Origin of the sequence: Pseudoalteromonas sp. 1_2015MBL_MicDiv (assembly GCF_002407505.1) — a bacterium.
GTDB lineage: Bacteria > Pseudomonadota > Gammaproteobacteria > Enterobacterales > Alteromonadaceae > Pseudoalteromonas > Pseudoalteromonas fuliginea.
The window spans coordinates 922,747-980,417 of the sequence record NZ_CP012737.1; the positions used below are offsets into that span (position 1 = coordinate 922,747).

At 38.6% G+C, this 57,671-nt stretch carries 56 protein-coding genes, 1 tRNA gene and 2 pseudogenes (2 of these 59 only partly in view); 40 read left to right on the forward strand and 19 right to left on the reverse strand.

The features are described 5' to 3' along the window. On the reverse strand, nucleotides 1–2,541 hold the 5' portion of the coding sequence (gene putA, locus AOR04_RS04055; RefSeq protein ID WP_033028985.1) for a bifunctional proline dehydrogenase/L-glutamate gamma-semialdehyde dehydrogenase PutA. It extends 1,263 nt beyond the left edge of the window; only the first 2,541 of its 3,804 coding nucleotides appear in the window; it begins with the start codon at nucleotides 2,539–2,541; its stop codon lies off the left edge, out of view. A gap of 170 nt (nucleotides 2,542–2,711) precedes the next feature. Between putA and AOR04_RS04060 the strand changes: the two genes are divergently transcribed. Next, on the forward strand, nucleotides 2,712–3,194 hold the full coding sequence (locus AOR04_RS04060; protein WP_033015324.1) for a winged helix-turn-helix transcriptional regulator: 483 nt from the start codon (nucleotides 2,712–2,714) through the stop codon (nucleotides 3,192–3,194). A 54-nt stretch (nucleotides 3,195–3,248) separates the two neighbouring features. Here the strand turns inward: AOR04_RS04060 and AOR04_RS04065 are convergent, their stop codons facing one another. From AOR04_RS04065 to AOR04_RS04080, 4 genes are all read right to left on the reverse strand, one after another. Continuing rightward, nucleotides 3,249–4,085, reverse strand: a complete 837-nt coding sequence (locus AOR04_RS04065; RefSeq protein WP_007377545.1) for a mechanosensitive ion channel family protein — start codon at nucleotides 4,083–4,085, stop codon at nucleotides 3,249–3,251. A 38-nt stretch (nucleotides 4,086–4,123) separates the two neighbouring features. Further along, nucleotides 4,124–4,867: an LrgB family protein gene (locus AOR04_RS04070; RefSeq protein WP_096792615.1), complete on the reverse strand. Its 744-nt coding sequence runs from the start codon at nucleotides 4,865–4,867 to the stop codon at nucleotides 4,124–4,126. Beyond that, a complete protein-coding gene (locus AOR04_RS04075) occupies nucleotides 4,860–5,213 on the reverse strand; it encodes a CidA/LrgA family protein (protein WP_076923569.1) in 354 nt (117 codons plus the stop codon). Before AOR04_RS04075 ends, AOR04_RS04070 begins: the two co-directional genes overlap by 8 nt. A 63-nt stretch (nucleotides 5,214–5,276) precedes the next feature. Next, entirely contained in the window at nucleotides 5,277–6,068 is a 792-nt protein-coding gene (locus AOR04_RS04080) for a crotonase/enoyl-CoA hydratase family protein (RefSeq protein WP_096792616.1), read from the reverse strand. Nucleotides 6,069–6,322: 254 nt separating this feature from the next. Here AOR04_RS04080 and AOR04_RS04085 point away from each other — a divergent pair, with 254 nt between their 5' ends. Genes AOR04_RS04085 through AOR04_RS04095 form a run of 3 tightly spaced genes read left to right on the forward strand, consistent with a single transcriptional unit; the run spans nucleotide 6,323 to nucleotide 8,018 of the window. After that, nucleotides 6,323–6,643 (forward strand): HI1450 family dsDNA-mimic protein, encoded by a 321-nt coding sequence (locus AOR04_RS04085; protein ID WP_007377541.1) that lies wholly within the window; start codon nucleotides 6,323–6,325, stop codon nucleotides 6,641–6,643. A gap of 47 nt (nucleotides 6,644–6,690) precedes the next feature. Then, the gene (locus tag AOR04_RS04090; RefSeq protein ID WP_007377540.1) at nucleotides 6,691–7,503 is read left to right on the forward strand and encodes a DUF481 domain-containing protein; all 813 of its coding nucleotides are present in this window, start codon (nucleotides 6,691–6,693) and stop codon (nucleotides 7,501–7,503) included. A gap of 26 nt (nucleotides 7,504–7,529) precedes the next feature. Then, on the forward strand, nucleotides 7,530–8,018 hold the full coding sequence (locus AOR04_RS04095; protein WP_007377539.1) for a hypothetical protein: 489 nt from the start codon (nucleotides 7,530–7,532) through the stop codon (nucleotides 8,016–8,018). A gap of 41 nt (nucleotides 8,019–8,059) precedes the next feature. Here the strand turns inward: AOR04_RS04095 and AOR04_RS04100 are convergent, their stop codons facing one another. Beyond that, nucleotides 8,060–8,545, reverse strand: a complete 486-nt coding sequence (locus AOR04_RS04100) for an FKBP-type peptidyl-prolyl cis-trans isomerase (RefSeq protein ID WP_096792617.1) — start codon at nucleotides 8,543–8,545, stop codon at nucleotides 8,060–8,062. A gap of 12 nt (nucleotides 8,546–8,557) precedes the next feature. Further along, entirely contained in the window at nucleotides 8,558–9,469 is a 912-nt protein-coding gene (gene ygfZ / locus AOR04_RS04105) for a tRNA-modifying protein YgfZ (protein ID WP_096792618.1), read from the reverse strand. Nucleotides 9,470–9,633: 164 nt separating this feature from the next. Here ygfZ and AOR04_RS04110 point away from each other — a divergent pair, with 164 nt between their 5' ends. Next, a complete protein-coding gene (locus tag AOR04_RS04110) occupies nucleotides 9,634–9,885 on the forward strand; it encodes an FAD assembly factor SdhE (RefSeq protein ID WP_008134821.1) in 252 nt (83 codons plus the stop codon). Between the two features lie 55 nt (nucleotides 9,886–9,940). Next, complete coding sequence (locus AOR04_RS04115; RefSeq protein WP_007377535.1) at nucleotides 9,941–10,297, forward strand: hypothetical protein; 357 nt, start codon at nucleotides 9,941–9,943, stop codon at nucleotides 10,295–10,297. Here AOR04_RS04115 and nadB read toward each other — a convergent pair. Continuing rightward, nucleotides 10,272–11,882, reverse strand: coding sequence for an L-aspartate oxidase (gene nadB, locus AOR04_RS04120; RefSeq protein ID WP_008134820.1), 1,611 nt, complete (start codon nucleotides 11,880–11,882; stop codon nucleotides 10,272–10,274). The genes AOR04_RS04115 and nadB overlap by 26 nt on opposite strands. Before the next feature lie 246 nt (nucleotides 11,883–12,128). Between nadB and rpoE the strand changes: the two genes are divergently transcribed. The 10 genes from rpoE (at nucleotide 12,129) to pdxJ (ending at nucleotide 20,835) form a co-directional block, all read left to right on the forward strand. Continuing rightward, nucleotides 12,129–12,710: an RNA polymerase sigma factor RpoE gene (rpoE, locus tag AOR04_RS04125; RefSeq protein ID WP_007377533.1), complete on the forward strand. Its 582-nt coding sequence runs from the start codon at nucleotides 12,129–12,131 to the stop codon at nucleotides 12,708–12,710. 1 nt (nucleotide 12,711) lies between these two features. Beyond that, nucleotides 12,712–13,326 carry a sigma-E factor negative regulatory protein gene (locus tag AOR04_RS04130; protein WP_033028990.1) on the forward strand — a complete coding sequence of 205 codons (615 nt, stop codon included), beginning with the start codon at nucleotides 12,712–12,714 and terminating at the stop codon, nucleotides 13,324–13,326. A gap of 4 nt (nucleotides 13,327–13,330) precedes the next feature. Beyond that, on the forward strand, nucleotides 13,331–14,281 hold the full coding sequence (locus AOR04_RS04135) for a MucB/RseB C-terminal domain-containing protein (protein ID WP_033040040.1): 951 nt from the start codon (nucleotides 13,331–13,333) through the stop codon (nucleotides 14,279–14,281). A gap of 20 nt (nucleotides 14,282–14,301) precedes the next feature. Continuing rightward, nucleotides 14,302–14,751, forward strand: a complete 450-nt coding sequence (locus AOR04_RS04140; protein WP_096792619.1) for a SoxR reducing system RseC family protein — start codon at nucleotides 14,302–14,304, stop codon at nucleotides 14,749–14,751. 275 nt (nucleotides 14,752–15,026) lie between these two features. After that, nucleotides 15,027–16,814: a translation elongation factor 4 gene (gene lepA, locus AOR04_RS04145; RefSeq protein ID WP_007377529.1), complete on the forward strand. Its 1,788-nt coding sequence runs from the start codon at nucleotides 15,027–15,029 to the stop codon at nucleotides 16,812–16,814. A gap of 16 nt (nucleotides 16,815–16,830) precedes the next feature. Further along, nucleotides 16,831–17,766: a signal peptidase I gene (gene lepB, locus AOR04_RS04150; protein ID WP_096792620.1), complete on the forward strand. Its 936-nt coding sequence runs from the start codon at nucleotides 16,831–16,833 to the stop codon at nucleotides 17,764–17,766. Between the two features lie 2 nt (nucleotides 17,767–17,768). After that, a complete protein-coding gene (gene rnc / locus AOR04_RS04155) occupies nucleotides 17,769–18,446 on the forward strand; it encodes a ribonuclease III (protein WP_007377527.1) in 678 nt (225 codons plus the stop codon). After that, nucleotides 18,436–19,368, forward strand: coding sequence for a GTPase Era (gene era / locus AOR04_RS04160; protein WP_007377526.1), 933 nt, complete (start codon nucleotides 18,436–18,438; stop codon nucleotides 19,366–19,368). Before rnc ends, era begins: the two co-directional genes overlap by 11 nt. A gap of 20 nt (nucleotides 19,369–19,388) precedes the next feature. After that, the gene (recO, locus tag AOR04_RS04165) at nucleotides 19,389–20,081 is read left to right on the forward strand and encodes a DNA repair protein RecO (protein WP_007377525.1); all 693 of its coding nucleotides are present in this window, start codon (nucleotides 19,389–19,391) and stop codon (nucleotides 20,079–20,081) included. A 22-nt stretch (nucleotides 20,082–20,103) separates the two neighbouring features. Then, nucleotides 20,104–20,835, forward strand: coding sequence for a pyridoxine 5'-phosphate synthase (gene pdxJ, locus AOR04_RS04170; protein WP_096792621.1), 732 nt, complete (start codon nucleotides 20,104–20,106; stop codon nucleotides 20,833–20,835). Nucleotides 20,836–20,862: 27 nt separating this feature from the next. Here the strand turns inward: pdxJ and barA are convergent, their stop codons facing one another. Further along, complete coding sequence (gene barA, locus AOR04_RS04175) at nucleotides 20,863–23,649, reverse strand: two-component sensor histidine kinase BarA (protein ID WP_033040035.1); 2,787 nt, start codon at nucleotides 23,647–23,649, stop codon at nucleotides 20,863–20,865. 124 nt (nucleotides 23,650–23,773) lie between these two features. Here barA and rlmD point away from each other — a divergent pair, with 124 nt between their 5' ends. The 5 genes from rlmD to eno all read left to right on the forward strand — a co-directional run bounded on the left by rlmD (nucleotide 23,774) and on the right by eno (nucleotide 31,436). Then, a complete protein-coding gene (gene rlmD / locus AOR04_RS04180; protein ID WP_096792622.1) occupies nucleotides 23,774–25,099 on the forward strand; it encodes a 23S rRNA (uracil(1939)-C(5))-methyltransferase RlmD in 1,326 nt (441 codons plus the stop codon). A gap of 8 nt (nucleotides 25,100–25,107) precedes the next feature. Then, nucleotides 25,108–27,264 (forward strand): GTP diphosphokinase, encoded by a 2,157-nt coding sequence (gene relA / locus AOR04_RS04185; protein ID WP_096792623.1) that lies wholly within the window; start codon nucleotides 25,108–25,110, stop codon nucleotides 27,262–27,264. 2 nt (nucleotides 27,265–27,266) lie between these two features. Beyond that, on the forward strand, nucleotides 27,267–28,064 hold the full coding sequence (gene mazG, locus AOR04_RS04190; protein WP_096792624.1) for a nucleoside triphosphate pyrophosphohydrolase: 798 nt from the start codon (nucleotides 27,267–27,269) through the stop codon (nucleotides 28,062–28,064). A gap of 162 nt (nucleotides 28,065–28,226) precedes the next feature. Then, nucleotides 28,227–29,861 carry a CTP synthase gene (locus AOR04_RS04195; protein WP_033015319.1) on the forward strand — a complete coding sequence of 545 codons (1,635 nt, stop codon included), beginning with the start codon at nucleotides 28,227–28,229 and terminating at the stop codon, nucleotides 29,859–29,861. 276 nt (nucleotides 29,862–30,137) lie between these two features. Further along, nucleotides 30,138–31,436, forward strand: coding sequence for a phosphopyruvate hydratase (gene eno / locus AOR04_RS04200; RefSeq protein WP_096792625.1), 1,299 nt, complete (start codon nucleotides 30,138–30,140; stop codon nucleotides 31,434–31,436). A 363-nt stretch (nucleotides 31,437–31,799) separates the two neighbouring features. On the opposite strand, the gene mutH is transcribed toward eno, so the two are convergent. Next, a complete protein-coding gene (mutH, locus tag AOR04_RS04205) occupies nucleotides 31,800–32,471 on the reverse strand; it encodes a DNA mismatch repair endonuclease MutH (RefSeq protein ID WP_096792626.1) in 672 nt (223 codons plus the stop codon). A gap of 426 nt (nucleotides 32,472–32,897) precedes the next feature. On the opposite strand from mutH, the gene rppH reads away from it, so the two are divergent. From rppH to AOR04_RS04260, 11 genes are all read left to right on the forward strand, one after another. Further along, nucleotides 32,898–33,416: an RNA pyrophosphohydrolase gene (rppH, locus tag AOR04_RS04210; RefSeq protein ID WP_002958704.1), complete on the forward strand. Its 519-nt coding sequence runs from the start codon at nucleotides 32,898–32,900 to the stop codon at nucleotides 33,414–33,416. A gap of 229 nt (nucleotides 33,417–33,645) precedes the next feature. Further along, nucleotides 33,646–35,910, forward strand: coding sequence for a phosphoenolpyruvate--protein phosphotransferase (ptsP, locus tag AOR04_RS04215; protein WP_096792627.1), 2,265 nt, complete (start codon nucleotides 33,646–33,648; stop codon nucleotides 35,908–35,910). 90 nt (nucleotides 35,911–36,000) lie between these two features. Beyond that, on the forward strand, nucleotides 36,001–36,810 hold the full coding sequence (locus AOR04_RS04220) for a sulfite exporter TauE/SafE family protein (RefSeq protein WP_096792628.1): 810 nt from the start codon (nucleotides 36,001–36,003) through the stop codon (nucleotides 36,808–36,810). 12 nt (nucleotides 36,811–36,822) lie between these two features. Continuing rightward, on the forward strand, nucleotides 36,823–37,626 hold the full coding sequence (gene lgt, locus AOR04_RS04225) for a prolipoprotein diacylglyceryl transferase (RefSeq protein ID WP_096792629.1): 804 nt from the start codon (nucleotides 36,823–36,825) through the stop codon (nucleotides 37,624–37,626). A 10-nt stretch (nucleotides 37,627–37,636) separates the two neighbouring features. Beyond that, nucleotides 37,637–38,488, forward strand: coding sequence for a thymidylate synthase (locus tag AOR04_RS04230; RefSeq protein WP_007377511.1), 852 nt, complete (start codon nucleotides 37,637–37,639; stop codon nucleotides 38,486–38,488). 21 nt (nucleotides 38,489–38,509) lie between these two features. Beyond that, nucleotides 38,510–39,388, forward strand: a complete 879-nt coding sequence (gene galU / locus AOR04_RS04235; protein ID WP_007377510.1) for a UTP--glucose-1-phosphate uridylyltransferase GalU — start codon at nucleotides 38,510–38,512, stop codon at nucleotides 39,386–39,388. 551 nt (nucleotides 39,389–39,939) lie between these two features. Next, complete coding sequence (locus AOR04_RS04240) at nucleotides 39,940–40,617, forward strand: SPOR domain-containing protein (RefSeq protein WP_096792630.1); 678 nt, start codon at nucleotides 39,940–39,942, stop codon at nucleotides 40,615–40,617. A gap of 139 nt (nucleotides 40,618–40,756) precedes the next feature. Then, the gene (locus AOR04_RS04245) at nucleotides 40,757–41,350 is read left to right on the forward strand and encodes a FlgO family outer membrane protein (RefSeq protein ID WP_096792631.1); all 594 of its coding nucleotides are present in this window, start codon (nucleotides 40,757–40,759) and stop codon (nucleotides 41,348–41,350) included. Between the two features lie 13 nt (nucleotides 41,351–41,363). Beyond that, the gene (locus tag AOR04_RS04250) at nucleotides 41,364–42,059 is read left to right on the forward strand and encodes a FlgO family outer membrane protein (protein WP_007377506.1); all 696 of its coding nucleotides are present in this window, start codon (nucleotides 41,364–41,366) and stop codon (nucleotides 42,057–42,059) included. A gap of 7 nt (nucleotides 42,060–42,066) precedes the next feature. Then, nucleotides 42,067–42,738 carry a FlgO family outer membrane protein gene (locus AOR04_RS04255; protein WP_096794081.1) on the forward strand — a complete coding sequence of 224 codons (672 nt, stop codon included), beginning with the start codon at nucleotides 42,067–42,069 and terminating at the stop codon, nucleotides 42,736–42,738. Between the two features lie 71 nt (nucleotides 42,739–42,809). Then, nucleotides 42,810–42,884 (forward strand) — tRNA-Arg (locus AOR04_RS04260). 94 nt (nucleotides 42,885–42,978) lie between these two features. On the opposite strand, the gene AOR04_RS04265 is transcribed toward AOR04_RS04260, so the two are convergent. Further along, nucleotides 42,979–44,358, reverse strand: coding sequence for a hypothetical protein (locus AOR04_RS04265; protein WP_096792632.1), 1,380 nt, complete (start codon nucleotides 44,356–44,358; stop codon nucleotides 42,979–42,981). Beyond that, entirely contained in the window at nucleotides 44,345–45,433 is a 1,089-nt protein-coding gene (locus AOR04_RS04270) for a nucleoid-associated protein (protein WP_096792633.1), read from the reverse strand. Before AOR04_RS04270 ends, AOR04_RS04265 begins: the two co-directional genes overlap by 14 nt. Before the next feature lie 323 nt (nucleotides 45,434–45,756). Here AOR04_RS04270 and AOR04_RS04275 point away from each other — a divergent pair. The 3 genes and pseudogenes from AOR04_RS04275 to AOR04_RS04285 all read left to right on the forward strand — a co-directional run. Continuing rightward, nucleotides 45,757–45,891: pseudogene (locus AOR04_RS04275) on the forward strand (Mobile element protein); the annotation flags it as partial. Between the two features lie 91 nt (nucleotides 45,892–45,982). Next, a pseudogene (locus AOR04_RS04280) lies at nucleotides 45,983–46,117 on the forward strand (Mobile element protein); the annotation flags it as partial. A 160-nt stretch (nucleotides 46,118–46,277) separates the two neighbouring features. Further along, the gene (locus AOR04_RS04285; protein WP_007377502.1) at nucleotides 46,278–47,252 is read left to right on the forward strand and encodes a transposase; all 975 of its coding nucleotides are present in this window, start codon (nucleotides 46,278–46,280) and stop codon (nucleotides 47,250–47,252) included. A gap of 351 nt (nucleotides 47,253–47,603) precedes the next feature. Here AOR04_RS04285 and AOR04_RS04290 read toward each other — a convergent pair whose 3' ends face one another. The 3 genes from AOR04_RS04290 to AOR04_RS04300 all read right to left on the reverse strand — a co-directional run bounded on the left by AOR04_RS04290 (nucleotide 47,604) and on the right by AOR04_RS04300 (nucleotide 50,915). Next, entirely contained in the window at nucleotides 47,604–48,536 is a 933-nt protein-coding gene (locus AOR04_RS04290) for an exopolyphosphatase (protein ID WP_096792634.1), read from the reverse strand. A gap of 147 nt (nucleotides 48,537–48,683) precedes the next feature. Then, nucleotides 48,684–50,132 carry a dihydrolipoyl dehydrogenase gene (locus tag AOR04_RS04295; protein ID WP_096792635.1) on the reverse strand — a complete coding sequence of 483 codons (1,449 nt, stop codon included), beginning with the start codon at nucleotides 50,130–50,132 and terminating at the stop codon, nucleotides 48,684–48,686. 54 nt (nucleotides 50,133–50,186) lie between these two features. Further along, nucleotides 50,187–50,915, reverse strand: coding sequence for a glutathione peroxidase (locus AOR04_RS04300; protein WP_096792636.1), 729 nt, complete (start codon nucleotides 50,913–50,915; stop codon nucleotides 50,187–50,189). A 112-nt stretch (nucleotides 50,916–51,027) separates the two neighbouring features. On the opposite strand from AOR04_RS04300, the gene AOR04_RS04305 reads away from it, so the two are divergent. Further along, nucleotides 51,028–51,930: a LysR substrate-binding domain-containing protein gene (locus AOR04_RS04305; protein WP_007378718.1), complete on the forward strand. Its 903-nt coding sequence runs from the start codon at nucleotides 51,028–51,030 to the stop codon at nucleotides 51,928–51,930. Here the strand turns inward: AOR04_RS04305 and AOR04_RS04310 are convergent. Next, nucleotides 51,927–53,120, reverse strand: a complete 1,194-nt coding sequence (locus AOR04_RS04310; RefSeq protein ID WP_033040956.1) for a flagellar assembly protein FlgT — start codon at nucleotides 53,118–53,120, stop codon at nucleotides 51,927–51,929. The two genes, AOR04_RS04305 and AOR04_RS04310, sit on opposite strands and share 4 nt — an antisense overlap. Nucleotides 53,121–53,250: 130 nt before the next feature. On the opposite strand from AOR04_RS04310, the gene AOR04_RS04315 reads away from it, so the two are divergent. Beyond that, entirely contained in the window at nucleotides 53,251–53,709 is a 459-nt protein-coding gene (locus AOR04_RS04315; protein ID WP_007378716.1) for an LPP20 family lipoprotein, read from the forward strand. 45 nt (nucleotides 53,710–53,754) lie between these two features. On the opposite strand, the gene flgN is transcribed toward AOR04_RS04315, so the two are convergent. From flgN to flgA, 3 genes are all read right to left on the reverse strand, one after another. Further along, complete coding sequence (flgN, locus tag AOR04_RS04320) at nucleotides 53,755–54,186, reverse strand: flagellar export chaperone FlgN (protein WP_096792637.1); 432 nt, start codon at nucleotides 54,184–54,186, stop codon at nucleotides 53,755–53,757. Next, the gene (flgM, locus tag AOR04_RS04325; protein WP_007378714.1) at nucleotides 54,179–54,499 is read right to left on the reverse strand and encodes a flagellar biosynthesis anti-sigma factor FlgM; all 321 of its coding nucleotides are present in this window, start codon (nucleotides 54,497–54,499) and stop codon (nucleotides 54,179–54,181) included. Before flgM ends, flgN begins: the two co-directional genes overlap by 8 nt. Nucleotides 54,500–54,575: 76 nt before the next feature. Next, a complete protein-coding gene (gene flgA, locus AOR04_RS04330; RefSeq protein ID WP_007378713.1) occupies nucleotides 54,576–55,283 on the reverse strand; it encodes a flagellar basal body P-ring formation chaperone FlgA in 708 nt (235 codons plus the stop codon). 141 nt (nucleotides 55,284–55,424) lie between these two features. On the opposite strand from flgA, the gene AOR04_RS04335 reads away from it, so the two are divergent. From AOR04_RS04335 to flgB, 3 genes are all read left to right on the forward strand, one after another. Beyond that, the gene (locus AOR04_RS04335) at nucleotides 55,425–56,357 is read left to right on the forward strand and encodes a chemotaxis protein (RefSeq protein WP_007378712.1); all 933 of its coding nucleotides are present in this window, start codon (nucleotides 55,425–55,427) and stop codon (nucleotides 56,355–56,357) included. A 20-nt stretch (nucleotides 56,358–56,377) separates the two neighbouring features. Continuing rightward, a complete protein-coding gene (locus AOR04_RS04340) occupies nucleotides 56,378–57,211 on the forward strand; it encodes a CheR family methyltransferase (protein ID WP_007378711.1) in 834 nt (277 codons plus the stop codon). 142 nt (nucleotides 57,212–57,353) lie between these two features. Continuing rightward, nucleotides 57,354–57,671, forward strand: the 5' portion of a protein-coding gene (gene flgB, locus AOR04_RS04345) for a flagellar basal body rod protein FlgB (protein ID WP_007378710.1). Its footprint extends 90 nt past the window's final position; 318 of the gene's 408 nt are visible here — the first part of the coding sequence; the start codon lies at nucleotides 57,354–57,356; its stop codon lies off the right edge, out of view.

Here is a 57,671-nt window from a genome sequence, read left to right on the forward strand (position 1 = left end):
GCCAATGTGTAACTCAGCTAGAGCCCCTTTAAGCATATCGATGATGCCATCAGCTACGTCTTCTTGAATAAATAGAACACGAAGAGCCGAACAACGTTGCCCAGCACTTTGAAAACCAGAACTGATCACATCGTCAACTACTTGCTCAGGAAGCGCCGTTGAGTCAACAATCATACAGTTTTGGCCGCCAGTTTCTGCAATTAACGGTACTTGAATATCGTTACGTGCTGCAAGTGTTTGAGAAATTAATGTGCCTGTTTCTGTAGAGCCGGTAAACATAATTGCTTGAATGCGTTCATCAGGAACAATTGTTTTGCCTACTTCAGAACCACGAGCAATAACCGGTTGAACAACATGTTCAGGTAAGCCAACAGACAGCATTAGTTCAATTGCACGAAGGGCAATTAAGCTTGTTTGCTCAGCAGGTTTTGCTATTACTGTGTTACCTGTAACAATGGCAGCAGCAACTTGGCCTAAGAATATTGCAAGCGGGAAGTTCCACGGGCTGATACATAAAATAACGCCACGGGCTTCAAAGCGTTCATCTTGCGATAGCTCCTCAGCGCGCGCCGCGTAGTAACGGCAAAAATCAACCGCTTCACGCACTTCATCAATACCGTCTTGTGCTACTTTACCCGCTTCTTTAATACAGATAGCAACAAGTTCGTCGTGATGACGCTCTAAAATATCAGCAACGCGACGCAGTAAATTTGCACGTTCTTTTACTGATGTTTGCGACCATGATTCAAAAGCTGCTTCAGCGTTAGCCAGTAATACTTTCATCTCTTCGCCAGTTTGTAATTTAACGTGGCCGATGATTTCTTTATGATTCGCTGGGTTTTTAACGGCCAATGAGCCTTCAGGTACTTGGCTTTGCTCAATTAAATGCTCATTAAACCAGCTTTCAAGATTCTCTTTGAAAGGGGTAATAACGTTAATGTCGGTTAAATCCATGCCTTTAGAGTTAGCACGTTCTTCACCGTATAAATTAATTGGCATTTTAATTTGCGTATTGTACTTGTTACGTAAGCCTTGTAGTGTTTCTACAGGATCTGGTAATAGCGATTCAACAGGTTTAGATGTATCTACAATGGCATTTACAAATGATGAGTTAGCGCCATTTTCTAATAAACGACGAACAAGGTAAGCAAGTAAATCTTCGTGTTGACCAACAGGGGCATATACGCGGCACTGAATTTTTTCTTCGTTAACGATTTGGTCGAATAGTGACTCACCCATACCGTGCAAACGTTGAAATTCAAAACCTGTATTGTCGCCTTTGGCTACTTCTAAAATAGTCGCGGCAGTGTAAGCGTTATGTGTAGCAAATTGCGGATAAAGCACATCGCGCGCTTCAAGCATTTTAATTGCACATGCTTTGTAAGAAACATCGGTTGTGGCTTTACGTGTAAATACGGGGTAGTGATCCAAACCATCTTGTTGTGTGGTTTTAATCTCTGTATCCCAATAAGCACCCTTAACTAAACGGACCATCATTTTACGACCAACGCGGGTCGCAAGCTCGGTTAGCCATTCAATTACAAAAATAGCACGTTTCTGGTACGCTTGAACCGCTAAACCAAACCCTTGCCAATCACCAAGATCTTCATCGCTAAATACCGCTTCAATTACATCTAATGAAATATCTAAACGGTCAGCTTCTTCGGCATCAACGGTAAAGCCGATATCGTATTTTTTAGCGGCAAGAGCAAGTTCTTTTAACTTAGGGACTATTTCTTCCATCACACGGTCTTTATGAGTGAACTCATAGCGTGGATGAATAGCAGAAAGCTTAACTGAAATGCCAGGGCTCTTAATTGGACCACGACCATTAGCCGCTTTACCAATTGAGTGTATAGCATTCATGTAGCTGTCAAAGTAACGCTTCGCATCTTTCATTGTGCGCGCGCCTTCGCCTAGCATATCGTAAGAATACACATAACCTTTTTGCTCTGTATCGGCAGCACGTTCAATTGCCTCGTCAATGGTACGGCCCATAACGAATTGCTTGCCCATAATTTTCATAGCAAAGTTTACAGATTTACGAATAACTGGCTCACCTAAACGACCAATGGTCTTTTTAAGCATACCAAACTGCTGTTCTTTCGTTTTGTCTGTGTAGTTAACCATTTTACCGGTAACTAACAATCCCCAAGAGGACGCGTTTACAAATAAAGAATCGCTGCTTCCTAAATGAGAGCTCCAATCACCTTTGGCCAATTTGTCGCGAATAAGTACATCTTGAGTTGCTTTGTCTGGTACGCGAAGCAGCGCTTCGGCCAAACACATTAATACAACACCTTCTTCACTAGAGAGTGAGAATTCATTTAAAAGTGCGTCAACACCGCCTTGTCCATCTTGCTCTTTACGAATGTTTAAAACAATCTGGCGGGCTCTTTCCCATGCACGGCTTCGTGCTTTTACACCCACTTCTGCAAGCGGTAAAATATGATCGATAACCGCATTTTCGTCTATGCGGTAAAAGTCACGAATTTTCTGTCTAATAGGACAGTTAGTAGTTAAATCGCCGTTGAATAACATAAGCAACCCTCAGGAGTGTTTAGGATTTAAAGTAAAATTAATTACCAATAAATTATCAGTGATATTGTGAGTGCATTCTAATTAAAATTCCGCAGAATATGCTGGTTAAATTTCGCGATTTACGATAATTTACAGGGCATAAATTTAACTTATCCGCATAAAATTCTGTTATGACAATTCCAAATAGATTACGCATGCTAGATCGTATCGATTTAGCCATACTAGACGTTCTACAAAAGAACGGCAGAATTTCTAATGTTAACCTGGCAAAACAGGTTAACTTGAGCCCTAGCCCATGCCTTGATCGTGTTAAACGTTTAGAGCAAGAGGGCTACATAGAAGGCTATTATGCAAAACTTAGTGAAGCTAAGCTAAATCAAAGCTTAGTTGCTCATGTGCAAGTTTCGCTTGTTACCTCAAATACAGCCGTATTTAAAGTGTTTAGAGAGCATATTTTAAAAATTAAACAAGTGGTTGAATGCGACATGGTTGCTGGTGGCTATGATTATTTATTAAAAATACGCGTGTCTAACATGGAAGAGTATAGACAAGTATTGGGGGATTTAGTTGATATACCGGGAGTCGGTACGCACCACACTTATATGGTGATTGAAAAAATTAAACAAGACGATGGTTTACTAATTGATATTTAGTTTGTTCTAAAATGTGTGAGCTTGCGGCTAAGCAGGCTCACACTTAAAACTAAATTAACTCTCTAAACCGTTTTTATTAATTGTAATAACGCGTTGAGGAAATGGAATTTCAATCTTAGCGTTGTTAATTGCTTTATAAACACCGCCGTTAATAGCCAGTTTGGTTTCGATAATTTTAGTAGTAGGCACCCAATATCTGTAGCTGATTGTAACACCGCTATCGGCAAAACGTTCAATACCGACCTGCGATAATGGGTTTTGTGCGACCAGTTTGTGCGCTTTAAGTACCTCTTCAATTAGACTAATGGCGCTATCAGAACATGCACTATAAGCTATGTCTATCTCACCTTTGACCAATGAGTAACTAAACGAGTTGTGAAGTATTTCGCCCACAATATGTTTATTTGGAATAGTAATTTCTACTTTTTCTTCATTGATTAAAATGGTGTAACCCAGTTCAATGGTTTTAACTTGGCCACTTACATTTTTAACTTCAATTGTGTCGCCTACTACAAAGGGGCGTGTGGCAATAATTGCAAGCCCAGCACCATAGTTAGATAACATCCCTTGCAGCGCCAAACCAGCCCCTAAAGATGCAGCACCAATAGCTGCTACAAAGGGAGTAACACTTATACCTATTTTGCCAAGTGCAATAATTATAACCATTACAATTAGCAGTACTTTTACCACGCTACTGACAAAGTTAGTGAGCGTAATGTCAACATTATGGCGGGTCATTAACGCAGCTACAAATTTGGCAAGCTTTTGCGCTATCCACAAACCAATGAGGACGATAAAAATAGCACCGACAATTTGCATACTGTAGGTAACCATATACTCAGTAAGCATGGTGTAATATTTTTCAAACTGTTCGATTTCAGAACTGATCATAAAGCGCTCTATGTTAGGGCTATGTTGTATTTTTCCAACTATAGCAAAATGTTGACTAAAAATGGATATAACAGCGGTACTATAATCGCTGTTAGTAAAGCGCTTAGCGCCATTGCAACCGATGAGTAAGCGCCAACTTTTGGATGCTCGGCAATAGCAGCGGCAGTCCCAATTGCATGACAAGCTGTGCCCATGGCAACGCCTTGAGATTCGTGATTAAAAATATTAACGAGTTTAAAAAGCATAAAACCAAATAAAGCCCCTAGTAAACCAATAAAAATAACTAAAGCTGCAGCAAGTGAACTGATTCCACCCAATGAATCAGTGACGATTAAAGATATAGGTGTAGTGACACTGAGTGCGGCAACAGATGCACTTAGCTGCGCTGGCGCATTAAATAATATGCTTAGCAAAAATGCCACAACGGTTGCGTTAACAATACCTAAGCTACATGTTGCGACTATAAGTAATAGATTTTTTCGTACGTGTGTAAACTGCTGATATAAAGGAAGCGCTAAAGCGACAATTGCGGGCTCTAATAACCAGCTTAGCAATTTGCTGTGCGTGGCAAATTGCGTATAAGGCAAATTTAGATTAACGAGGAATAAAGCGATAATACTAATACTTAAAAATACGGGGTTGGTGAGCGATTTTAATACGCTGTTTTTTATACTTTGGTTTACGGCCCTTAGTGCTAAAAACAATGCAATTATAAAAGGAATACTTAGCCACCATAAAGTAGGCTGTAGCTCTGAAATAGCGGAAAAAGTAAAATCAGTCATTATTTTCTCTTCCCTTAAAGTACGCAATTACACTGCTAACAAGCAATAAGGTAGTTATAGGAACTAGCAACACAACTGATGCTAAAAATGCCCAGTGCGATTTTATAAGGCCGAGATGTTCAATAAATCCCACACCCGCAGGAATGAAAAATATAGGCATAATATTTAAAATAGGGGAGGCGCATGGTTTTACATGTTGCTCTTTTACAATACCCGATAAGAGTAAAACTAATAAAATAACCATAGCGAGTAACGGTGCAGGAAAGCTTCCACCAATAAAGTGCATAATGAGTTTAGCGCAGGCTAAACATAGTAAAATAATAGCGCTACTGAGCAGATATTTCATCAAAGTGGCTCACAGAAAAGATAAGAGCTTAACTTTAACAAATCAAACTCTTTTATGCATTGTCTACCAGTGCTTTGTATCTGCGTAGGTTATGTCCGCTTTTCCTTTTGCTTTAGCAATTGCTATTTTAGTGTTTGGGTTTAGCAATAAGCGAATTTGGCTGAAGGTTTCTTTAGCGAGTATTTTTCGTTGGTTTGGTTTATAGCTAAGTTGTGTAACACGTTTAATAGCAGCAAGCGTATCGGGTGAGCGCTCGAGTAATGTATTGAGCATGTTTTGCGTGGCTTGTTGAGTATCATCGGTAAGCTGAGTAACCAAACCTAGCTCATTTGCTTGTTGTGCTGTGATTGGGTTTGCGTGGCTTGCAAGCCAAAGTGCTTGGTCACGCTTAACTAAACCGCTCATCATTACATTTGCGCCCATATCGGGGCACAGCCCCCAGCGTGCTTCCATAATGGCAAGCTTGGCGTCAACATGAACAATTCTGTAATCGGCACCTAGTGCTATTTGTAAGCCCCCTCCTAAACAGTTGCCATCAATTTGTGCAATAACAGGAACGCTTAGTGACTGCCAGCCTAATACTACTTTTTGCGCTAAGTTTTGATTGCCAGGTAACCATTTGAGCAATAATTTTATAATATTCAATGGTGCCGCCATGACAGCTGATATATCAAGGCCTGCACAAAAATGCTCGCCATCGCCTTTTATTACTACAGCACGAATACTGCGATCTCTTTTTATGCTTTTAATGGCTTTGTTTAACTCTACAAACATTTGAAAGCTTAATGCATTTTGTTTTTTTGCTCTACTAAGCGTGACGGTAGCAATGCCATGTTGTTTTTCTAGTTTTATCATTACACACTCCTCTGACCTGTTACTTGAGCTTATGTTGTTAAGTTAACTAAGTAAAGAGAGAAAGTTTTTACACAAAAAATGAATTAATTGAGTAATTCAAAGTCTTATATTGTTGATCTTGCTAATAACAATATAAATATTTCGAAATGAGTGCAGCGATGATAAAAAAGTAAGGTATTTAAGCGTTTTTTTATCTATATAGATGCTAGTTTTGTTATTATGATGTCACTTAAAAGCTTAGAGGTTAATCACTCATGTCTGGCCCACGTTTACACACGATAGAAGAAGCAACTCATCAAGCCTATGATATTTTTTTAGAGCTAGCGCCAAATAACTTGAGCGATAAAGATGTTGAAGACTTTAATCAATACCGAGAAGATCTTGGCTTTATTGAAGAAGATGAGCCAGATGACCAATGGCAAGATTTTGTGGCACTTGAAATTGAGCCAGAGCACTTTATTCAAGTGTTAGTCGGTTTAGAATTTGAAAATGAAGATGCCTTATTTGCAAAAATTTTAATTAGTCGTGATAAAGACGCGCCGTTTTGTCATATTTTATGGAAAGAAAGTGAATAAGCCCATATGGCTTGTTTGTTTATAATTGTGTGCAAGAGAGCGTATTTGTGCGTAAGTATTTATTTTTAATTCTCTTATTGATTAGTAGCCCAAGCTGGGCTGTTGATCCTTTTGAAGATTTTCATGAATATGGACAGCTTTCGGATGAAGAGATCCATGAGTTACACAAAGGTGAAATGCTTTATGGAGATACTGAGTTTGGCTTTATTCTTAGCAAAGGCAATGCTAATTCGACCAGTTTTAAGCTCAAAGGTAATTTATATCAAGACTTTGAGAAGTGGCGTAATCAATTCAAAATAGATTCCCTTTATAAGCGTGATGAGAACGATGAAACAGGCGACAGCGATGTAACAGCTAATCGTGTGTTTGTCTCTGCACAGGGTAATTATAAAGTGGGTGTGAAAAACTCATCCTTTTTTATTTACGGCGATTACGAAGAAGATGAATTTAGCGGCTTAGATTTTAAAAGCACAATCGCAACCGGTTACGGTACTCGTGTATATCAAGGTGTTAAAAACAAAGTTGATATTGATGTAGGACCTGGTTTATATCGCTCCGTTGCTGATGAAGAGTCAGATGTAAGTGAGGATGATATAAATAAAACGGGTTATTTAGTCAGAGTTGCAATGCAATGGGAGCGTTTGGTTTCTAAGCGAACTCGTTTTAATCAAGATGTCAGTGTAGAGCAATCGCTTTCGGGTCTTAATTCTCGCTTTAAATCAGAAACAGCATTAATAAGCCAAGTCGTTGGTGCTGTATCACTTAAGTTTGCGTATATGTACCGTTATAATTCAAAACCCGAGGATGATAAACTTAAGTTTGATTCAGAGCTTAGTGCAACCTTGGTTTATAACTTTTAAGTATTTATTTAATTTTAGAGAGTGTTATGTATCAGCATAAGCAGTATGCGGTGTTCATTTTTTTTGTATTAGCATGGATAGGCGGATTTGTTGCACTAGCGTGGAACTTATTAGGTGCAGATGGACCCTTAATGATATTTACTGGTATTTTAGTGCTGGTGGGCTTTTTGTTTCATGGCTTAACAGTAAAAGTTGATGATAATAAAATAAGTTGGGCGTTTGGGCCTGGTGTTGCTGGGCAAAGTATTTTGCTTAGCGAGATTACTGAAGTAAAAGCAGTACAAAATTCATATCGCCATGGTATAGGTATCCGTATTACTCACGATGGTTGGGTGTATACAGTATCTGGTTTTAGTGCAATACAGCTAACGCTTAAGGATGGCACTATGTATCGTGTAGGTACAAACGATCAAAAAGGTTTACTAGCCGCATTGAAAGAAAAGAAAGTATCAATAGCACTTCCTAGTAAGACAAAAAGCGAAACTGAAGTGGTTAAGCGCAACAATATGATATAAAAAAAGCGCCTTAGGCGCTTTTTTATCTGCTGTATACAATATTAGTGGTCGTGGCCACACCCACCTTCGCCATGTACGTGGCCGTGAGTTAATTCGTCTTGTGTTGCATCACGCACTTCTAGAATTTCTACATCAAAGTTAAGTGTTATACCTGAAAGCGGGTTATTACCATCTACAATCACTTTTTCATCTTGAATATCGATGATCATTACTGATTGGTCGCCATCATCTGTTGATGCACGAAATTGCATGCCAACTTCAATTTCCATACCTTCAAACATTGATTTAGGTACCGCTTGCATTAGGTTGTCGTGGCGCTCGCCGTAACCTTCTTCAGGTTCAACCTTTACGCTAAGCGTGTCGCCTGGTTGCTTGCCCAGCAAAGCATTTTCTAGGCCTGAAATTAAATAGCCTGTGCCAATGATAAAGTGTAGTGGCTCACCACCGAACGAGTTATCAATGCTATTGCCATCATTATCCATTACCGAATAATGCATTTTTACCACTTTGTTTGCCGCAACGATCATAGTCATTCCTATTTATTCATCTTCAAGAGAGTAGGGTAGAGGCAGAATGCTTAGCTCCACCTGAGGTGTGTGTTTTGCACGAAGTACCTGAGTTACATCAGTATCGTTTGGCAACACAACGAGGCCTGTTAGTTTACTTGTTTGCTCATCAAAACTTTGCGTTATAAGTTTACCCGCACGGCGCCAGTTTTCGCCTAACTGGGTTTCCAGATCAAGCTCTGAAAGTAGCCCTTCGCTTTGTCCTGAAACGATATACATTGCGCGTTTATTCTTACCAAGGTATTTCATACGGGCCACAGTTTCTTGACCTGTATAACATCCTTTTTTAAAGCTAATGCCACCAATAGCTTGTAGGTTAACCATCTGCGGAACATATTCCCCAATAGCTTCACTACTTAATTGTGGTTCGCCGGCTAAAATTGCTGCTTGTTTCCAGGGCGCATCGTTATCAAGAGTCGATATATTATCAGGAATACTAAATTGGCTATCAACCATCAATAACACGCGATTATCTGCTAACTTTAATGCTTTACCATAACTCAAGTCGCACGCAGTAGCATCGTCTTCAAATGTTATACTAAGCTGAGCAAGTACGTCTGTTAAGTCATCGCCGATTAAGCCAATTAAACGCTCAGAGGAGACATTTATATCGACCTTTGCAAATACAGCGTATTTTTTAAGTTCAACTAACGACTTTTCTACTTCGGCTGCGCTGCCTGTAAGGTAATAGTTATCTTGATGAGAAAATAATTTAAATACACCCCAAAGCTTTCCTTTGGCACTGCAATGGCCAGTCCATAAATAGTTACTGCTGGTTAATTTATTGAGATCTTGAGTAATTTGCCCGTGCAAATAAGATAATTTATCAGCACCGCTAAGGCTAATAAGTTGATGAGATAACGGACATGCATAAACGCTCGACATAAAAACCTTCTTTGCAATATAAATGAAGTGACATAATAACGCAGTTGTTACGTATGGTACAGACAAGCGCTAATTGGCGTGGATTATTATTTTAATCGGCGATTAATAGCTGATAAGTTGACACGCATTTGTTAAACTCGAGTCAATTAAGTATGAGGTTTAAAATGGTTGAAATTCATAGTAAAGCACGTATTCGTTGGGCTTGCCGTCGTGGCATGTTAGAGCTAGATGTTTTGTTTATGCCGTTTGTAGAAGAAGCATACGACTCTTTGAGCACAGAGCAGCAAGCTATCTTTCAGCGTTTGCTAACAGAAGAAGACCCTGATTTATTTGCATGGTTTATGGGGCATCAAGAGTGTAAAGATGAGCAGTTAAATACAATGGTTTCACTTATTTTAGATAGAGTTCGTGTATAGATTTACAGTTACAGATAATAAAGCAGACCATAAACCAGTTGTGGTCTTTTTTTGTATGCTGGCTTTGATATTATGCTTATTTTTAAGTTCTGTACTGGCAATGCTTTTTTGTGTTGTAGTAAATACAGTGGCTGGATTATTTGTTTGGCGAAAAGTTTTAGCTGCTCACCCGATACGGGGAGTTGTTATTTTAGAGCCAAACCTATTTAGATTTGAAAGTCAGTCGCTAAAAATTCAAGGTGAAATAAGTACTCAAAGTCGCATACTTGGTAGCAGTGTATGGCTTTATATTAAAGGCTTTAGTAAAAACCATTGGCTAATTATTTCAGCCAATGGAGTTAACGAACAAAGCTATGCTCGATTAAAACGTGCAACACTTAGCGCTATTAGTGGCGCTGCGGGGTCAAAATAGTTGGTGTTGGATTTTCGTTTTGCTCAGGGTAATCAATAGTGTAATGAAGGCCACGGCTTTCTTTGCGTTCCATTGCACTTCTAATGATTAATTCAGCTACTTGCACTAAATTACGTAGCTCCAACAAATTATTACTGACTCTAAAATTAGCATAGTAGTCATGTATTTCTTGCTGTAATAGTTCAACTCGGTGCAGTGCACGCTCTAAACGCTTAGTTGATCGAACAATACCAACGTAATCCCACATGAATAATCGTAGTTCATGCCAGTTATGGGTAATTACAATTTCTTCATCGGAGTTACTAACTCGGCTTTCATCCCAATATGGAAGTGCTATAGGCTCTGGCGCATGCTCTATTTTACTTAAAATATCTTTTGCAGCAGCATGGGCAAACACAATACATTCAAGTAATGAGTTACTTGCCATGCGATTTGCACCGTGAAGGCCTGTATAAGCTACTTCACCCACAGCGTATAAATTATCTAAATCGGTTTTTCCGTTAAAATCGGTCATTACACCGCCGCAAGTATAGTGGGCAGCGGGGACAACTGGGATTGCTTCTTTGGTTATATCAAGCCCTACACTTAAGCATTTCGCATAAATAGTAGGAAAGTGCTCAATAATAAAATCTTTATCTTTGTGGCTAATATCTAGGTAAACACAGTTTGCGCCGAGGCGTTTCATTTCAAAATCGATTGCGCGTGCAACAATGTCGCGTGGAGCAAGTTCTTCACGCTCATCAAAGTCTTTCATAAAGCGAGTGCCGTCAGGGCGTTTTAAATAAGCGCCTTCACCACGCATAGCTTCAGTAATTAAGAAGTTTTGTAATTCAGGGTGATATAAACTTGTTGGATGGAACTGATTAAATTCCATATTGGCCACTTTACAGCCCGCCCGCCACGCCATTGCAATACCATCGCCACTTGATACGTCAGGATTTGAGGTGTACAAATACACTTTACTTGCCCCGCCGGTCGCCAGAGCAACAAATTTTGCCGAAATGGTTTCTACCTTTTTAGCTTTTTTGTTCCACACATACATACCGTGAATATGCGAAGCTGTTTTTTCGGTGTTTTTATCAGTAATTAAATCAATTGCGTTGTATTGCTCTAAAAGTGTAATATTTTTATGCGCTTTTACTTGGCTTATTAATGTAGTTTGTACTGCTTTGCCAGTCGCATCAGCTGCATGCAAAATACGACGATGGCTATGACCGCCTTCGCGCGTTAAATGAAAGCGCTCTTTGCCTTTACTATCAAATTCCATATCAAAAGGCACGCCTTGATCAATTAACCATTGCAGGCAATCATGGGCGTTGCTTGCAGTGTAGTGGACGGCTTCTCTGTTGCACAAGCCGCCGCCAGCATCGAGTGTATCCTCTACATGGGATTCTATGCTGTCATTTTGTTTATCAAATACAGCAGCTATACCGCCTTGAGCATATAATGTAGAGCCTTCTGTCAGAGCCCCTTTACTAATTACGGTAACGTTACAAAAATTAGCTAAAGATAAAGCTAGTGATAAGCCTGCTGCGCCGCTACCGATAATAGCGACATCAGCAATGTGGTGTTTATTTTGGTTCATGTCAGAGGTACTTTGCGGTTACAATGCTCGTATAGAGCAATATTTGTTTTCAATATCTGTAGTTGTATCATATTTGTCATATTACTACGTAGTGATTTTAATAGCCTAACGCTGTTATTTATGAACTATTTTATAAAAAAATAATATTAAACAGAACTTTTTATTCATGTAGAGGTCAGAGTATTTGTGAACAATAGCGACACTATGAATAACAAGCAAAAATCAGACATAGGAGTACCGGCTCGAATGAGCGAGCAGGAATTAGATTTAGCGCTAGTAAAAAGGGTTCAGCAGGGTGATAAAAACGCCTTCAATCTATTAGTAAAGAAGTATCAAAATAAAATTGCAGGTTTGATATCACGTTATGTATCAAACCAAGGTGATATTGCAGATGTAGCACAAGAAGCATTTATAAAAGCTTATCGTGCACTTCCAAACTTTAGAGGTGATAGTGCCTTTTATACTTGGTTATACCGTATTGCCGTTAATTGTGCTAAAAATTACTTAGTAGCACAGGGCCGTAAACCGCCAGCAAATGATATCGACGCTGAAGAAGCTGAATTTTATGACTGTGCGGATTCGATGCGTTCAAATGCATCCCCTGAAAATCTACTTTTAAGCGAAGAAGTACGCGCTGTTATTTTTAATACGATTGATAGTTTGCCTGAAGATCTTAAAACTGCGATAACCCTAAGAGAAATCGAAGGGATGAGCTATGAAGAAATAGCAGTGGTCATGGATTGCCCTGTCGGGACGGTGCGTTCGCGTATCTTTCGTGCCCGAGAAGCAATTGATAACAAATTAAACCCATTAATAGGCGAGTCTTAGTATGACGAAAGCACACCTTAACAAGTTAGATAACGAAGTGTTATCGGCATTACTTGATGGCGAACAACATCTAACTGATGCAAAAATTGCAGAGCAAGATGTAACCACGTTTGGCCGTTATGCGTTAATTGGTGATGCAATGCGTGCTCAAAAAAATAATAATGACATACATATTGATATTAGCGATCGCGTTGCATTAGCATTAGAAAGCGAGCCTGTTTATGCTGACTTCAACCAGCCAAACACAGAGCCTCAAGCAGTCACTGAAACTGTAAAAAATAATGTAGTTGCTTTTAATTGGCGCAAACCTGTTGCCCAACTAGCGATTGCAGCAAGTGTGGCAATGTTTGCTATTGTGGGCGTTAATACACTTCCGCAAAGTAATAATCAGCAGCAAAGCGAAATCCCTTTACTGCAAACTACCCCTTTAACAGGTATGGCTTCGCCAGTAAGTTACTCATCTGAGCCAGCGCTTGAAAATGCTGAACAAGGCTTACGTGAATTGCAGCAACAACGTATTGGCGCATTAGTTTTAGAGCATCAACGACAAGCACGTGTTGCTAACTCGCTTCAAACAGCGCAAAATAGTATAAAAGCGCAAGAGGAAAAAAACTAATTAAATGAAAGTAATCACTTTTATTCTGTCGTTGGTAGTTAGCTTTACTGCATTTGCCAACGATATAAATCCTGCCAAAGATTTATTACTTAAAATGGCTAATGCCGTACATAACCGTAATTTTGATGCTTCATTTGTGGTTGTTAAGGGTAAAACAATGGAACCATATCGTTGGGTCCATGCCAAACAAGGCGACACAGAGCTTGAGCATTTAAGTTTACTCAATGGCGCAGGCCTTGAAATGGTTCGTGTTAATAATCAAGTCACTTATTTTGAACCGCAGTCAGAGCCATACTCTCTTAAAACTGATTCGATTGCTGGCCCCATTCCTGAAGTGTTATTTAAAGACATTGAGCGTTTGAGCGCACATTATGATTTTGTAATGGGTGGTAAAGGGCGCATTGCAGGGCGTGCGGCTCAATTAGTTCGAATTGAATCCAAAGATGAATTCAAATATAACTACTGGATTTGGCTTGATATGGAGTCGTCTTTACTTTTAAAAGCAGCGTACGTGAACCACGAAGGTGAGGCGCTTGAACAGCTACAGCTAACTCATGTTAGTGTTACTGAACAGCCTGCTAGTATGCTGTTGGAAGTACTCAATCGTAACTTTCCAACGCCTCTACCAGAAAGTGATTTAGGTGGTGCAGAGAATACAGCAAAGAATTGGAATATAAACTGGTTACCTAATGGCTTTGAATTATTAAAATCTGACAGGCATAAACTCGATTTAAATAATGAGTTAACAGACTATTATTTATTTTCTGATGGTTTTGTTGAGATCTCTATATTTATACAGCGACCTTTACCTGGTAAGCGTTTAAGCGGTGCATTAACATCTGGTGCAACGACGGTATATGTGCATAATGGCGGTAATTTTGATGTATCGGTTGTTGGTAATGTACCGAGTATGACCGCAAAAGCAATTGCAGAGTCAGTTACCCGCGCACTATAGACGATTCCGTAAGGATTGTTATGATTGAACAAACCCTCACAGTTGTGGCCCTTGATGGCCACATTGCTTATTTAGAAGCGCAACAAAAGCAAGCTTGCGAAGGCTGTAATGGTCGTTGTGGATCACAAGTGTTTGGCAAGTTATTCGGCACCGCAAAAAAAACCTTTCCATATAGATTCGATTTACCAGTCGAGGTCGGTCAAAAAGTTACTTTGTCACTTGATGATAGCCTCGTTGTTAAACATGCTTTTGCTGTATATATGTTACCTTTATTTTTAAGTCTAACGTTTGCATTTATTGCTTCTGAGTTACTTTTAATGGCCGAAGGCTGGCAAATCTTAGCGGCTGCTTTAGGTGGCATTACTGGATTTGTTATTGCTAAAACTCGCGTGAAATCGCTAAAGCACGATATAAAAGTAATAAAAATTCACCCAATTAGTATCCCTTTAACTCAAATAGATGGTGATTGACGCCAATTAAATGTAAAATTGCCGTTTTATACCAAAGTAACTTGGAAATACAGGGAATTGTGGTTTTTAAAATTATTTTATCTGACTGACTTATTTAAGTTTATTAATCATAACTTATTGTTATTCATTAAATAAAATGATTATAACCCATCTTAAAAAGCGTGAGCTAAGTCTGTAATTTACAAACTGAGCTTATGGCATCCTAAAGCAAGTATTTTCAAGTCACTTAGGTATTCATATTTAGTCCATTAAAATAGAAGTATAGAATCCAGTTTATGAAGCATATCCGTAATTTTTCGATCATCGCCCATATTGACCATGGTAAATCGACCCTTTCAGATCGTTTGATCCAAGTTTGTGGCGGTTTAACCGACCGTGAAATGCAAAAACAAGTTTTGGATTCAATGGATATTGAGCGCGAACGTGGTATTACCATTAAAGCGCAAAGTGTAACGTTGAATTACAAAGCGAACGACGGCGAAACCTACCAACTTAATTTCATTGATACTCCAGGACACGTTGATTTTACGTATGAAGTGTCGCGTTCTTTAGCTGCATGTGAAGGTGCACTACTCGTTGTTGATGCAGGCCAAGGCGTTGAAGCACAAACACTAGCTAACTGTTACACCGCTATTGAAATGGAATTAGAAGTAATTCCAGTACTTAATAAAATCGATTTACCGCAAGCAGACCCTTTACGTGTTGCAGAAGAAATTGAAGAGATTATTGGTATTGATGCCCTAGATGCTGTGCAGTGTAGTGCTAAAACAGGCGTAGGTATTGCTGAAGTACTTGAAATGATTGTTAAAGATGTTCCGCCACCAGTAGGCGACAAAGATGCACCTTTACAAGCACTTATTATCGATTCTTGGTTTGACCCATACCAAGGCGTTGTATCACTAGTGCGTATTAAGCACGGTGAATTACGCACTGGCGACAAAATAAAAATAATGTCGAACGAGCATATACATACTGCCGACCAAGTGGGTGTGTTTACACCTAAGCAAACCAACACCGGTATTTTAAGAACAGGTGAAGTAGGGTTTGTTATTGCTGGCATTAAAGAGATACATGGTGCGCCAGTAGGTGACACTATTACTCATCAAAAAAATGCAGCTCCACTTCGCTTACCTGGTTTTCAAAAAATTAAGCCTCAGGTTTATGCAGGTATGTTCCCAATTGCATCAGATGAGTATGAATCATTCCGTGATGCACTTAATAAATTAAGCTTAAACGATGCGTCGTTATTCTTTGAACCAGAGAATTCAACTGCACTAGGCTTTGGTTTCCGCTGTGGCTTTTTAGGCATGCTACACATGGAAATCATTCAAGAGCGTTTAGAGCGTGAATACGATATTGATTTAATTACTACGGCACCTACGGTAATCTACGAGATAGTTACCAAAGAAGGTACATTCCAGATTGATAACCCATCTGATTTACCTGCGGTAAACGATATTGTAGAGATTCGTGAGCCGATTGTTGAAGCAAATATTTTGGTACCACAAGAATACTTAGGTAATGTTATTACTTTGTGTATTGAAAAACGTGGTAGCCAAACAAAAATGACTTATCACGGAAAGCAAGTAGCTGTTACATACGAGCTGCCTATGGCTGAAGTGGTAATGGACTTTTTTGATAAATTAAAATCTACAAGTCGTGGTTTTGCATCACTGGATTATAATTTTAAACACTTCCAAACATCAGACATGGTGCGTGTTGATATTTTGATCAACAGTGAACGTGTTGATGCGCTTGCGATTATTGTTCACAGAGATGGTGCACAATCTCGTGGTCGTCAGTTAGCTGATGCATTGAAAGAACTTATTCCTCGTCAAATGTTTGATATTGCGATTCAAGCAGCGATTGGACAGCATGTTATTGCACGTACCACAGTCAAGCAATTACGTAAAAACGTAATCGCTAAGTGTTATGGCGGTGATGTGAGTCGTAAGAAAAAATTACTTAAAAAGCAAAAAGATGGTAAAAAACGAATGAAGCAAGTAGGTAATGTTGAAGTGCCTCAAGAAGCGTTTTTAGCTATTTTAAAAGTTGGTAAATAAAAACAAAGGATTATAAATGGCTGGTTATTTTTCAGTTTTATTGGTGCTATTAACTTTGGGCTCAGGCTTAATATGGTTAATAGATCACTTACTGTATGCACCTAAAAGACAGGCGTTTTTAGATATAGCGCAAAAGTCTGCAGGTGCGCCGTTAGATGACGAAACAGCTGCATTAATAGCACCAGAGCCAGTAATAACAGAAACGGCAAAGTCGATTTTTCCGATGATTGCTGCGATTACTATTTTTAGATCATTTATCTTTGAACCGTTTCAAATTCCATCGGGTTCAATGATGCCTACGCTGCTAGTTGGTGATTTTATTTTAGTGCAAAAGTACTCATATGGAATAAAAGACCCTGTTTGGCGTACCCAATTAGTTGATATGGGTGAACCTGAACGTGGTGATATTGTTGTTTTTAAATACCCGTTAGATGAAAAAGTTGACTATATTAAACGTACAATAGGTTTACCTGGCGATAAAGTTGTTTATCGTGATAAACGTTTATATATTCAGCCTAATTGTAAAGAAGGCGAAACCCAGCAGGGTGAGCTTTTATGTAATGAATTCAATAAAATTGATTTTAAATTAATTAATGATAACGAATTTAAACAAGGCCCAATGCCTCTAGCTCGCGTAAATGAAAATTTAACAACAGTTACGCATGATATTTTAATCAACCCACAAGCGCCTGAAAGAAAAGGGCGTTATTACCAGCAACCGGGCACGCCTTCTGATGAATGGACTGTTCCTGCTGATCATTATTTTATGATGGGTGATAACCGCGACAACAGCCAAGATGGTCGCTTTTGGGGCTTTGTACCAAAAGAAAACTTGGTGGGTAAAGCTGTCTTTATATGGATGAGTTTTGAATTTGAGAATGGCCCTGATGATATTTTACCAGGATGGGTTCCAACTGGTGTTCGCTTTGAGCGCCTAGGTAATATTCAGTAACAATGAAAAAAAATGTAACAGAATTATATGACAAAATTGGCTATGTATTTACTGATCAAGGTTTACTTGAGCAGGCAATGACGCACCGCAGCCACAAAGGTCAACATAATGAGCGACTAGAATTTTTAGGTGACTCTATTTTGAGCTTTGTGATTGCTAATGCACTTTATGCCAAATTCCCTAAAGCGCGTGAAGGTGATTTAAGCCGTATGCGCTCAACACTTGTACGAGGTCAAACTCTTGCCGAGTTTGGTCTTGAATTTGGCTTGGGCGATTATTTACGCTTAGGTCCGGGTGAGCTTAAAAGTGGCGGATTCCGTCGTGAGTCAACGCTTGCCGATGCAGTAGAAGCAATTATTGGTGCTGCATTTTTAGATTCAGGTATCGACCGCTGTGGCGAGCTTATATTAGCGTGGTATGAATCTCGCTTGGATGCTATTTCACCAGGGCTTAATCAAAAAGATCCGAAGACCCTGCTGCAAGAGCATCTACAAGGCCGTAAGTTGCCTCTTCCAGGTTACACTGTGGTTGATACTAAAGGCCAGGCACATAATCAAACATTCACGGTTGAATGTATTGTTGATGGAATGGATAGCATAATTTCTGTTGGTAGCTCACGCCGCAAGGCTGAACAAAAAGCTGCCGAAAAAGCATTGAAGATAATTAAAAATGAATCTTGATACCCTAATACAGCCTCGTGAAGGTGATGTAGATACGTTTTGTGGCATGGTCGCAATTGTAGGACGTCCAAATGTTGGTAAATCGACTTTACTCAATGAGATCATTGAGCAAAAAGTAAGTATTACCTCACGTAAACCACAAACAACGCGCCATCGTATTATGGGTATTCATACCGAAGGTAAACATCAAGCTGTTTACATCGATACGCCAGGGCTACACGTTGAAGAAAAGCGTGCTATTAACCGCTTAATGAACCGTGCAGCGTCTAGCTCAATCGGTGATGTAGAGCTTATTATATTTGTAGTTGAAGGCACTCACTGGAATGCTGATGACGACATGGTACTGAACAAAGTATCGCAAAGTGGTAAGCCGGTATTATTGGTTATTAATAAAATAGACCAAGTTAAAGACCGCGATCTTGTATTGCCTCATATGAAGTGGTTAGGCGATAAGTTTGATTTTGTTGGTATTATGCCAGTGTCTGCAAAACAGGGAAAAAATATAGACTTAATCAAAGCTGAAGTAACTAAGCGCTTACAACCGTGTGAGTTTTACTTCCCTGAAGATTACGTCACAGACCGCTCAATGCGTTTTATGGCGGCTGAAGTTATCCGTGAAAAATTAATGCGCTTCATGGGTGAAGAATTACCGTATTCTGTTACTGTTGAAATTGAACAGTTTAAATGGCAAGACAACGGTATTTGGCATATCAACGGATTAATTCTTGTTGAGCGCGAAACACAAAAACGCATGGTTATTGGTAATAAAGGCGAAAAGCTAAAAACCATTGGCCGTGAAGCCCGTAAAGACATAGAGGAAATGCTTGATAACAAAGTATTTTTAGAGCTTTGGGTGAAAGTTAAATCTGGTTGGGCTGATGATGAACGAGCACTACGAAGCTTAGGTTATGGTGAAGACTAAACCAATAATTAGTATTATCTATGGATAGCGACTTCTACACTGCTTATTTATTGCATCGACGTCCTTACAGTGACTCACAAGTAATGCTTGATATGCTTGTAGAAGGCGTTGGGCAACTTAGAATGATTGCACGCATTAGTGGCCGGCAGGCCACTAAACATAAAGCTCAGTTACAACCTTTTCAACCACTACTTGTCCATTACAGTGGTAAATACGATCTAAAATACATCAATAAGTTTGAGCTACATGGCACACCACTTTTTTTAAAAGGTGATGAGCTTTATTGTGGCTTTTATTTAAATGAATTAACTAACCGAATAGTGCCTATTAATGAACCTATAGAACAGGTTTTTCATCTTTATAAAACGCATTTAGAAAACCTAAACAGTGGGGCTAATTTACAAGCTGTACTTCGCTCATACGAGTTTCAATTATTAGAGCTACTTGGCTATGGCGTCGATTTTAGTTTTGATGCCAGTGGTGAACCAATAGACGAGACGCAAACGTATAGTTACTTTCCTGAGTTTGGTTTTTTAGTGCAAGAAGATACGCGTTCTGGCTTTAGCGGTTTACAACTAAATGCGATAGCAAATCATGACTTTAGCCAAACTGATGTGTTATATATGGCAAAACAATTAAGTCGATATTTATTAAAGCCTTTGTTAGGTAATAAGCCATTAAAGAGCCGTGAGCTTTTTAGTGCTTCTCAATAATCGTAATTTTACAGGTAAAATAATGAAAGATATTCTTTTGGGTGTAAACGTTGATCATATTGCAACGCTTCGCCAAGCGCGTGGAACTGCATATCCAGACCCTGCTCATGCAGCCAGTGTTGCTGAGCACGCAGGCGCCGACGGCATTACAATTCACTTACGTGAAGATCGTCGCCATATTCAAGACCGCGACGTTTACGTGATGGCTAAAACGATTCAAACACGCATGAATCTTGAAACAGCTGTTACCGATGAAATGATAAAAATAGCGCTTGAAGTAAAACCTGAGTACGTGTGTTTAGTACCTGAAAAGCGCGAAGAATTAACAACCGAAGGTGGCTTAGATGTAGCGGGTAATATAGATAAAATTAAAGCCGCAACAAAAACGCTTACTGACGCAGGCATTAAAGTATCGTTATTTATTGATGCAGATAAAGTGCAATTAGATGCAGCCAAAGAATGTGGTGCTCCTTATGTAGAGATACACACTGGCGCGTATGCTGATGCAACAAATGATACCGATTTACACAAAGAGTTAGAGCACATTCGTGAAGGTGTTAAATACGCAGCGAGTTTGGGGCTGATTGTTAACGCGGGACATGGACTTCATTATCATAATGTAAAACCGATTGCAGCAATGCCAGAAATTTACGAGCTTAATATAGGTCATGCTATCATTGCTCGCGCCGCGATTGATGGATTGGAAAAAGCAGTCCGCGATATGAAACGCCTAATGCTTGAAGCACGAACTTAAGTTATTTTAGTTAAAAAGACACGCTTATTATAGCGTGTCAATTTCAGATTTTTCAGCTGATTTTGAATCGAGAAGTAAGCTTTCAAGTTCATCTTGTAGCTCAAAAAGCTCTGGTTCTATACTCTCAAGTATACATTCGCTCTTAAGTGATGTTTCGATGGTCTCTGCCAATGACTTAAGTCTTGGTACACCTGTGTAACAACACGCTCCATGGAACTTGTGGACAATGCTTAGCACTTGTTTACAACTGGTATCATCAATTGCTTTTGCAAGTAAGCTAAGTGTTTCAGGTATGCTTGATAACAGCATGTTGAGCATTTCAAGAGCAAGCTCATTTTTACCACCAGCACGTTGCAGTGCTAATGCCCAATCTATACGATTACTTTCGAAAGGAGCAGGGCTTTGTGGTACTTCATTTTTTGTTTTATCACGATTAACAGGTGTCTGCGGGCTATGTTCGCTGATTATCTGTTTCAACATGTCTTCATCAATAGGCTTGGTTAGGTAACCTTTAAAGCCATCTTTAAGTAGCTGCTCTTTTTCGCTATTCAGTGCATGAGCAGTCACTGCAATGATTGGTGTATCTTCGTTTAGAGATGACTCTTGAATAAGTTTACATGCAGTAATACCGTCCATAATTGGCATTTGTATATCCATAAAGATGACATCATATTTATGGCTTTTACTTAAACTATAAGCCTGTGAGCCATTATGAGCGGTTTCTATTACTTCAATCTGTTCACTTAATAAAGTATGGAGAAGCTTTAAATTAGCATCGTTATCATCAACGACAAGTACTTTAAGTGGAAGTAACTGGTGTTCATTCTGCTCAATATTATGAACAGGGTGGTCTAGTCTGTATGGTGCTGCAAGTACTTCACACAGTTTTCGGTGGTTAAGTGGTTTACTTAAACACGCATCAGCACCACTGCCTATAAACGCTTCTCGCATATTGTGCGAAACTGTATTTAACATTAAATATAAGTAGTCAGTCGATTCGCGAACTGATTTTACATAGCTTTTTAATTGCTGCATATCATCAACAGAAGCCATGTGACCTATTAAGCAAATATCGTATTTATGCTCTTTATTTGTTATAGCGTCTAAAAAACTGGTTTCGTTAAAGCAGGCTGTAACTGATGTTTGCCACTGTGTTAATAACGATAGAACAGCGTGATGAGTATGCTCATGCGGTTCTAAATATAAAATACGTTTACCAATGAGAGATTTACTCGGTAAATCGTTGGTAAATACGTGATTCGGTAATCTAAATATACTGTTGAATGTGAAACACGTGCCGTTACCAGGTGCTGAGTTGAGTGTTATTCGACCATTCATTGCTTCAACAATATGTTTGGTAATGATAAGCCCCAAGCCCGTGCCACCGAATTTTCGAGTAATACTCGAATCAGCTTGGCCAAATGGGGTAAACAGTGAGTCTTGTTTATTCATAGGAATACCAACACCCGTATCAGTTACTGAGACTAATAGAGAAGCACGCTCTTCATCAAGTAATCGGTAACTTACATCTACTTTTATAGAGCCTTTTTCAGTAAATTTTATAGCGTTACTTAATAAGTTTATAAGTATTTGTTTAAAACGAGTTGGATCGCCAGTTAAGTCATCAGGGACTTGTTGATTAATATAAATAGATAATTCAAGTTGCTTATCATGAGCACTCGGAGCGAGCAATGTCATTACTTCGTTTATGGCATCCCTAAGTTGAAACTGAATTGATTCAAGTTCCATTGCACCGGCTTCTAATTTAGAAAAATCTAAAATATCACTAATAATCGTCATCAGGCTATTTGCAGAAAGTTCAATTGTGTCTAAATAGTCTTTTTGGTGTTTATTTAGCGGTGTTTTATAAAGTTGTCGTGTAAAACCAATCACCCCATTTAAAGGGGTACGTAGTTCGTGACTCATTTTAGCTAAAAAATCAGACTTAACTCTGTTGGCATCTTGTGCTTCTTTTTTTGCCATCGTGAGCTGGATATTTTGAGTTTCGTACTGCTCTAATGTTTCACGATAATCACTGGTTGCTTGATCGATGTTTTTTTGCATTTCATCTTTTTGCATTACCATTGTATGGGCTATCGTATTTAAACCTTCCCGCAATAGTTCAAACTCACCGATCATGGTATCAGTTAGTCCCGTATTTCTTTTTCCTTCAACCAACTTGTCGGTGGCAAGTACGAGTTTATTAAGCGGCGTCATAAACATACGACTAAGTCTTAATGCTAAAATAGCGGCAAACACCAAAGATAGAATAATAACAATACCGCTTATTAATAGCGCACGTTGTTGGCCTATTACAGCTTGATCTTTATTTAGCTGTAAAATAACCGTGCCTAAAGGTGATTGTAATTGACTCGGTTCCCATTTCAAATCTTGGCTAGTGTGATTGAAAATGGGGGTAAAAAACGTGACGAGTTCATCTGACTTTTGCACTTGAGTAGTATTTAAGTTTTGCATTGCTTTTTGATTAATTAACTTATCAAAAGAGCGATGATAATTACTGGTCATGATGAGCTGATTATTATCATCAAAAATGGCAATCGATTTTACTGTGGGTGAGTGCTTATTATGGGTATAGCTAATTAGTCGATTAAGTAGTTGTTTGTTTTTTTCTTGTAGTGGTTGTTCAAGCGCAATTGCTAAAGGCTCTGAAATAGTAGTCCCTTGTTGATATAAAATTTCATCAAGCTCAATGTAACGATTTATTGTAAAATACCCACCAAGTAACAATCCAATGATCACCGTCGGGATCAGGGTCAGTGTTAAAACAGAATCGCGTAAGCCTAATTTGGTCATAATGGAAGCATTTTTATCATTATTAGTATCCTTTGAGTATATACGGATCAACACCTATTCTCAAAGCATCTACCATCGTTGAAGATCAATTGTTTTAACCAATAATTATTTAAGGTAATGCCAAATGGCACAAATTTTTAAAGCTAAAAAACAGCCGCTACAAAAAAAGTCAGTGGTACTTGATATAACAGCAATGGATCATCAAGGGCGTGGTATAGCTAAGCATAATAATAAAGTGTGTTTTGTTAGTGGTGCTTTACCTAACGAACAAGTTAAAGCAACAATAATCGATGATAAAGCCCGCTACAGTAGCGCGGCAACGCAAAAGATTATTAAAGCAAGTGATGCACGCGTAACCCCTTTTTGTGAACATTATAATCACTGCGGTGGCTGTCAATTACAGCATTTAGAGACAAGCCAGCAAGTCATCGAAAAACAAACGGCGGTTAACCAGTTATTTGAAAAGTTCGCCAAACAAAAAAACTTAAATTGGGAGGCGCCATTATTAAGCAAGTCAACGCATTACAGGCGCAGCGCCCGTATTGCTGTTATGTTTGATAAAGCGGCTAAAAAAATACGCGTGGGTTATAGGGCGAGTGGTTCTAAAAATATTGTTAGTATTAACCAGTGTGCAGTATTGAGTGAAGCATTCGCAGATGTATTTACACTTTTTGATAGTTTAATTAATCAACATAAATCGCTGCACAGTATAAGTCATCTGCAATTGTGTGAAAGCGACGAGCACAGCTTTGTTGTTATTCGTCATACAAAAACAATCCCCGACGAGTTTAAAATATTAGTCGAGCAGGCTACTGCAAGTCATAAATATGAGATTGTATGGCAAAGTGAAAGTGACGTGATTGAACATTCACACTTTGCGATGCCGTATTATTATTTAAAAGAATTTGATCTTAAGTTTGAATTTGGTTTAGGTAATTTTATCCAAGTAAACGCGCAAGTTAATCAAGCAATGCTAAAGCAATCCGCAGACTGGCTTAATTTAAATGGCGATGAAAGCGTATTAGATTTATTTTGCGGCATTGGTAACTTTTCACTCGTGTTGGCGAAACAAGCAAAAACAGTTGTTGGCGTAGAAGGTGTTACTTCAGCGGTTGCAATGGCGGCTCAAAATGCGCAAACTAACTCTATTACCAACACCGAGTTTTATTGCTTTGATTTAACGCAAAAAATACAAAATGCGCCGTGGTTTAGTAAAGATTTAGATGTATTAGTGTTAGACCCATCTCGTACTGGTGCAATGGCTGTTTTAGAGCAACTACCTTTAAAGCAGTTTAAAACAATTTTATATGTCTCTTGCGACCCTGTTACTTTAGCCCGTGATAGCGCTATTATTTCGCAAGCAGGCTTTGAGCTTAATAAAATAGGGCTAATGAATATGTTTCCTCATACAGGACATATCGAAACTATGGCGTTATTTCAACGGAGGTAAAGCGCATTATGGTAGCTACACGTCAATCACATCAGCAAGTTGAAACAGGTGATTTTGCGACTCGTCTTAAAGTACTCAAACTTTGTGCTGAAAAGGCGGAAATGCTTAATCAAGCGCAAGCACTGTGTGTTAACAGTAATAGTCAGAGTCGACAAAATACAGCCATTGAAATGGTTGAGATTTTAGTTGAGTTAAATCTTGATGCTGAATCGTTAGCGACGGCGTATTTAACCCCATATTTTTTAGATGGCTTAGTGCCTTTAGAAGTGATCGAAGAGCAGCTAGGTAGTAATGTGGCCATACTGCTAACAGGCGTTGCGCAAATGGCGACTATTAGCACTTTATCGCATCAGGGCAAAGGCACGGTGCAAGTCGATAACATTCGAAAAATGCTGTTAACCATGGTTGAAGATGTCCGTGCAGTGGTTATTAAGTTAGCTGAGCAGGTTTGCCATTTACGTAACGTAAAAGATGCTGGCGAAGAAGATCGCGTTATTGCTGCAAAAGAAACTGCCGATATTTTTGCTCCACTAGCTAATCGACTCGGTATTGGGCAATTAAAGTGGGAGCTTGAAGATTTATCGTTTAGGTATCTTCGTCCTGATATTTACAAAAATATTGCTAAGCAACTCGATGATAAACGTTTAGCACGCGAAGCTTATATGGAAGATATGGTGGAGCAAGTCAAAAGCCGTTTGAGTGAAGCAGGCATAGAGGCTGAAGTTTACGGTCGACCTAAACACATTTACAGTATTTATAAAAAAATGGCGCAAAAAAACTACGAATTTGATCAACTGTTTGATATTCGTGCTATGCGTATTGTGGTTGAGCGCTTGCAAGACTGCTACGGTGCGTTGGGTATTGTGCATACCAATTGGCGTCATCTTAATAAAGAGTTTGACGATTACGTCGCGACGCCGAAACAAAACGGCTATCAGTCTATTCATACCGTGGTATTTGGCCCTGAAGGTAAAACAGTAGAAATTCAAATTCGTACCCAAGATATGCACCAAGATGCAGAACTGGGTGTGGCAGCGCATTGGATATATAAAGAAGGCGCATTACCAGGGCGCGGCTCGGGTTATGAGCAAAAAATTAGTTGGCTACGTAAATTACTGCAATGGCAAGAAGAAGTGGTTGATGGCGGCGATTTAGCTGAAGAGCTTAAAAATCAGGTGGTTGAAGACCGCGTATACATATTTACACCCAGTGGCGATATTATTGATTTGCCACTTGGCGCTACACCGCTTGATTTTGCATATTATATTCATTCGAACGTTGGCCACCGCTGTATTGGTGCAAAAGTATTTGGCAAAATAGTGCCGTTTACGCATCAACTTACAACTGGGGATCAAGTAGAAATACTGACACAAAAGCAACCTAATCCGAGTAGAGATTGGTTAAACCCGTCACTAGGTTACATTAAGTCATCGCGTGCAAGAGCTAAAATTCATCACTGGTTTAAACAGCTCGACCGCGACAAAAACTTAAGTGCTGGTAAAGAAATACTTGATAATGAACTGCAAAAATTAGGTTTAAGCTATAAAGCTCTAGAGCCAGCAATAAAGCGGTTTAACTTTAAAGAGCTTGACGATTTGATGGTTGCCATTGGTGCGGGTGATGTACGCCTCAATCAAATGCTAAATTTTGTTACCGACCGCACAGAAGACGAACCGGTAATTCGTATTAAAGCACCCAGTAAAGTAACGGGTGATAAAAACGGCATTGTAGTTGATGGCGTTGGTAGTTTAATGAGCCATGTTGCAAAATGTTGCCGCCCTGTGCCAGGCGATGAAATTATCGGCTATATTACCCAAGGGCGTGGTATTGCGGTGCATCGTGAGGATTGTGACTCATTTAACCACCTTAAGGCACAACACCCAGAGCGTGTTATTGCAGTGAGTTGGTCAGACGATATTAGTGGTTCATACGCACTAAGTATTAAAATAGAAGCAACCGATCGTTCAGGGCTAATACGCGATATAAGCTCAGTACTTGCTAATGAAAAAGTAAATGTTTTAAACATGAACGTGAATACGGTTGAGGATAATCAGTTAGCTATATTTACGATGCAAATAGAAGTACATGACTTATCGGGTACTAACCGTGTTCTTTCTAAGTTACACCAAATTGAAGGTGTACACGATGCCAAGCGTGGTCATTAATCATGAATGATAATACAGCGCTTACACAGCTTCTTAGCATAATGAAAACACTGCGAGATCCCAAGGGCGGTTGCCCGTGGGATCTCAAACAAGATTTTAAATCTATTGTGCCGCATACACTAGAAGAAGCGTACGAAGTTGCTGACTGTATTGAGTCAGGCAACTTAGGTGAGCTTAAAGGTGAGCTCGGTGATTTGTTATTTCAAATCGTGTTTTATGCCCAACTAGCTCAAGAGCAAAACCTATTTGATTTTAATGATCTAGTGGAGCAATTAAACGATAAGCTTACACGCCGTCATCCACATGTATTTGCCGATAAAAAAGTACGCACTGCTGAGCAATTATCGCAGCAGTGGCAAACAATAAAAGCGCAAGAACGCAGTACCAGAGCAAAAAGCGAATCACCTTCCTTTTGGCAAGATATTCCTGCAAATATGCCAAGTTTAAGCAAAGCTAAAAAAATCCAACAACGCGTGGCTTCTCTTGGTTTTGATTGGCCAACGTATCATGGTGCACTTGATAAAGTGAGCGAAGAAGTGCTTGAAGTAAAAGAAGCAATTGAGCAAAACCCGTTATCTGATCATACAGCGGAAGAACTCGGCGACTTACTTTTTGCCACTGTTAATGTTGTACGCCATGTTAAACGGGATCCCGAACAACTGCTTCGTAGCGCAAATGATAAGTTTTCAGCGCGTTTTGAAAAGGTAAACGCTTATTTGCATGCGCAAGGCAAAAGCTTAGATACAGCCACCTTTGAAGAGATGGATAGTGCGTGGGATGCGATTAAAAAAGTAAAATAGACTTAATGTTAAATAGTGCACATTTTTTGTGCGTGCATTAGCTAATTTTAGCTGGATTGATAAGCCGTGTTTTGGTACAATTTCGCCCCGTCTTGATGATATACCCTTAGGCTCTTCTTTGGGTGTTATATTCCTTTTAATTCCTGATATTCTAGGGTTCGCATGAGTACAAAATTTATCTTCGTTACTGGCGGAGTTGTTTCTTCGTTGGGTAAAGGTATTGCAGCAGCATCGTTGGCAGCTATTTTAGAAGCCCGTGGTTTAAATGTTACCATTTTAAAGCTGGATCCTTACATCAACGTTGACCCAGGCACAATGAGCCCAATTCAACACGGTGAAGTATACGTTACAGAAGACGGCGCAGAAACTGACCTTGATTTAGGTCACTATGAGCGTTTTATTCGTACCAAAATGACTAGTCGTAATAACTTCACACAAGGCCGTGTATACGAAGACGTATTACGTCGTGAGCGCCGTGGTGAATACCTAGGTGCAACTATTCAGGTTATTCCACATATCACTAACGATATTAAGCAACGTGTATACGACGGTGCTGAAGGTTATGATATTGCTATTGTAGAAATTGGCGGCACAGTAGGTGATATAGAATCACAACCGTTTATTGAAGCAATTCGTCAGATGGGAACTGAAATTGGCCGCGAACGCGCGCTATTTATTCACTTAACGTTAGTGCCATTCTTAGGCCCTGCCGGTGAAGTGAAAACTAAACCAACTCAGCACTCTGTTAAAGAGTTACGCTCAGTCGGTATTCAACCAGATATTCTTATTTGTCGTTCTGACCGTAAACTACCAAATAATGAGCGTGCAAAAATCTCATTATTCACAAATGTAGAAGAAAAAGCGGTTATTTCACTACCAGATGTAGACAGCATCTATAAAATTCCAGCATTATTAAAGTCGCAAGAATTAGATAACTTTGTATGTCGTCGTTTTCACTTAGATCCACCAGAAGCTGATTTAGCTGAGTGGGAACAAGTACTTTATCAAGAGTCTAACCCAACAGGTGAAGTGACAATTGGTATGGTTGGTAAATACATTGAATTACCAGATGCGTACAAATCGGTTAACGAAGCATTAAAGCATGCGGGCCTTAAAAACCGTTTAACAATTAATATCGAATACGTAGATTCACAAGATCTTGAAAGTAAAGGTGTTGAGTTACTCTCGCATTTAGATGCTATTTTAGTGCCAGGCGGCTTTGGCGGTCGTGGTGTTGAAGGTAAAATATTAGCGGCTAAATATGCGCGTGAAAATAAAGTGCCTTACTTAGGTATTTGTTTAGGTATGCAAGTAGCGCTTATTGAATATGCACGAAATGTTGCAGGCCTTAGTGATGCAAACTCAACCGAGTTTAATGCAAAATCTGCAGCACCTGTTGTTGGTTTAATCACTGAATGGCTAGATGCAGAAGGCAATGTTGAAACGCGTGATGCTGAATCTGATTTAGGTGGCACAATGCGTTTAGGCGCTCAAAAATGTCATTTAACACCGGGCTCTAAAGTACATGAAGTATACGGTAGTGATGAAATTGTTGAGCGTCATCGCCATCGCTACGAAGTTAACAACAACTTTGTAGAGCAATTAGAAAAAGCAGGTTTAAGCTTTACCGGTTTATCAGAAGATAAAAAACTGGTAGAAATTATCGAAAATAAAGATCACCCTTGGTTTATTGCCGCGCAGTTCCACCCGGAATTCACGTCAACCCCACGTGATGGTCACCCGCTATTTGAAGGGTTTGTAGCAGCCGCTCATATCCACCAAAAAGCGTCATCGTAATTTAAAAAGGCCGTGCATATTGCACGGCTTTTTTGTTTTAAGGGCTGACTAATACCAATTTTATTAAAAACATGAGCATTGTATCGCATTAAATAACTCACTCACTGCGTTAAAAATTACTCATATAGAACAACTATATGTCATAATTTCTGCCTTGTTATTGAGCTATTTTCTTAGCGCTATAATAGCTCACTAATTTAATGCAATTGGTATAAACTATATAAAACGTAGTAAAGTTAGTCGAACTCACCATTTTGGGAATATAGAGGAATCAAGATGTCAAAAATCGTAAAAGTAATAGGTCGCGAAATTATGGACTCGCGTGGTAACCCAACTGTTGAAGCTGATGTACATTTAGCTGATGGTTCATGGGGCCGTGCTGCAGCACCTTCTGGTGCATCTACAGGTACTCGCGAAGCATTAGAGTTACGTGATGGTGACAAAACGCGTTATTTAGGTAAAGGCGTATTAAAAGCAGTTGGTTATATCAACAAAGAAATTGCTGACGCTTTAGCTGGTCAAAATGCATTAGAGCAAAGTACTGTTGATAAAGTAATGCTAGATTTAGATGGTACCGAAAATAAAGAAAAATTAGGTGCCAATGCAATCTTAGCTGTATCACTAGCAACAGCAAAAGCAGCTGCACAATCTAAAAAGGTTGAGCTTTATGAACATATTGCTGACTTAAACGGCACGCCGGGTGTTTATTCAATGCCACTTCCAATGATGAATATCATCAATGGTGGCGAGCATGCAGATAACTCTGTAGACATCCAAGAGTTTATGATCCAACCTGTTGGCGCTACTAACTTCCGCGAAGGTCTACGTATGGGCGCTGAAGTATTTCATAGCCTTGCGAAAGTACTTAAAGCTGATGGCCATTCAACAGCAGTTGGCGATGAAGGTGGTTTTGCGCCTAACCTTGCATCTAACGAAGCGGCTCTTGCTGCAATCAAAGTAGCTGTCGCAAACGCAGGTTACGAGCTAGGTAAAGATATTACTTTAGCGATGGATTGTGCTGCTTCTGAGTTTTACGACAAAGAAGCAAACATCTACGACCTTAAGGGTGAAGGCAAAAAATTCACTTCTGAAGAATTTAACTTTTTCTTACAAGATCTTACTAAACAGTACCCAATCGTTTCTATCGAAGATGGTCTTGATGAGTCTGATTGGGATGGCTTTGCACATCAAACTAAGCTAATGGGTGATAAAATCCAATTAGTAGGTGATGATTTATTCGTAACAAATACTAAGATTTTAAAACGTGGTATCGACAACGGTATTGCTAACTCAATCTTAATTAAGTTTAACCAAATCGGTTCTTTAACTGAAACGTTAGCAGCAATTAAAATGGCTAAAGACGCTGGTTTCACTGTTGTTATTTCTCACCGTTCTGGTGAAACTGAAGATTCAACAATTGCTGATTTAGCAGTGGGTACTGCTGCAGGTCAAATTAAAACAGGTTCATTGAGCCGTTCTGACCGTGTTGCAAAGTACAACCAATTGCTACGTATTGAAGAGCAATTAGGCGATAAAGCACCGTACAACGGTCTTAAAGAAGTTAAAGGTCAGTAATACCAACCTGCATAAATCTTTGATCAATTTAACGAATTAAATTGCACTATAACGTCGTTAAAAATTTTTTATTTAGAACAACTAGATACAAAAATTTTTGCTTAGTTCTAGCGTAATTTTCTTAACGTTAAATAGACCCCATATATAAGCAGATTGGTATAATTCTATTTTATATAGAATCTAATTTTTAATTTTAGATGATAAAATCCTCGCACAAGCGGGGATTTTTTATGCCTGATACTTTTATTCAAAGAAATGAAAATAAGTTGTAGACGTTAAGCTTGCTGACGCGCGCACGCAGTGCGAAAAGGAAGATTCACAAATAATAACTCTTTGTTTAAGTCTTACTACTTTACAGAGCACTCAAAGCTGAAATTGCTGTTTTAAAATCTCGCCAGTAAAGCTGGTTTTTAGATAAAAGCCACGGGGCAGGGTTTTTATTATTTGCCCATTAGGGCCAATGGCATCAGTGACTATTTTGCTATGGGCCGCTTTTGGGCGTATTTGCATTGCATCGCCTAAATGGCCCGATATTTCGTCAATTCGGCCAAGTGCAATTAACTCCATTTGCTCTTCCCAGTCGCGCTGTAATAAAGCGTCCTGCTCAGGTGTGGGTTGCCATAAAAAGCCACTGCCGATTGTTCTATCAAATGGAGCAATATCACGCTCGCTTAAAATAGGTAGCCATAAAACGTGATTAAGCTTTTTGCGAACGCTGCTGGCATGCCACGTCATCCCCGTCACGTTCATTAGTGGCGTTACAGATACAAATGTTGTTTCCAGTGGTTTCCCTTTATAAGAAATAGGGAGTGTTTTTAGCTCTATGCCTAAATCTTCAAAATCGGGTAGTGGTTTAGAGCCTGCAGTTGCACCTAAAACGTATTCTATTAATTGTCCCGTCCAGCCTTTTTCTCGCAGTAAATCGTCAGGCGTTTTAAAGTTATACTCATTGGCTAATTGGCCAAGTGTCAGGCCTGCAATATTATCAACCCGCTTTATTAGGTCATTAATTGAATGTGGTTTTGTTGGTCGCATATCACTAATTTGAGTTGAATAAATCACCTTGTCATGATAGCAAATCAGCTAAGCCGTGGATATCTTTGCGTTTGTGTGTTTTTTGTACATGAGGTGTTTGCTGTAATTTTACACACGCTAAAAAGTGAGCGAATTAACTTAAGTAACTGAACTGCTTTGTAATTTTGTGTTTTATAGTTCAGCTTTAATTAAGTGAGATTAGAGTTGTAGGGATAAATACAGATGTATGAACAAGTTTATCCACAGATTCTGTGGAGAAAGTCAGTTTTTAGATCTGATATTGTGGATTTGTTTGCAAAATGAGCGTGTTTTACAAAAGTTATGCACAAGCTGTGGGTAAGCAGAGTAAAACTCGTAATAGTATTTGCCGTATTGCGGGTTATGTGGAACAATCATAAAAAATCGACTTACAAATGAGGCACTAAGGTGATTGATGCCGAAGGTTTTCGTGCCAATGTCGGAATTGTAATTTGCAATAATCAGGGGCAAGTGTTTTGGGCCAGACGCTATGGTCAACATTCTTGGCAATTTCCCCAAGGTGGTGTTGATGATGGTGAAACCGCAGAACAAACCATGTACCGCGAATTACACGAAGAAGTAGGGCTGCGACCAGAAGATGTAGAAATAGTCGCAAGTTCAAAACATTGGTTACGCTATAAATTACCCAAACGATTAATCCGCCGGGACTCTAGTCCGGTGTGTATTGGGCAAAAACAAAAATGGTTTTTACTAAAATTACGCTGTAAAGACGAAGATGTAAATTTACTTAAAACCCATCATCCTGAATTTGATGATTGGCGCTGGGTAAGTTATTGGTACCCTGTAAGACAGGTTGTATCGTTTAAACGGGATGTTTATCGACGTGTAATGAAAGAGTTTGCTCCCTTTGCCATGCCTTTTAATAAGAGAGAACAACATAAAGATCACTGGCGAAGTAAAAGGTAGTTAACTAAGTAACCTGGACTCTGGATAATAAATCTATCTCGAGCAGCTATTTTCAGCGTTCACTGCGTTGAATTTACTTAAAATAGGCAAGCTATTGACGCGTAAGTTCGCCTTGTTTTCACTGAAAATCTCTGGCTAGAGAAAATAAAGTTAAATATCACCATGATTCAATACGTTAGTAAATCTCTTAACCAGAGTTCAGGTTAAGTATAAAATAAAGGAGCAGGGTATGCTGGCTACACTGAGATCTATTGCGGAGTCTGTATCGCGACAAGCGAATTTAGACAGCGCATTAGTGTGCTTTGTGCAAATGGTGAAAGATGCCATGAAAACCCAGTGCTGCTCCATTTATTTTGCAGATTACAGCCAAGACAATTTTGTACTTATGGCAACCGAAGGACTAAACCCCGATGCGGTAGGTAAGTTTAGAATTGGTTTTACCGAAGGTTTAGTTGGCCTAGTAGCGCAACGCGAAGAACCTATTAATATTGCATTTGCTAAATCGCATCCGCGTTTTAAGCTCTCCCCTGAAGTAAATGAAGAAGGCTACAACGCTTTTTTATCTGTACCCGTTGTTCATCAAAAAAAAGTACTGGGTGTTATTGTTGTTCAACAAAAAATGGCGCGTGTATTCAGTCAAGATGAAGAGTCATTTTTAATTACGCTTTCTGCTCAACTGGCTTCACAGTTAGCACATGCCGAAATTAAAGAAGTTTTGCGCCAAGATGAATCATCTCATCAAACATCGGTATTAAAAGGCGTATCGAGTGCGCCGGGCATCGGTATTGGACAGGCATTTGTACTTTTGCCTAAACTTGATTTTAAATCGATTGAACTCAAAAAAGATCATGATACAACAGAGCAGCGCCGTTTGTTTACACAAGCCGTAGCTGCAACACGTAAAGAATTTAGTACCCTTTCGATGACGCTAAGTGATTCTATTCCGCACGAAGCTCTTGCTGTATTTGATGTTTACCAACAGCTGCTTGATGCAAAAAGTTTAGGCCACAATGTAGAAATGCAATTACAAGAAGGCTGGTGTGCTAAAAGTGCATTAAAAATTGTAATAGAGCGTTTAATATCTCAATTTAATGCCATGCAAGACCCTTACATAAAAGAGCGCGCCGTTGATGTTAAAGACATTGGCTTGCGGGTACTGCATCATCTTGTAAATACCGAACATGCTGTTAAAAATTACCCACCCAATACAATTTTGATTGCCAATACGTTAACACCAGCAATGCTTGCAGAAGTACCAAAAGGGCATTTAACCGGTGTCGTTAGTGTAAATGGCTCTGCAAATAGTCACGCGTCTATATTAACGCGTGCAATGGGTATTCCTGCTATTTGGGGTATAGAGGATTTACCTTTATTGCAGTTTGACGGTAAATCAATGATTTTAGATGCATTTGCAGGGCGTTTATACATATCGCCATCGCAAATGTTAATGGATGAATACACCGAATTACAGCATCAAGATAATCTACTTAATAATCGCTTTTTAGCGGAGCAAGACTCAGAATCAATTACGCTTGACGGTGAGCATGTTAGCTTATTATTGAACGCAGGCCTTGAGCTTAATATCGAGCAAAGTAGTTCACATATTTGTGACGGTGTAGGGCTTTATCGAACCGAAGCGTGGTTTATGCAAAAAGGTCAGTTTCCTTCGCAATCAGAGCAAGAAAATTGGTATCGAGAAGTACTAACTAGCTATCATCCCAATCCTGTGGTTATGCGAACATTAGACATAGGTGGCGATAAGGTTCTTGATTACTTTAACATAACCGAAGAAAACCCATTTTTAGGTTGGCGTGGTATTCGTATCAGCCTTGATCACCCTGAATTGTTTTTAGATCAACTCAAAGCCATGCTTAAAGCCAATATAGGTTTAGGTAATTTAAAAATAATGCTGCCAATGATCAGCGGAACCGAAGAAGTAGACGAGTCACTCGCATTGTTTGAGCAGGCTTATTTTGAGCTAAGTGAAAAATACCCAGAACAACAAATAGAAAGACCCGATATAGGTATTATGCTTGAAGTGCCATCAAGCGTATTTATGCTGCCAGAGTGGTCTAAAAAAGTTGATTTTTGCTCCGTAGGCAGTAACGATTTAACGCAGTATTTATTAGCGGTAGATAGAGCAAATGCCCGAGTTGCTGAGTTGTTTAACCCCTATCACCCTGGCGTACTTAGAGTGCTTAATAAAATAGCCTGCGAGTGCGAACAGTATGAGTTACCTTTTAGTTTATGTGGAGAGTTAGGCGGCGATCCTGAAGGTGCAATACTCCTTATTGCTATGGGATACAGACGTTTAAGCATGAATCTATCATCACTTAATAAAGTTAAGTGGGTACTTAGACGTTTAAGTGTAAGTGATATGGAACAATTACTAACTGCATGTTTGGCGCAGTCGACTGCAAAGCAAGTACTGCGTTTAACACGTAATTTTATGTTAGAACATCACTTAGGTGACTTGTTTTACACGCCAAAATAACTAAATTCGCCGAATTAATTTAAATACGAAGATGCTATTAGTTTTATAATCCTTTAATATATAAGTCTCCAAAGGGTATTTGAGATTACTATGTATGACTTAGGTTTGTTAGTCGCAAGCTGCGCACTACTAGGCTGTATTGTCGGGTTTTTAGCGGGTTTACTAGGCATTGGCGGCGGTTTAATTATTGTCCCTGTACTCAGTGCGTTACTGCTGTCATTTAATGTAACCTCAGCAGATCATGTATTAGTGATTGCTATTGCAACGTCACTTGCTTCTATTTTATTTACCTCCACCTCTTCAGCGTTGGCTCATCATAAAAATGATAATGTGCCTTGGGCAATTGCGCCTTGGGTTATGTCGGGTGTGGCTTTAGGCGCGCTTATTAGCGGCTTTGCAGCTAGCCTTATTCCTGAGCAAATATTGCGCACTGTGTTTGCTGTAAGTGTTGTATTTATAGCAGGGAGAATGGTGCTTTCAACTCGTAATAAACCAATGTCAGAAAAACCGTTACCAGCAGGTCCTATTTTAGGCGGGATTTCGGCAATAATGGGCGGGTTATCAGGTTTGATAGGTATTGGTGGCGGAGCTTTAATAGTCCCTATGCTTAATTATTTTTCGGTTGATATAAAAAAAGCAATTGGTTGTGCCGCAGCCTGCGGAATTGTTATTGCATTATTTGGCTCTGTTGGCTATATCAGTGCCGGCTGGCACGTGACTGATTTAGAACATGGTTTTGCAGGATTTGTGTATCTTCCTGCGTTATTTGGTATTGTATTAACGTCGTGGTTTGTTGCACCTATTGGTGCTAAAGCAACTCATTATTTACCTGTTAATACAATTAAGAAAGTTTTCGCGGTGCTGCTTGTAGTTATCGCAATTAAAATGGTTTTTAGCTAAAGGTTTATTTTTATGGCACTTGAGTTTCCTCAAATCGATCCAATAATTTTTTCAGTTGGGCCACTTAGCGTACGTTGGTACGGCTTAATGTATTTAATAGGTTTTGCATTTGCGATGTGGTTTGCAAATCGTCAAGCGTCAAAACCAAACTCTGGTTGGACTAAAGAGCAAGTAAGCGATTTACTGTTTTACGGCATGTTAGGGGTAATACTAGGCGGGCGTATTGGCTACGTATTGTTTTACCAGTTTAGTTATTTTATAGAAAACCCACTGTATTTATTTAGAATAGATCAGGGCGGCATGTCGTTTCATGGTGGAACACTTGGCGTTATAACCGCCGTCGCAATTTTTTCGTGGACGCGCAAAAAATCGCTTCTTCAAGTAGGCGACTTTGTTGCACCATTGGTTCCTGTAGGGCTTTTAGCCGGACGTATTGGTAACTTTATAAACGGTGAGTTATGGGGCCGAGTTACCGACGTGCCATGGGCAATGGTATTTCCAACGGGCGGGCCGCTTGCGCGTCACCCATCGCAATTATACGAAGCATTTTTTGAAGGCTTAGTGCTTTTTTTAATCTTGCAATGGTTTATTAAAAAGCCTCGTCCGGCAGGCAGCGTTGCCGGTGTGTTTTTATTAGGTTATGGCGTGTTTAGGTTCTGTATTGAATACTTCCGCCAACCAGATGCACAACTCGGTTTATTTGCCGACTTTATTTCAATGGGGCAAATACTTTCGCTTCCTATGATAGTAGGCGGATTAGGGTTATTAATTTGGGCTTATAAGCAACCACAACACGTTACAACAGCTAAGGCATAATACAAAAAACATGAAACAATATTTAAAGTTATGTCAGCGTATTGTTGACGAAGGGCAGTGGGTAGAAAACAAACGTACAGGCACGCGTTGTTTAACTGTAATTAATGCTGATTTAGAATACGATGTAGCTAATAATCAGTTTCCGATGATCACCACACGAAAAAGTTACTACAAAGCAGCGATTGCTGAATTACTAGGTTACTTACGTGGTTACGACAGTGCTGGGCAGTTTCGTGATATTGGCTGTAAAACATGGGATGCTAATGCGAACGATAATAACGCATGGCTTAATAATCCTAACCGTAAAGGTGAGGACGACATGGGACGCGTTTACGGCGTACAAGGGCGTGGTTGGCAACGCCCAGATGGTTCAACACTTGATCAGCTCGCTAAAGTTATTAATAACTTAAAAAATGGCATTGATGACCGTGGTGAGATAATCACGTTTTATAACCCAGGCGAATTTGAGCTTGGTTGTTTGCGCCCGTGTATGCATACGCACACCTTTTCGTTGCTTGGCGATACCTTATATTTAACGTCTTATCAGCGCAGTTGTGATGTGCCGCTTGGCTTGAACTTTAATCAAATACAATGCTTTGTATTATTGGCGCTAGTAGCTCAAATTACTGGTCATAAAGCGGGTAAGGCATACCATAAAATTGCCAATGCACATATTTATGAAAACCAACTTGAGTTGATGCGAGATGTGCAGTTAACACGTCAGCCATTTGCATCGCCTCAACTAAAAATTAATCCAAAAATTAAATCGTTAGAAGATATAGAAACGTGGGTAACACGAGACGATTTCGAAGTAACAGGCTATCAATGCCACGAAGCGATTCAATATCCATTTTCAGTATAATAAAAGATTAAGGAAAACATAATGAAAGCAGTGATCCCCGTAGCGGGCCTTGGTACTCGCATGTTACCAGCAACAAAAGCAATTCCTAAAGAAATGCTTCCAGTGGTAGACCGTCCTTTAATTCAATACGTAGTTAATGAAGCAGTTGCTGCCGGTATTAAAGAGATAGTGCTAGTAACGCATTCAAGTAAAAACTCAATCGAAAATCACTTCGACACCAGTTTTGAACTAGAAGCAACTTTAGAGAAGCGTGTTAAGCGGCAATTACTTGCCGAAGTGCAAGCTATTTGCCCTAAAGACGTAACCATTATTCACGTACGCCAAGGTGAAGCCAAAGGCCTAGGGCATGCTATTAGCTGCGCGGCACCGATTATTGGTAACGAACCATTCGTAGTTATTTTACCAGACGTAATTATTGATGATGTAGAGAGCGATCTTAAAAAAGATAACTTAGCAGAAATGATCGCACACTTTAACGAAACCAAGCACAGCCAAATTATGGTAGAGCCAGTACCAATGGCACAAGTAAACCAATTTGGTGTAGTTGATTTAGGTGACGTTGAGTTAAAGCAGGGCGAAAGCTCGCCAATTATGAATATGGTAGAAAAACCACCTGTAGACGAAGCACCATCAAACTTAGCGGTAGTGGGTCGTTATGTGTTAAGTGAAAATATCTGGCCTTTACTTGCAAAAACTCCGCAAGGGGCAGGCGATGAAATTCAGTTAACAGATGCAATTGCGATGCTTATGGAGCACGAAAAAGTAGATGCATACGCTATAAAAGGCCGTAGCCACGACTGTGGAAGTAAAGTTGGTTATTTAAAAGCGACTATTGAATTTGCACTACGCCGTGATGAATTTGCAGATGAACTAAAAGCATTTATTAAAGCGTTGATTTAATTTAAAAGATAACGTTAATAATAAAAAGGCGCCAACATGGCGCCTTTTTTAATGTTTAACCAGAGCTCTGGTTAAGAGATATACTAACATATTGAATTATGGTGATATTTATATTTATTTTCTCTAGCCAGAGGTTTTCAGTGAAAACAAGGCTAATTTACGCGTCAATAGCTTTTGGGGATGAAGTTATTATCGAAATTGTGGGTTAAATACACTGTTGCAAACGTAGTATCTAAAAATACAACAACTCAAAAACTGTTGTTATTTTAAGGATTGAATATGTTTAAATGCGCGGTTTTTAAGTTATATTGTTGTTTTTGTGTTAATTGGCACTAAATTTGTATTAAATGTTTTCTTAAGGATAAAGGGACCCGCGTTAATTGTTTTTTAAAACACAATTAAAGCTGAAATGAGTTGTTCCCATGGCCTATTTAAAGTTAAACACTTAGTACCAACTTGCAATAATGTTTAATTAAGCGAATTGGTATAATTTATAAGAATGTTTAGCTGAAATGTAAGTGTAATTACACTGCTTTCAGGATAACGAATACATGTTTAAACATAAAAATAATAATAAAAATATAATTCTGAGTCTTTTAACGTTTGTATTTTGTACTGCCTGTGCTTCTACATCAGAAGTAAACCAGTTAGAGCAACCAAATAATTTACCAGAATATGTGTCAATCACAGCCTTAGAGCTTGCTCAGTTAAAAGATGCAGCAATGCAATGGCAACAAGCTAGAGCGGGCCTTGAGCGTATTTTAAGGCTCGAAAAAGAGATCACTTATTTAGTTGACCATATCGACATTATTAACACTAAAGCGATAACGCAATCCAACCAACGTTATACTCGTGCTGATACACGCAATCCTACAGCTGCTCATACCATAAAGGCGCTTTCGAAAGCGCCTAAACATAGCTACAGTAAAAAACGGGCTGTAAAATTAAATACGCTTAAGCATTCATTTTCATTACAAGTGGCATCAGTTAGCTCTGAGCCAAGCTTAAAAAAAGTATGGCAAAACCTGAACATACAGGCAGCTCCATTGTTTAGAAAAAAAATAGAGACTAACGTAGAGCAAATCCGTATTAACGATAAAACATTTTACCGCTTAAAACTGGGTTCATATCAAAAGTTAAATAACGCCAAAGCAGATTGCGAAGTATTTAAACTTTATAAACTCGATTGCATAGTAAGTAGTTACACAGATAAACCCATTAAACTATAGTTTAAACAAATAGTTGAGGTAGGCATGTTAATCGGGTTTAGGTTAAGCATTGGTGTAGGTTAACTAGCAAAATTATTCAAACACCTTTTAGGCATAATAATTGCTTCATCTTTTGTATATTTGAAAGAGGATGGCAATTATGCGCCTTTTATTACCCCTATTATTAGTTAACTTAGCCGCTTGCAGTTTGATACCGCAACCAGCGCCAATTATAAGCACACACGCTCCTAAAGCGGCTATGGCACCTTACACAGTTAATGATTATGTAAATACGCTAACAGTGCAGCTTAGTCATTTAAAAGAGCCGTTAAGTCGTAACTCCCGCATTGGTGTAAGTAGCTTTTATTTTGCTGATGGGCTCGACACCAAGTTAATGACAGAGCAAGCTTCAGGGCTTAGCCAACAAATCCAAGAAAGTCTATTAACCCAAATGACCCAGCTTGGTTACCATACGGTAGAGTATAGATTAGACAATAATATAACATTATCGAGTAATGCCGATAATGTACTAAGTCGCGATTTAAATAAATTACGTGAACGTCAAAAAATTGACTTAATAGTTACCGGTACTGTGACTCGTCAGCAGCATGCATATATAGTAAATGCGCGACTAGTTAATATAAACAGCAAACAAGTTTTATCAGCAGGCAGTACCGAGATCCCTATTAATGTAATGTGGGGAAATGAAAAAATTCAGCAGCGCGACGGCCTTTTATACCGCAGCGAATACTAATTTGGAGCACAAAATGAGAAACCTACTAATTACATTATGTTTGCCATTGGGATTTGGCTGTTCGCAAATGTTTAATGGCATGGAGTCAGAACAAGTAGAAGAACCGCAAAGCAATAGCCCTGTAATGCTTGTAAGTGAGCAACGCGAAGTTGCGTCGCCTGTTGTAAATAATCAACTTTTTCAGTCTGGGTTGGTTGAGCAAAATAACTACACTAAATCAATGCCCGCCAAGCGTAAAAATATTAACCATTACGTGCGTGGCATAATGCAAGACATGGTCGAAAACTTACAGTACGTAAATGATAAAACACCACTTGCTGTTTCAAGCTTTGTATTTTTAGATGATAACTACAACGATGGCAGTTTATTAGGAAATCAGATATCAGAAAGCTTTATGCACGAACTGCATAGTTTTGGTATACCGGTCATTGATTTTAAAACAACCGACTTTATGCGAGTAACACCGGCGGGTGACTTTGTATTTAGTCGCGACTATTTAGAGTTAAATCAAGATCAAAACTTTAACTACGTCCTAGCCGGTACCTTAGTGAGCCACCAAGGGGGGGTATTAGTAAATGCTCGTATTGTTGGTTTAAAAAGTAAAGCGGTTGTAGGCAGTGCACAAGGCTTTATTCCTCAGTCAGTTGTTGATGCGCTTAACAGCAGCTACCGAACTGATGGCATAATGCTTAAGCAAGCGGATGAGTGAGGTGATTATGCGTCATACATTAAACAGCGTTCTTAGCGCTTTTAGCATGCTAGCATTGGCAGGGTGTTCTATGACACACATTACTCAACAGCAACAAAACACAAATACCCGCGTAGATGTAAGCACACAGCATGAGCAAACACCGGAAATGCTGTCGTCGGCTAAAGTAGATGTACATGACGAATACGATTCATCACAACAATTTATGCCCCTTAACCACCATCAAACATTGGTTAATTATGTAGAGCAAATGGCCCTCGATCTAGTCGACACCCTCGAATCAGGTAATGATACTAATGCGCATTTAAATATTGCGGTTACAACCTTAGTTAATTTAGATGCCACACTAAACAACACGAATCAGCTTGGTAATCAAATATCTGAAACCTTAATCCATCAATTACAAAAATTTGGTTATGGTGTTGTTGATTTTAAAACCACAGAAACCATAGACGTAAATAGCCGTGGCGACTTTGTTTTATCGCGTGATATAGCAAAACTTAATGAAGACCAAATGGCCAGCCACGTACTTGCAGGTACTTTAATTTATCGACGTAATGGCGTTGCGGTCAATGCGCGTGTTATTAACATAGACACCAAGCAAGTTGTTGCCACTAGCCGAAAATTAATACCGTTATACGTACTAAATAAAGAAGATATATACTTATCAAGCAATTAAGTTCAGTTGTCGCTTGATATAAAAAACCAGATACCGTTATAATTCACACCTCTAAGCACACGCTTATTTGTGGCCTCTTAGTTAAATGGATATAACGGCCCCCTCCTAAGGGGCAGTTGCAAGTTCGATTCTTGCAGGGGCTACCAATTAAATCAATGAGTTATATTTTAACTTCCACTCTATTTAATTTCTGTGTAGCACATATGTAGCACCGTGAAAGCTATTTGAGTTATAAGCTTATTAGAGAAAAAAATACACTACCTTCGATAGAGATGAGAATACACAGAGGAAATCATCGAGTGATACAGGGGTATTTATGAAGTCTAAATTAAAAAAGTTAGAAATTGCTGCTCTTTCTTTTAAAAGTAATAGCACAGTCGCAATCAAGGTTGGTAACCAACATAAAATTTTATAATAGCGAATCTTCGTATTTCGGTCTGCTATCCTATTTCCTATATTATTAACAATATCTGTTAAATTATTAAGTACCGGTTGAGTCTCAAGCTTTTCTTCGCATTCATCTTTAAGGCGATTAAAGGCAAATTCACTACTTTTTTCTATTTGTTCTAACCTCAGGATTTGGTCGTTTATCATCCAACTATTGAAAAGACCAGTAATTAGTACCCCGCTAATCACAAAAGTATAACTATAGATGTCATCAACTTTTGCTAATGCACCTAAACTAACTAAAACAATAGGTATAGCGTATAGTCTTATTTGTATATCATTTAAGACAGAGCTTACCTTCTCCGCATATTCAAAGCCTTTTTCTTCCACTTGTAGTTGAAATTCACCAATAGCAAAGTTATGTATGAAGACTTCATAATGTTCATAGTAAGAGTTTTTAATTTTATCTAAATTTTCAAATAGTATGCGAGGTTTCAAATCATCGTTAGTGTCGCTAGTAATAACTTTTCGTAGTGTATCTACAAGTGCCAATTTAAAAAATGATTGCCTATCCTGATGGTGTAAATTACCATGATCATCCTTAGAAATAAGCATCGAAATATCATCAATAGGAGAAATATCTTCTAGGTTAACTAGCTTCTGAAGATTGTTTATTTTTATCTCTAAAGGCTTAGCAAATTTATCATCTTCACCTTTTATGAAAAAGTATAGGATCAATCCGTCAGCTGTTTCTTTATCTATATCAGAGGCTTGAGTTAAAAAATTTATCCACTTTATAATTTCATCGAATTTAAGCACTGATTTTAAATCTAATTCACTACAGCTTTTGTAGTTTTTCTCTATTAGATAGAAATACTTAGGTAAGCTTTCCCCTTTAATTAAAGAGCTTGAAAGATTACTAAATAGATGCATTTCATTTTTATAAAAACAGAATTGATTTCCAGTGTACAAGTTAAATTCAATCTTTAAATTATTACATGTAGCTTCGGGTCTTATATTTTCCTTATTTGCTTCAACAAAATCTATTTGTAAGTCAAAGTTTCTAAATTCAGTACTGTGGTCAATAATGACTATAAGTAAGTTAGCTTGTTTCTCAGACAGAATTAATTCTTTAGAGTCAACTAAAGATAACGTTCCATTTAAACATGCAAATGAATCAGGCTCAGTTAAATATAATTCGACTGTGGATTCAAATAGTTTAAGAGCGTTCATTTATATCTATTTTGTTGTTATTTAATAAGGTTGCTTGATATATAGCCTCTTTGACCTCAAGGGTAATCATTTCACCTTTGATAATTACATCATTAGTTTCTTTATTAAAAAGAATTGGTTTATTTGAATCCGAGGAAGATCCAACCAGGCCTATTTTGTCTTGATTAAAATTAAAATTAAAAACTTCAGTTGAGTAGTATATGTTTGCAAGCTTATTAACATTATCCTTTCTAGCCTGAAATGTAGCAGGCATTTCATATTTCTCTTGTTTACTAAACGCCAAGAAACTTTCTTTTTCTTCTTGTGAACACGTATCTGGGAGGTATGAAACAGCTATTTCTTCAATTTTTGAAAGGTGAACTTCTTTATCAATATTATCAGATAAATATTTGACGAGTTGGGCTCTAGCATTCTTTAATGAGGAGTTGTCTACTTTAAACTGAGTTAAAAAATCTCGTAAAACAATAGGAGCTTTGTTTACAGCTCTGGCTGGTGTGATTCTATCAATACACCCAAATGCATTAGCAAAATAGTCTGTATCTTTGCCTTTACCTATAAAGCTAAGGTAATTTTTTTCGTAATTGCCATTTAATGACTTTAAGTAGCCACTTGTATTCACATCAACAGCTTGATGTAGTTTGCTTAGATCTACATGAATTTCTTTAGTCGGTTTTAAGTTTGTTAACTTTATACCTGCTGTATTTTTTATCATAGCAGCCATAAATCTAGTATCATTATATGACCCATATTCAATGAAGCAAATATAGCCACCTTTACTATTTGTATGGTTAATCTCTTTGTGTAATGACTGCATTGTAGCGTTTGTGAGACTAAGGAATAAGTTACTTCTTTTGCTTTCATCTACTTCATTATTTAAATCTATCAAACCTTTTGGAAAATCTCTATTTTCCTTAAACTGTCCCCATAGCACCGCTGTACGGTTTTCTTTTATTTTTATAAGCTGTGTTGCTAAATCAAGAATGATAGAGTTATCTAAATCCAGTAAATCAGTGGCAATATCTGGTTTTTTATCTTTGAAAAGTTCATGGATTACGAATCTTTGAATCACAGCCATTTTTTAATCCTTTTTATTAGTGTGATGATTTTAATTTAAATTCAACTGGTTGTACATACAGTACTTAGCTGTAACTAACAACTACATAAGAACAATAAAGCTTTTCCTTTTAAAATTATAGTAATTTACTTGATTTAGAAGTAATTCATAAGAAAGTACAGTTATTTACAGAACTCCAAGTTAAGATCTTTTTTGCCAATCTGGCAAATAGTGAACTAATCAAAACAACAATGTAAAACAACAAAGACACCCATACTAATTTTTGCACTTTGTAAAACGAAGTACTAGTCTTTATTTAGTGCAAAAAACAAGCAGGATGTTACATGGCAATCGCAAGAAAGCGTCAAGTAAGTTTGGTTGATACAAAATATTATCACTGTATTTCACGTTGTGTTCGCCGTGCTTTTTTATGTGGCGAAGACCATTTCACCGGTCAATCTTATGAGCATCGTAGAGGTTGAAAACAACAAAGACACCCATTCTAATTTTTGCACTTTGTAAAACGAAGTACTAGGCTTTATTTAGTGCAAAAAACAAGCAGGGTGTTACATGGCAATCGCAAGAAAGCGTCAAGTAAGTTTGATTGATACAAAATATTATCACTGTATTTCACGTTGTGTTCGTCGTGCTTTTTTATGTGGCGAAGACCATTTTACCGGTCAATCTTATGAGCATCGTAGAGGTGGAAACAACAAAGACACCCATTCTAATTTTGCACTTTATTAAGAATAACAAAGGCACCCATTCTAATTTTTGTAACAAACAAAGACACCCATTCTAATTTTGCACTTTATGAAACGAAGTACTAGGCTTTATTTAGTGCAAAAAACAAGCAGGGTGTTACATGGCAATCGCAAGAAAGCGCCAAGTAAGTTTGGTCGATACAAAATATTATCACTGTATTTCACGTTGTGTTCGCCGTGCTTTTTTATGTGGCGAAGACCATTTCACCGGTCAATCTTATGAGCATCGTAGAGGTTGGGTTGAAGATAAGCTGCTTGAATTAGCTAAGGTATTTTGTATTGATGTATGCGCTTATGCAGTGATGAGTAATCACACTCACTTAGTACTGTATGTTGATGATAAAAAAGCAAACAGGCTGAATGATAAAGCGATTGTTATTCGCTGGCATAAACTCTGTAAAGGCACATTGTTAACGCAGAAATATGTACAAGGTGAAAAGCTAAGTAAAGCTGAACTTATCTTTTTTAATCAAACAGTAAAGGAATACCGAGAGCGCTTATCAAGTATTAGCTGGTTTATGAGGTTATTAAATGAAGACATTGCGCGCAGAGCAAATAAAGAAGATAACTGTACTGGCCGTTTTTGGGAGGGACGATTTAGATCCCAAGCATTATTAGATGAAGCAGCACTTGCCGCCTGTATGGCGTATGTCGATTTAAATCCCATCAGAGCCAAAATGGCAAATACACCAGAGGAATCAGACCATACCAGCATCAAACAACGCTTAACACGGGCAAACGAAGGCAAGCAACCAAAACAACTGCTCCGCTTTGCAGGCATGCCACGTCAAATAATGCCAAAAGGACTCCCGTTTGAGCTTAAATCGTATCTTGAACTTGTTGAGTTAACAGGGCGTTGTATGCGAGAAGATAAACGCGGGTATATTGAAAGTACACGCTTACCCTTACTCGAAAGAGTAAATATCTCCCCCGAAAACTGGTTAAAACTCACCACACAATTTACACGCGTATTTCACGGTGCAGTAGGGAGGCCCACTTCACAAGTGAGTTACTGTGAAAACTTAAACCGAAAACGGCGAGCGAATATAAGTAACTGCGAAAAGCTACTCGCATAACGTTTAAACAACTCAATAAAAATTAAAACTGCAATGATGCAGCTATTTTCATGCGCGTAATTTAAGTTTAACAGTGATAATGGCTTATTTGGTAATCCCCCCGAAAAATAATAATATAAAAAGAAATGAATTCTTGGTCAAAAAAGTAAATTTAATGACACAATATTATTTGTACAATTAGATAGAGTGGCTGTCCTGTTTAATCAGTTTAATCAGCCTTTTACTTCGAGTATGAGTTCTCCATCGTAATAGCTTTGTAAGTATGCTTTATTATTTTTATACACAAAAAAAGCGAGTAAACGTCAATTTACTCGCTCTATTAATAGTTTAAAAAATGCTAAATTTTAATGCCTAACCATCACTTGTAATTGTATCGATTAACTCACTAAGTACGGCTTCTGCTTGGCTTGTTTCTACTTGGCAAGTACCTGCATTTAAGTGCCCGCCACCATTATATTTTAAGCATAGCTCGCCAACATTGGTGTTTGAGGTACGGTTGGTGATTGATTTACCAATTGCGTACACTACGTTTTGCTTTTTAAGGCCCCACAGTTTATGAATTGAGATGTTGCAGTTGAGGTACATGGCGTAAATAACAAAGCGGTTGGTAGCGTAAATAGTTTCTTCTTGGGTTAAATCAAGTACCACTAAATTTTTATGGACAGTGGCGCATTGAGTAATTTGCTCTTTTGCTTTTTCGTTATGCTCGTTATATAAAGCAACACGTTCGGCTACATCTTCTATTTGCAGTATTTGTTCAATGCTTTGGTTTTTACAGGCGTCAATGAGTTTCATCATTAATTGGTAGTTTGAAATTTTAAACTCACGGAAACGGCCTAACCCTGTGCGTGCATCCATAATGAAGTTCATTAATACCCAATCTGTTGGGTTTAATATTTCGTCTTTTGAAAACTGAGCGGCATCACCTTTGTCTACGGCGTCCATCATTTCAACTGAGATGTTCGGAAATTTTTCAGCGCCACCATAATAGTCATAAACTACACGTGCAGCCGAAGGGGCTTGCGGATCAATAATATGGTTTTTAATGTCGTTTGAGTTACGTACGGTTTCGCTAAGGTGATGATCAAACGCTATATGACAACCTGCAACGTAGGGAAGGTTGGTGGTAATGTCGTTTTCGGTAATGTCTATTTTACCATCTTGCATGTCTTTTGGATGAACAAACAAAATGTCGTCAATTAGGTCTAAGTCTTTTAAAAGGACGGCGCATACTAGGCCATCAAAATCACTGCGTGTAACAAGTCTAAATTTATTATTGGACATAGCTATTCCATCATTTTAATTGAGTTATCAATTGAGTGTAACAGTAAATATATTATTTGAGAGGTCTGCTTTAAAAAATTTATAAAAATAAAAAGGCCAAAGTAAATACTTTGGCCTTTGTTAGCAAGTGTATGTGCAATGAGCAGTTTATGCGCCTGGGCCACATTCCATACATGAGTTTACAATGTCTGGGCCAAATTTAAGTTTGGCGTTTAAGTCGCGAAGGGCGGTACGTAACCCTTCTTCAATTACTGGGTGGTAAAATGGCATATCAAGCATTTGTGGTACGGTCATTTTGTTTTGTACAGCCCAAGCTAATAAGTGAGCGATGTGTTCGGCTTGTGGGCCAATAAATTCTGCACCTAAAAATAAGCCTGTACCTTGCTCTGCATATACACGCATATGACCTTTGTTTTTAAGCATTACTCGGCTACGGCCTTGGTTTTCAAAGCTGACTTCGCCTACTTCAAAACAACCGCATGGGCCTAATCGGTCAGTAATTTGCTTGTAGCTTTCGCCTACCATTGCTATTTGTGGGTCGCTAAATACAGCTGCAATTTTAGCTCTGCGCAGACCTATACGCACATCTGGAAAGCGCCCTGCATTTTGACCCGCAATAGCACCTTGGTCAGATGCTTCGTGTAGCAGTGGTAGCATGTTGCTGGCATCGCCTGCTATAAATATGTTCGACTCACCACATTGCATTGTGTGTGTGTCTGCGTGCGGTACGCCGCGTTCATCAAGTTCAATACCGGTGTTTTCAAGGCCTAGTTTATCTACGTTAGGTACTCGGCCTGTGGCTGCAAGTACGTAGTCAAACTGTTCGGTGTGTTTTTCACCTTGTTTGTCGGTATAAGTTAGCTGTGCTTTGTCGCCAACTTGCGTCATGTCAGATACGTTTGAGTCGGTATCTACAAAAAATTCTTCAGCAAAAACGGTATTTGCGTAGTCTTTTACGACTGGGTCTGTAAGTGGACCAATTGCGCCGCCTACACCAAATAGTTTTACATTTACGCCTAGTCGGCTAAGTGCTTGGCCAATTTCAAGACCTATTACACCAGGGCCAAATACAGCGACTGATTCTGGTAGGTCATCCCAATCAAATACGTCGTCGTTTATAATAAGTTTGTCGCCAAAGTTATTAAATACGCTAGGGTATGAAGGGCGTGAACCGGTTGCAATTACAAAGCGTTTTGCTGTAATAATTGTGTGGTCGTCTATTTGTACGCGGTTTGTGCCTAAAAATTTAGCGTAACCACGAATCTTATCACCGTCTGGTAATTCATCTACGGCTTCTACTACGAATCCTACAAAACGATCTCGTTCACTTTTTACGCGTGCCATAACTGCTTTGCCGTCAATGACTGGCTTTGAGCTATGCACACCAAATGCAGGAGCCATTTCAATTGCGTGTGCGGCTTCGGCGGCTGCAATCAATAATTTACTAGGCATACAACCAACACGTGCGCATGTTGTGCCATATGGGCCTGATTCAATCATTAATACATTTTGTGTGAACTGTTTAGCATTACGATAAGCACTTAAACCTGCTGTACCTGCGCCTATAACAACAACATCGGTTTGCAATTCTTTCATAGTAGGTATCCTTTATTAAACAGGGGCAATAGGCCCCTGTTAATTTTTACTTAATTAAGCAAAGTATTTTTCTAAATCGTCTGAGCCGCCAATGTGTTTACCACCAATAAATATTTGTGGAACAGTATCACGACCAGATACAGCTTTAAGGCTTGTTAGTGATGCGCCTGCACCCATAACAATCTCTTCATAGGCGAAACCTTTTTCTGCAAGTAGATCTTTCGCTTTTTTACAGAAAGGGCAGCCAGGTTTAGTAAAGATGCTTACTGGTTCTGGTTTAGCTTGCTTAGGGTTGATGTAGTCAAGCATTGTGTCTGCGTCAGATACTTCAAACGGGTCGCCTGGTAAATCTGGTTCGATGAACATTTTGTCAATTACACCATCTTTAACCAGCATAGAGTATCTCCAGCTGCGCTTACCAAAGCCTAGGTCATTTTTGTCTACTAACATGCCCATGCCGTCAGTAAATTCGCCGTTGCCATCTGGTAATAAAGTAATGTTTTGCGCTTCTTGATGCTCAGCCCATGCGTTCATTACAAAGGTGTCGTTTACTGATAAACATACAATTTCGTCAACGCCGTTTTGCTTAAGTACGCCTGCTAATTCGTTGTAACGCGGTAAGTGAGTTGATGAACATGTTGGTGTAAATGCACCTGGTAGTGAAAACACTACAACCGTTTTACCTTTAAAAATGTCATCTGTTGTTACTGATTTCCATTCGTTATTTTCACGAGTTGCAAATGTAACACTTGGGATAGTTTGACCTTCGATATTGTTTAACATAGTTTATGTTCCTCTTGATTTGTTGATAGACATTATGGTGAATAATTAAATATAGTTCCAATCGTTTGTTTGTATTAAACTGATAGCTATAAACTATCAGGTGGAGCTGAATATGAACTTAAAAGATTTCGAATATGTAAAAGCAATCGCGCACTATAAACATTTTCGTAAAGCTGCTGATGCCTGTTTTGTTAGCCAGCCTACATTAAGTGGGCAAGTAAAAAAACTTGAACAAGAGCTGGGTGTTGTTTTATTTGATCGTTCCACCAAGCAAGTTACTCTTACGAGTAAAGGCGCTCGTTTATTGGCGCAAATAGAGCTGATTTTAGAGCAAACACAAATACTGAAAGAATTAGCCGCGACATCAAATGAACCCCTGCAAGGCAAATTAACCATTGGTATAATTCCTACCATTGCGCCTTACTTGTTGCCTGCGTTATTAACATCAATGAAAGCGGCATTTATTGATAGTCAGTTTTCGTTTATTGAGATGCAAACAGCAACAATTTTAGAAGCTTTAAATAATGGCGAACTCGACTTTGCTATTTTAGCCGATGTGCCAGAACTTATTAATTATCATACGGTTGCTCTATACAAAGAAGATTTTTTAGTGGCGGTATCACAAGATAACGCGCTTTCTAAGCATAAAAAAGTGGCGTTAAGCGACCTTCAAGGATGCAGCCTACTAATGTTAAGTGATGGCCATTGCTTTAAAGATCAAGCCCAAAAGTTTTGTTTTTCTGCAGGAGTCGATGTATCTAATCAGTATAAAGGTAATAGTTTAGAAACATTATTAGCGTTAGTGGCCATGGATGACGGTATTACATTTGTACCAAAGCTTGCTTGCACAGAGCGGGCGGGTATTGACTACATGCCTATATTTCCTAATCAGCAGCGTAATGTGGTATTTGCATGCAGAAAGCATTATCCGCATTTATCTGGTGTAGAACAATTGGGCGAGTGGTTGTCTGCTCACCCTAATTTAAAAGCTAAATTAACTAAAAAGGTTAATTAAAAATCTTGGCTGATTATTTCTACTACATCGTTTATTTGCACGCCTGGTAGCGGTTTGTCATCAATACTTACCGCAATGGCACTTTGTTGATAAAGCTGTTCAACGCGAATGGTGTTAAGTGTGGTTACTTTATGCGGCATGATATTACCCGCTGCATCCGTTAAGTAATTATGATGTGCAATGCTGAGCAGTTGGCCTTTTTGTAAACCGTGTGCTTTACCTAAATTTAAGACTATTTTGCTGTTTTCAATGTGCATTATTTTACCTTGCGTTGGTAAACACGCCATTGCAGCTTGTATGTCGTAACTTAAAGAGTGATTTATTTCACTTATACTTTGCCCAAAAGGTGATTGCCAAAATCTATCACTGTTTACATCAATTATGGCTGTTTTTTCGAATGGCCAAATTGCTTGGCTTTGATAGCTATTTTGCCAAAGTTGCTCGTACGTTGTGCCATCAAACAATGTTAATTCTATTTGGTAGCTACGCTGGTAGCTTTCATCTTGCCAAAACGCATATTCACTATTGAGTTTATTACTGGTCGATAGGTTTGTTATTTGGCTTAATAAAACATATTGAGCGTTGCTGCGAGTTGCAATTTCTTCTAACTGAGCAGTGGAGTAATCATGTTGTTGAGTAAAATATTTATCAACTTTGATAGCGTTTTTGTAATAGGCAACAGGTATTGCACTCATTTTTGATTTTTGCAGCGCCGAAAAAATATTTTTGCTAACCGCTTTATCTATGTCAAAAATTTGACCCATTTTTGCTTGCTCGCGATGATTAAGCTGGCTTTGGGTTACAGCTAAAAATTTATTAAAGCTGTTTTGCGGGCATTGTTCTGTTTGAGCGAAAATGTCTAAGCGCAGTGTGATTGCAAATTTATCGTCGTATTTATTTTCGCTTATAAGCTCAATTTTTTGAATTTCACCGTGACTACTAATTTTAAGTTGATCTTGCATTAACACGCCATCTACCAAGGTTTGCACTGAGCTTACTCTTGCGCCTGAAAATACTAAAGCTTGGGTTATTGCGTCTTTTATAGCGGCAGATTTGGCTGCGCTCATATCCCCATTTTGAACAAGTGCGTGCCCAGTCGATTCATACCACTGCGCTTTTGTGAAAGGTGAAAACGTTAATAAAGCAGTTGCGCTTAATCCTACAAATACTGATGATAAAAACGATTTCATACACTTACTCCAATTAAACTTTAGCTAGTAGTGTGTTTAGAGCAAGGACTATACCAACGTTGTTTTTAATACTATAAATGGCATTAAACGTGCATATAGTTACATAATTAGTTTATTAGGACGATGTACAATGCGAGCAATATCATTATCTATCACACTAGGGTGCTTAGCACTAAGTGGTTGCAGTAGCGTGTTTGATAAACATGTTGAATATAAATATGTAGCGCCAAATAATTACCCTATTATAAAAGCGATTGGTTATGCGCCTATCAGCTTGCAAAAGGGCGTTAACAGTTCGCAAAAGCAACTAATGGCTATTAAAGCGTCAAAGCTGGAGGCTTATCGAGAATTAACAGAACAAGTTTACGGGCAAAAAATTACCGCCGGAACTACTGTTGCAGGCTCAATAGCGCAAGATGACTATTTACAAAGTAAAGTGCAGGGGATTATAAAAGGGGCGCAAGTAATTAAAACGTATGCTGTAGATGATACTTATGTAACTGAGCTTGAATTAAATATGAAACGTGTTCACGATTTATATATAGGTGAAGTTAAGCCTCGAGAAGTAAAGAAAGTAACGTATTACTAAATTTATTTAATTAGGGATGATGACTTTTTATTATACCCAATCAATTTAGGCTTTTAGGTTACGTACAAGTTGGCTGTTGGTGTTTACTTCGCCACCGGCTTGATCGTATGTAGTTGAGGAAGGAGCACCAATTAAAATCTCTTTCAATTGTTTAACACTCAATTGTGCTTGATGCGCCGCATGTGCATTTACATCATTTTGTTTTTTACATTTTTCAAGCTTACTACGCACAATGGAAATTAAATCAGGAACTTCATCTGACAGTTCGTCGTTATTAGCAATGAGTTTATTTAATTCTTTATCAAGAGAATTTAACTTAGTTAAAAAAGGCATTTTTTGTTGAGCAATTTCTTTCAAACCTTCGCCACGTCGAGACGCAATCGCGGTCAGCTCATCATCTAATAAGGTGGCTAATGAATCTAAGCATTTTTCTTGCTCGTTCAGCTTGACGATAATTAAACTGTTATGATCAGCCATATACGTCAAACTCGAAACTAGCTAAGTTTTTAGCTAACTTTTCATTGTCAATTTGGTACTTACCTTCAGTAATTGCTTTTTTTAGTTCTGAAACTTTATCACTGTCGAAACCAGACGATTGCTGCGCTTTTTCTTGCAACGTTTTTAATTCTTTCGCTTGCGGCGTTAGACTTACTGAGTCACTGGCGGCCTTAGGTGAAGCAGACTGAAGTGATTGCGTATTTACATTATCTCTTTGTAAATCAACTTTTTGTTGCTTAGTATTAGCTAAAGCAGCAGTTTGTTGATTACCTGAATTAACTTGACTGACCATAATAATAAACCTGTATATTACCCAACTTATGCCAACATATCGGCACCTACGAAGAATACTTTAGCATAATTTTGAATTAAATGTTTACCTGCACCGACTCTACACCATCCACTCGTGCATTTAAAACTTTACCCGTTTTTTTGTTTTTAACACGTATTTGTTCTCCAATTGTTCCGTCCTCTAAAGCAACTCCCGTTGTCTTTATTTTCAACCCTCTAAGGTTAGCTAAAATGTTTACAGAATCACCTTTGCACACCATACATATTTGGTTAAGTAATATAGGCATCCCGCTTCTTATGTTGCGTTTACTCCTACTTCCAATAAGTATTTCTGGGTTATCTAAATACTGCATTCTAACAAAATGTGTTGGTTTCATTTCAATACTTAAGTGAGAACTTGTTATTACTTCACCTCGCACTAAATTTGCGTTAGCGATCACAACAGGTGCCATTTCAACTATTCTTACATGCACGTACTGAGACCAATTTTGAGTATCGTTACATTTTATTTGTAATGTAACTTGTCGATTAAATGGCGGCTCACTTGGGATTAGTAACTCGAGCGCATTTTGACAGGTTCGATCAGGAATACGACTATCAAGTGGTAAAGCACTTAATTGTATTTTAGTATTTTCTGTAGAACCAATCTGATCGGCGACATAACTTATTGCGATCTCTTGTAATAAATCTTTATTAAAGACTTTTGCGTGCAGGGGTAAAGCGAAGCTGAGGCTAGCAACAAAATAAAAAACACTGTATCTTCTGACTTTTTTTAACAAACTCATAATGTTTCGACTATGCTTATGGTTTCAAACAGGGTATAAATATTTTGCGTCAAAAAGAAGACGCTCCCGTGATGTTATGTAAGCTTTATAAATAGAAAGCAATTATCATTCCGTATTATTTGTTTTCTTTAGGAGATTTGAATGGCAGGCATTTTAGACTCAGTAAACCAGCGCACCCAGTTGGTTGGGCAGAACCGCCTAGAATTACTATTATTTAAGCTCAGGGGTCGGCAGCGTTTTGGTATAAACGTATTTAAGGTGAGGGAAGTATTACAATGCCCTCCACTAACAAGTATGCCAAAGTCAAACGCCTATATTCGTGGTGTTGCACATATTCGCGGCCAGACTATTTCGGTGATAGATCTTTCTATGGCCGTGGGTGGGCGACCAATAGAAAACATAACAGACAGTTTTATTATCATTGCTGAATATAACCGCTCAGTGCAAGGTTTTTTAGTGGGTGGGGTAGAGCGTATTGTTAATATGAATTGGGAAAAAATAATGCCGCCTCCATCAGGTGCTGGCCGATATTCATATTTAACCGCTGTAACCGAAATCGAAAATGAACTGGTCGAAATATTAGACGTAGAAAAGATTCTTAACGAAATTTGCCCTGTAAACACAGAAGTAAGTGCTGATGTAGCAGCTAGCGGCGATATTCAAAAAGACTTGGGTGAGCGAATTGTGTTTATTGCTGATGATTCAGCTGTTGCGCGTAACCAAGTTAAACGTGCGCTAGAGCCACTTGGTGTTCAAACTGAGTTAGCTAAAAATGGTAAAGAAGCCTTAATAAGGTTAAAAGAAATAGCTGAATTAGATTGTAAAGACAATATTACCGAACGTGTCGCTTTACTTATATCTGATGTTGAAATGCCTGAAATGGATGGCTATACGTTAACGGCAGAAATTAAAGCAGATCCTAAACTCGCCCCTTTACATGTTATTTTACATACTTCATTGAGTGGTGTTTTTAATCAGGCGATGATTGAAAAAGTAGGGGCTGATGACTTTATTGCAAAATTTAACCCAGATGAACTAGCAACTGCTGTGAAAAAATGGGTTCATTGTGATTAATAAAAATAGGTGTTACTAATTTGAATAATAAAGATTTGCAGCAAAGTGAATACGATCAGTTTCGTTCGTTTTTGGAGCAGCAATGCGGGATCGTTTTAGGTGAAAATAAACAATATTTGGTGAAAAGCCGACTTGCGCCGTTAATGACTCGATTTAATGTAGAATCTTTATCAGAGCTGGTTAGCAAAACGCTGGGTCCTCATGAGCGACAGCTTCGAGCTGCGGTTGTAGACGCAATGACTACGAATGAAACGTTGTGGTTTAGAGATCAATACCCGTTTGAATTGCTTCAAAATAAGCTTTTCCCGGAATTTAAGGAGCTAAGAAGACCACTAAAAATTTGGTCGGCAGCGAGTTCTTCTGGTCAAGAACCATACTCTATTTCAATGTCTGTTGCTGAGTTTCAAGCAAAGCAACCTAATGTGTTACGGATGGGGGCGCAAATTATTGGCACTGATATCTCTAATACGATGCTTGATATGTGTAAAAATGGTGAATACGATGCATTGGCTTTAGCAAGAGGTCTTTCTGCTGAGCGCCGTAAAAAGTTTTTTAAAGATAGCGGCAATGGTATGGCTCAAGTAAATGATTCGATAAAAAAGCAAGTTAGCTTTAGGCATTTAAATCTACTTGATTCTTACGCACTTATGGGTAAATTCGATATTATATTTTGTCGAAATGTACTTATATATTTTGCCCCAGAAGTAAAAGCTAAAATTATTAGTCAATTTGCTCAAGCGCTGAATCCTAAAGGTTACTTATTTTTGGGTGCATCAGAGTCAATGACAGGCTTAAGCAGTGAATTTGACATGGTACGATGCAACCCTGGCATTATTTATCAAAAAAAGCTGTAATAGTAACTCCTTCCCTATATAAATGACGCGCCTAGCGTCATTTTTCTTTTTAATACATACCCTTATATAAATAATCACCACTCTAGTATTAATGGCGTATTTTTTGCTTTATTCAAGGTAAGTCAATTTTTTGGAGATGGTTATGGCTATCAGTTTTGATAAGGCATTAGGTGTGCATCCGCAGGCTATGTTGATCCGTTCACAACGAGCAGAAGTAATTGCAACTAATATTGCGAATGCTGATACGCCGGGCTACAAAGCAAAAGATATTGATTTTGCCTCTGCATTAAAAGCGGCAAGATCAAACCAGCAAAGCGGCAATACAATGGTACGAACTAACGATAAACACATCGGTGGTGGTACTCGTAGTATGGATGATTCAGAATTATTTCGCTTACCAAATCAAGCAGATACGGGCGATGGTAACTCGGTTGATATACAAGTGGAACGAAACTTGTAT

Coding starts and splice junctions, on each gene's coding strand:
- flgM (WP_007378714.1), bottom strand. CDS start 54,499: ATGGTCAGTCAAGTTAATTCAGGTAATCAACAAACTGCTGCTTTAGCT.
- mutH (WP_096792626.1), bottom strand. CDS start 32,471: ATGCGACCAACAAAACCACATTCAATTAATGACCTAATAAAGCGGGTT.
- AOR04_RS04110 (WP_008134821.1), top strand. CDS start 9,634: ATGGTTGAAATTCATAGTAAAGCACGTATTCGTTGGGCTTGCCGTCGT.
- rlmD (WP_096792622.1), top strand. CDS start 23,774: ATGGCACAAATTTTTAAAGCTAAAAAACAGCCGCTACAAAAAAAGTCA.
- AOR04_RS04300 (WP_096792636.1), bottom strand. CDS start 50,915: ATGTTAAACAATATCGAAGGTCAAACTATCCCAAGTGTTACATTTGCA.
- barA (WP_033040035.1), bottom strand. CDS start 23,649: ATGACCAAATTAGGCTTACGCGATTCTGTTTTAACACTGACCCTGATC.
- AOR04_RS04100 (WP_096792617.1), bottom strand. CDS start 8,545: ATGATCGTTGCGGCAAACAAAGTGGTAAAAATGCATTATTCGGTAATG.
- AOR04_RS04295 (WP_096792635.1), bottom strand. CDS start 50,132: ATGAAAGAATTGCAAACCGATGTTGTTGTTATAGGCGCAGGTACAGCA.
- AOR04_RS04115 (WP_007377535.1), top strand. CDS start 9,941: ATGCTGGCTTTGATATTATGCTTATTTTTAAGTTCTGTACTGGCAATG.
- AOR04_RS04335 (WP_007378712.1), top strand. CDS start 55,425: ATGGCAGGCATTTTAGACTCAGTAAACCAGCGCACCCAGTTGGTTGGG.
- era (WP_007377526.1), top strand. CDS start 18,436: ATGAATCTTGATACCCTAATACAGCCTCGTGAAGGTGATGTAGATACG.
- lepB (WP_096792620.1), top strand. CDS start 16,831: ATGGCTGGTTATTTTTCAGTTTTATTGGTGCTATTAACTTTGGGCTCA.
- AOR04_RS04085 (WP_007377541.1), top strand. CDS start 6,323: ATGTCTGGCCCACGTTTACACACGATAGAAGAAGCAACTCATCAAGCC.
- AOR04_RS04290 (WP_096792634.1), bottom strand. CDS start 48,536: ATGTCCAATAATAAATTTAGACTTGTTACACGCAGTGATTTTGATGGC.
- AOR04_RS04060 (WP_033015324.1), top strand. CDS start 2,712: ATGACAATTCCAAATAGATTACGCATGCTAGATCGTATCGATTTAGCC.
- AOR04_RS04070 (WP_096792615.1), bottom strand. CDS start 4,867: ATGACTGATTTTACTTTTTCCGCTATTTCAGAGCTACAGCCTACTTTA.
- AOR04_RS04135 (WP_033040040.1), top strand. CDS start 13,331: ATGAAAGTAATCACTTTTATTCTGTCGTTGGTAGTTAGCTTTACTGCA.
- flgN (WP_096792637.1), bottom strand. CDS start 54,186: ATGGCTGATCATAACAGTTTAATTATCGTCAAGCTGAACGAGCAAGAA.
- AOR04_RS04075 (WP_076923569.1), bottom strand. CDS start 5,213: ATGAAATATCTGCTCAGTAGCGCTATTATTTTACTATGTTTAGCCTGC.
- AOR04_RS04250 (WP_007377506.1), top strand. CDS start 41,364: ATGAGAAACCTACTAATTACATTATGTTTGCCATTGGGATTTGGCTGT.
- AOR04_RS04270 (WP_096792633.1), bottom strand. CDS start 45,433: ATGGCTGTGATTCAAAGATTCGTAATCCATGAACTTTTCAAAGATAAA.
- recO (WP_007377525.1), top strand. CDS start 19,389: ATGGATAGCGACTTCTACACTGCTTATTTATTGCATCGACGTCCTTAC.
- AOR04_RS04130 (WP_033028990.1), top strand. CDS start 12,712: ATGACGAAAGCACACCTTAACAAGTTAGATAACGAAGTGTTATCGGCA.
- mazG (WP_096792624.1), top strand. CDS start 27,267: ATGAATGATAATACAGCGCTTACACAGCTTCTTAGCATAATGAAAACA.
- lgt (WP_096792629.1), top strand. CDS start 36,823: ATGGCACTTGAGTTTCCTCAAATCGATCCAATAATTTTTTCAGTTGGG.
- ygfZ (WP_096792618.1), bottom strand. CDS start 9,469: ATGTCGAGCGTTTATGCATGTCCGTTATCTCATCAACTTATTAGCCTT.
- AOR04_RS04310 (WP_033040956.1), bottom strand. CDS start 53,120: ATGAAATCGTTTTTATCATCAGTATTTGTAGGATTAAGCGCAACTGCT.
- flgA (WP_007378713.1), bottom strand. CDS start 55,283: ATGAGTTTGTTAAAAAAAGTCAGAAGATACAGTGTTTTTTATTTTGTT.
- AOR04_RS04285 (WP_007377502.1), top strand. CDS start 46,278: ATGGCAATCGCAAGAAAGCGCCAAGTAAGTTTGGTCGATACAAAATAT.
- AOR04_RS04195 (WP_033015319.1), top strand. CDS start 28,227: ATGAGTACAAAATTTATCTTCGTTACTGGCGGAGTTGTTTCTTCGTTG.
- AOR04_RS04240 (WP_096792630.1), top strand. CDS start 39,940: ATGTTTAAACATAAAAATAATAATAAAAATATAATTCTGAGTCTTTTA.
- galU (WP_007377510.1), top strand. CDS start 38,510: ATGAAAGCAGTGATCCCCGTAGCGGGCCTTGGTACTCGCATGTTACCA.
- AOR04_RS04230 (WP_007377511.1), top strand. CDS start 37,637: ATGAAACAATATTTAAAGTTATGTCAGCGTATTGTTGACGAAGGGCAG.
- AOR04_RS04255 (WP_096794081.1), top strand. CDS start 42,067: ATGCGTCATACATTAAACAGCGTTCTTAGCGCTTTTAGCATGCTAGCA.
- lepA (WP_007377529.1), top strand. CDS start 15,027: ATGAAGCATATCCGTAATTTTTCGATCATCGCCCATATTGACCATGGT.
- AOR04_RS04080 (WP_096792616.1), bottom strand. CDS start 6,068: ATGATAAAACTAGAAAAACAACATGGCATTGCTACCGTCACGCTTAGT.
- AOR04_RS04065 (WP_007377545.1), bottom strand. CDS start 4,085: ATGATCAGTTCTGAAATCGAACAGTTTGAAAAATATTACACCATGCTT.
- AOR04_RS04265 (WP_096792632.1), bottom strand. CDS start 44,358: ATGAACGCTCTTAAACTATTTGAATCCACAGTCGAATTATATTTAACT.
- relA (WP_096792623.1), top strand. CDS start 25,108: ATGGTAGCTACACGTCAATCACATCAGCAAGTTGAAACAGGTGATTTT.
- AOR04_RS04245 (WP_096792631.1), top strand. CDS start 40,757: ATGCGCCTTTTATTACCCCTATTATTAGTTAACTTAGCCGCTTGCAGT.
- rnc (WP_007377527.1), top strand. CDS start 17,769: ATGAAAAAAAATGTAACAGAATTATATGACAAAATTGGCTATGTATTT.
- AOR04_RS04315 (WP_007378716.1), top strand. CDS start 53,251: ATGCGAGCAATATCATTATCTATCACACTAGGGTGCTTAGCACTAAGT.
- rpoE (WP_007377533.1), top strand. CDS start 12,129: ATGAGCGAGCAGGAATTAGATTTAGCGCTAGTAAAAAGGGTTCAGCAG.
- ptsP (WP_096792627.1), top strand. CDS start 33,646: ATGCTGGCTACACTGAGATCTATTGCGGAGTCTGTATCGCGACAAGCG.
- eno (WP_096792625.1), top strand. CDS start 30,138: ATGTCAAAAATCGTAAAAGTAATAGGTCGCGAAATTATGGACTCGCGT.
- AOR04_RS04305 (WP_007378718.1), top strand. CDS start 51,028: ATGAACTTAAAAGATTTCGAATATGTAAAAGCAATCGCGCACTATAAA.
- pdxJ (WP_096792621.1), top strand. CDS start 20,104: ATGAAAGATATTCTTTTGGGTGTAAACGTTGATCATATTGCAACGCTT.
- AOR04_RS04095 (WP_007377539.1), top strand. CDS start 7,530: ATGTATCAGCATAAGCAGTATGCGGTGTTCATTTTTTTTGTATTAGCA.
- AOR04_RS04220 (WP_096792628.1), top strand. CDS start 36,001: ATGTATGACTTAGGTTTGTTAGTCGCAAGCTGCGCACTACTAGGCTGT.
- AOR04_RS04140 (WP_096792619.1), top strand. CDS start 14,302: ATGATTGAACAAACCCTCACAGTTGTGGCCCTTGATGGCCACATTGCT.
- nadB (WP_008134820.1), bottom strand. CDS start 11,882: ATGAACCAAAATAAACACCACATTGCTGATGTCGCTATTATCGGTAGC.